General features: G+C 62.2%; 45 protein-coding genes and 2 pseudogenes (1 of these 47 running past the window's edge). 25 read left to right on the forward strand and 22 right to left on the reverse strand.

Annotation, left to right across the window (positions count from 1 at the left end):
* Positions 1-830, forward strand: the 3' portion of a protein-coding gene (locus F624_RS0123590) for a sterol desaturase family protein (protein ID WP_342663603.1). 13 nt of this gene lie to the left of the window's left edge; the window shows 830 of its 843 coding nt (coding positions 14-843); its start codon lies beyond the left edge, outside the window; the stop codon is at positions 828-830.
* A gap of 65 nt (positions 831-895) precedes the next feature.
* Here F624_RS0123590 and F624_RS0123595 read toward each other — a convergent pair whose 3' ends face one another.
* From F624_RS0123595 to aceE, 6 genes are all read right to left on the reverse strand, one after another.
* Complete coding sequence (locus F624_RS0123595) at positions 896-1,189, reverse strand: helix-turn-helix domain-containing protein (protein WP_019576841.1); 294 nt, start codon at positions 1,187-1,189, stop codon at positions 896-898.
* Positions 1,186-1,509 carry a type II toxin-antitoxin system RelE/ParE family toxin gene (locus F624_RS0123600; RefSeq protein ID WP_031256047.1) on the reverse strand — a complete coding sequence of 108 codons (324 nt, stop codon included), beginning with the start codon at positions 1,507-1,509 and terminating at the stop codon, positions 1,186-1,188. The genes F624_RS0123595 and F624_RS0123600 overlap by 4 nt, the downstream gene beginning before the upstream one ends.
* Positions 1,510-1,733: 224 nt before the next feature.
* Complete coding sequence (gene lpdA / locus F624_RS0123605; protein ID WP_019576843.1) at positions 1,734-3,551, reverse strand: dihydrolipoyl dehydrogenase; 1,818 nt, start codon at positions 3,549-3,551, stop codon at positions 1,734-1,736.
* On the reverse strand, positions 3,548-4,138 hold the full coding sequence (locus F624_RS0123610; RefSeq protein WP_019576844.1) for an Ntn hydrolase family protein: 591 nt from the start codon (positions 4,136-4,138) through the stop codon (positions 3,548-3,550). Before F624_RS0123610 ends, lpdA begins: the two co-directional genes overlap by 4 nt.
* Positions 4,139-4,223: 85 nt before the next feature.
* On the reverse strand, positions 4,224-5,888 hold the full coding sequence (gene aceF / locus F624_RS0123615) for a dihydrolipoyllysine-residue acetyltransferase (protein ID WP_019576845.1): 1,665 nt from the start codon (positions 5,886-5,888) through the stop codon (positions 4,224-4,226).
* A gap of 19 nt (positions 5,889-5,907) precedes the next feature.
* Positions 5,908-8,622: a pyruvate dehydrogenase (acetyl-transferring), homodimeric type gene (gene aceE, locus F624_RS0123620; protein ID WP_019576846.1), complete on the reverse strand. Its 2,715-nt coding sequence runs from the start codon at positions 8,620-8,622 to the stop codon at positions 5,908-5,910.
* Positions 8,623-8,789: 167 nt separating this feature from the next.
* Here aceE and F624_RS0123625 point away from each other — a divergent pair, with 167 nt between their 5' ends.
* The 6 genes from F624_RS0123625 (at position 8,790) to F624_RS0123650 (ending at position 16,760) form a co-directional block, all read left to right on the forward strand.
* Positions 8,790-11,333, forward strand: coding sequence for a PAS domain S-box protein (locus F624_RS0123625; protein ID WP_019576847.1), 2,544 nt, complete (start codon positions 8,790-8,792; stop codon positions 11,331-11,333).
* A 3-nt stretch (positions 11,334-11,336) separates the two neighbouring features.
* Positions 11,337-11,963 carry a response regulator transcription factor gene (locus F624_RS0123630; RefSeq protein WP_019576848.1) on the forward strand — a complete coding sequence of 209 codons (627 nt, stop codon included), beginning with the start codon at positions 11,337-11,339 and terminating at the stop codon, positions 11,961-11,963.
* An 87-nt stretch (positions 11,964-12,050) separates the two neighbouring features.
* Positions 12,051-12,908: a bifunctional methylenetetrahydrofolate dehydrogenase/methenyltetrahydrofolate cyclohydrolase FolD gene (gene folD / locus F624_RS0123635; protein ID WP_019576849.1), complete on the forward strand. Its 858-nt coding sequence runs from the start codon at positions 12,051-12,053 to the stop codon at positions 12,906-12,908.
* A gap of 31 nt (positions 12,909-12,939) precedes the next feature.
* Positions 12,940-14,961: a M3 family metallopeptidase gene (locus F624_RS0123640; RefSeq protein WP_031256050.1), complete on the forward strand. Its 2,022-nt coding sequence runs from the start codon at positions 12,940-12,942 to the stop codon at positions 14,959-14,961.
* A 26-nt stretch (positions 14,962-14,987) separates the two neighbouring features.
* Positions 14,988-15,689, forward strand: coding sequence for a glutaredoxin family protein (locus tag F624_RS0123645; RefSeq protein WP_019576851.1), 702 nt, complete (start codon positions 14,988-14,990; stop codon positions 15,687-15,689).
* 219 nt (positions 15,690-15,908) lie between these two features.
* Positions 15,909-16,760 (forward strand): PhnD/SsuA/transferrin family substrate-binding protein, encoded by an 852-nt coding sequence (locus F624_RS0123650; RefSeq protein WP_019576852.1) that lies wholly within the window; start codon positions 15,909-15,911, stop codon positions 16,758-16,760.
* Here the strand turns inward: F624_RS0123650 and F624_RS0123655 are convergent.
* The gene (locus tag F624_RS0123655; RefSeq protein ID WP_019576853.1) at positions 16,718-17,008 is read right to left on the reverse strand and encodes a hypothetical protein; all 291 of its coding nucleotides are present in this window, start codon (positions 17,006-17,008) and stop codon (positions 16,718-16,720) included. The genes F624_RS0123650 and F624_RS0123655 overlap by 43 nt on opposite strands.
* 85 nt (positions 17,009-17,093) lie before the next feature.
* On the opposite strand from F624_RS0123655, the gene F624_RS0123660 reads away from it, so the two are divergent.
* Complete coding sequence (locus tag F624_RS0123660) at positions 17,094-18,722, forward strand: ATP-binding protein (protein WP_019576854.1); 1,629 nt, start codon at positions 17,094-17,096, stop codon at positions 18,720-18,722.
* A 70-nt stretch (positions 18,723-18,792) separates the two neighbouring features.
* Here F624_RS0123660 and F624_RS0123665 read toward each other — a convergent pair whose 3' ends face one another.
* The 4 genes from F624_RS0123665 to rpiA form a co-directional block, all read right to left on the reverse strand.
* Positions 18,793-20,076: a TRAP transporter large permease gene (locus tag F624_RS0123665; RefSeq protein WP_019576855.1), complete on the reverse strand. Its 1,284-nt coding sequence runs from the start codon at positions 20,074-20,076 to the stop codon at positions 18,793-18,795.
* A gap of 19 nt (positions 20,077-20,095) precedes the next feature.
* On the reverse strand, positions 20,096-20,611 hold the full coding sequence (locus tag F624_RS0123670) for a TRAP transporter small permease (RefSeq protein ID WP_019576856.1): 516 nt from the start codon (positions 20,609-20,611) through the stop codon (positions 20,096-20,098).
* Between the two features lie 96 nt (positions 20,612-20,707).
* A complete protein-coding gene (locus F624_RS0123675; RefSeq protein WP_019576857.1) occupies positions 20,708-21,694 on the reverse strand; it encodes a TRAP transporter substrate-binding protein in 987 nt (328 codons plus the stop codon).
* Between the two features lie 162 nt (positions 21,695-21,856).
* Positions 21,857-22,543, reverse strand: coding sequence for a ribose-5-phosphate isomerase RpiA (gene rpiA / locus F624_RS0123680; RefSeq protein WP_019576858.1), 687 nt, complete (start codon positions 22,541-22,543; stop codon positions 21,857-21,859).
* Between the two features lie 73 nt (positions 22,544-22,616).
* Here rpiA and F624_RS0123685 point away from each other — a divergent pair, with 73 nt between their 5' ends.
* Positions 22,617-23,675: a quinone-dependent dihydroorotate dehydrogenase gene (locus F624_RS0123685; RefSeq protein WP_019576859.1), complete on the forward strand. Its 1,059-nt coding sequence runs from the start codon at positions 22,617-22,619 to the stop codon at positions 23,673-23,675.
* 46 nt (positions 23,676-23,721) lie between these two features.
* Here the strand turns inward: F624_RS0123685 and F624_RS0123690 are convergent, their stop codons facing one another.
* The 3 genes from F624_RS0123690 to F624_RS0123700 form a co-directional block, all read right to left on the reverse strand.
* Positions 23,722-24,870 carry an acetyltransferase domain-containing protein gene (locus F624_RS0123690; protein ID WP_019576860.1) on the reverse strand — a complete coding sequence of 383 codons (1,149 nt, stop codon included), beginning with the start codon at positions 24,868-24,870 and terminating at the stop codon, positions 23,722-23,724.
* Between the two features lie 152 nt (positions 24,871-25,022).
* Positions 25,023-27,098, reverse strand: a complete 2,076-nt coding sequence (locus F624_RS0123695; protein ID WP_245573722.1) for a TonB-dependent receptor — start codon at positions 27,096-27,098, stop codon at positions 25,023-25,025.
* 136 nt (positions 27,099-27,234) lie between these two features.
* Entirely contained in the window at positions 27,235-27,498 is a 264-nt protein-coding gene (locus F624_RS0123700; protein WP_157443603.1) for a hypothetical protein, read from the reverse strand.
* Positions 27,499-27,883: 385 nt separating this feature from the next.
* On the opposite strand from F624_RS0123700, the gene F624_RS0123705 reads away from it, so the two are divergent.
* From F624_RS0123705 to F624_RS0123720, 4 genes are all read left to right on the forward strand, one after another.
* Complete coding sequence (locus F624_RS0123705) at positions 27,884-28,801, forward strand: acyltransferase (protein WP_031256059.1); 918 nt, start codon at positions 27,884-27,886, stop codon at positions 28,799-28,801.
* A 104-nt stretch (positions 28,802-28,905) separates the two neighbouring features.
* Positions 28,906-29,361 (forward strand): hypothetical protein, encoded by a 456-nt coding sequence (locus tag F624_RS0123710; RefSeq protein WP_019576864.1) that lies wholly within the window; start codon positions 28,906-28,908, stop codon positions 29,359-29,361.
* Between the two features lie 132 nt (positions 29,362-29,493).
* Entirely contained in the window at positions 29,494-32,007 is a 2,514-nt protein-coding gene (locus F624_RS0123715) for a PKD domain-containing protein (protein ID WP_169426684.1), read from the forward strand.
* Between the two features lies 1 nt (position 32,008).
* A complete protein-coding gene (locus tag F624_RS0123720; RefSeq protein WP_019576866.1) occupies positions 32,009-32,428 on the forward strand; it encodes a hypothetical protein in 420 nt (139 codons plus the stop codon).
* Positions 32,429-32,582: 154 nt separating this feature from the next.
* Here the strand turns inward: F624_RS0123720 and F624_RS0123725 are convergent, their stop codons facing one another.
* Positions 32,583-33,782 carry a tetrahydrodipicolinate N-succinyltransferase N-terminal domain-containing protein gene (locus F624_RS0123725; protein ID WP_019576867.1) on the reverse strand — a complete coding sequence of 400 codons (1,200 nt, stop codon included), beginning with the start codon at positions 33,780-33,782 and terminating at the stop codon, positions 32,583-32,585.
* Between the two features lie 167 nt (positions 33,783-33,949).
* On the opposite strand from F624_RS0123725, the gene F624_RS0123730 reads away from it, so the two are divergent.
* Entirely contained in the window at positions 33,950-34,762 is an 813-nt protein-coding gene (locus F624_RS0123730; RefSeq protein ID WP_031256061.1) for a DODA-type extradiol aromatic ring-opening family dioxygenase, read from the forward strand.
* 18 nt (positions 34,763-34,780) lie between these two features.
* Here F624_RS0123730 and F624_RS0123735 read toward each other — a convergent pair whose 3' ends face one another.
* The 6 genes from F624_RS0123735 to F624_RS32790 all read right to left on the reverse strand — a co-directional run bounded on the left by F624_RS0123735 (position 34,781) and on the right by F624_RS32790 (position 42,101).
* Positions 34,781-36,304, reverse strand: coding sequence for a putative bifunctional diguanylate cyclase/phosphodiesterase (locus F624_RS0123735; protein WP_084679634.1), 1,524 nt, complete (start codon positions 36,302-36,304; stop codon positions 34,781-34,783).
* Between the two features lie 158 nt (positions 36,305-36,462).
* Positions 36,463-37,485, reverse strand: a complete 1,023-nt coding sequence (gene galE, locus F624_RS0123740; protein ID WP_019576870.1) for a UDP-glucose 4-epimerase GalE — start codon at positions 37,483-37,485, stop codon at positions 36,463-36,465.
* Positions 37,486-37,506: 21 nt separating this feature from the next.
* Positions 37,507-39,447 carry an EAL domain-containing protein gene (locus F624_RS0123745; protein WP_019576871.1) on the reverse strand — a complete coding sequence of 647 codons (1,941 nt, stop codon included), beginning with the start codon at positions 39,445-39,447 and terminating at the stop codon, positions 37,507-37,509.
* Entirely contained in the window at positions 39,444-40,931 is a 1,488-nt protein-coding gene (locus F624_RS0123750) for an O-antigen ligase family protein (RefSeq protein ID WP_019576872.1), read from the reverse strand. Before F624_RS0123750 ends, F624_RS0123745 begins: the two co-directional genes overlap by 4 nt.
* A gap of 72 nt (positions 40,932-41,003) precedes the next feature.
* A complete protein-coding gene (locus F624_RS33635) occupies positions 41,004-41,507 on the reverse strand; it encodes a hypothetical protein (RefSeq protein WP_019576873.1) in 504 nt (167 codons plus the stop codon).
* 225 nt (positions 41,508-41,732) lie between these two features.
* Positions 41,733-42,101 carry a transporter substrate-binding domain-containing protein gene (locus F624_RS32790; RefSeq protein WP_245573723.1) on the reverse strand — a complete coding sequence of 123 codons (369 nt, stop codon included), beginning with the start codon at positions 42,099-42,101 and terminating at the stop codon, positions 41,733-41,735.
* Between the two features lie 498 nt (positions 42,102-42,599).
* On the opposite strand from F624_RS32790, the gene F624_RS0123765 reads away from it, so the two are divergent.
* Positions 42,600-43,100, forward strand: a complete 501-nt coding sequence (locus F624_RS0123765) for a cache domain-containing protein (RefSeq protein ID WP_245573724.1) — start codon at positions 42,600-42,602, stop codon at positions 43,098-43,100.
* 71 nt (positions 43,101-43,171) lie between these two features.
* Positions 43,172-44,803, forward strand: a complete 1,632-nt coding sequence (locus F624_RS0123770) for a methyl-accepting chemotaxis protein (protein ID WP_019576877.1) — start codon at positions 43,172-43,174, stop codon at positions 44,801-44,803.
* 45 nt (positions 44,804-44,848) lie between these two features.
* Here the strand turns inward: F624_RS0123770 and F624_RS0123775 are convergent, their stop codons facing one another.
* A complete protein-coding gene (locus F624_RS0123775; protein WP_031256069.1) occupies positions 44,849-45,742 on the reverse strand; it encodes an amino acid ABC transporter substrate-binding protein in 894 nt (297 codons plus the stop codon).
* Between the two features lie 723 nt (positions 45,743-46,465).
* Between F624_RS0123775 and F624_RS0123780 the strand changes: the two genes are divergently transcribed.
* The 9 genes and pseudogenes from F624_RS0123780 to F624_RS35050 all read left to right on the forward strand — a co-directional run bounded on the left by F624_RS0123780 (position 46,466) and on the right by F624_RS35050 (position 57,661).
* Positions 46,466-47,182, forward strand: a complete 717-nt coding sequence (locus F624_RS0123780) for a response regulator transcription factor (RefSeq protein WP_019576879.1) — start codon at positions 46,466-46,468, stop codon at positions 47,180-47,182.
* Positions 47,183-47,198: 16 nt separating this feature from the next.
* Positions 47,199-49,106, forward strand: a complete 1,908-nt coding sequence (locus F624_RS0123785) for a sensor histidine kinase (RefSeq protein ID WP_019576880.1) — start codon at positions 47,199-47,201, stop codon at positions 49,104-49,106.
* Positions 49,107-49,680: 574 nt separating this feature from the next.
* Complete coding sequence (locus tag F624_RS0123790; RefSeq protein WP_019576881.1) at positions 49,681-51,813, forward strand: patatin-like phospholipase family protein; 2,133 nt, start codon at positions 49,681-49,683, stop codon at positions 51,811-51,813.
* A gap of 89 nt (positions 51,814-51,902) precedes the next feature.
* Positions 51,903-52,925 carry a hypothetical protein gene (locus tag F624_RS35040; RefSeq protein ID WP_157443604.1) on the forward strand — a complete coding sequence of 341 codons (1,023 nt, stop codon included), beginning with the start codon at positions 51,903-51,905 and terminating at the stop codon, positions 52,923-52,925.
* 109 nt (positions 52,926-53,034) lie between these two features.
* Positions 53,035-53,772, forward strand: a complete 738-nt coding sequence (locus F624_RS35045; RefSeq protein ID WP_157443605.1) for a hypothetical protein — start codon at positions 53,035-53,037, stop codon at positions 53,770-53,772.
* A gap of 88 nt (positions 53,773-53,860) precedes the next feature.
* Complete coding sequence (locus F624_RS0123795; RefSeq protein ID WP_084679635.1) at positions 53,861-54,847, forward strand: alpha/beta hydrolase; 987 nt, start codon at positions 53,861-53,863, stop codon at positions 54,845-54,847.
* Between the two features lie 103 nt (positions 54,848-54,950).
* Positions 54,951-55,857: pseudogene (locus tag F624_RS32795) on the forward strand (IS30 family transposase); the annotation flags it as partial.
* A 194-nt stretch (positions 55,858-56,051) separates the two neighbouring features.
* Positions 56,052-56,222: pseudogene (locus tag F624_RS0123810) on the forward strand (IS5/IS1182 family transposase); the annotation flags it as partial.
* A 206-nt stretch (positions 56,223-56,428) separates the two neighbouring features.
* Positions 56,429-57,661, forward strand: a complete 1,233-nt coding sequence (locus tag F624_RS35050) for a hypothetical protein (RefSeq protein ID WP_157443606.1) — start codon at positions 56,429-56,431, stop codon at positions 57,659-57,661.
* Positions 57,662-57,671: the final 10 nt, after the last annotated feature.

Raw genomic sequence — 57,671 nt, forward strand, 5'->3', positions numbered from 1 at the left:
CGCTGATGGAGTTCGTCACCCGACGCTACCAGCGCACCGTGACCGCCAACGCCAACGACACCAAGCTGGAACTGCTGATGTTCCTGAGCCTGGTGGCCATCACCCAGCCCCTGGCCCTGCTGGCCACGGCGAAACTCGGCACCTGGCTGGCCCCGACCTGGCAGAACCGCCTGGCCGACCTGCCGGGGTGGGCCATGGTGGGCCTGCTGCTGGTGGGCGACGACATGACGCAGTACTGGTGGCACCGGCTGTCGCACTCGCCCCTGATGTGGCCCCTGCACCGGGCCCACCACTCGGCCAGTTACATGAGCATCCGCATCACCTACCGCAACAACTTCTTCTACTACCTGATGATGCCGGGCCTGTGGATCGGGGGCGCCTTGCTGTACCTGGGCGTGGGCGGCATGGTGTATGCCGGCTACATGGTCGTGAAGCTGCTGGTCATCCTGGGCGCCCACTGCGCCTGGCGCTGGGACGAGCCGCTGTACCGCATCCGCGCCCTGCACCCGCTGGCGTGGGTGCTGGAGCGCACCCTCTCCACCCCGGCCACGCACTGGGCCCACCACGCCATCACCAACGAAGACGGCATCGGCCACTACAAGGGCAATTTCGGCAACCTGCTGTTCTTCTGGGACGTGCTGTTTGGCACCGCCCACATCACCCGCCGCTACCCGGCCCAGGTGGGCCTGATCGATGACCGACTGTTTGGCGAAGAGAAATGGCAGCACCAGATGTTCTACCCGGTGCTGCAAAGCCAGCGGGCGCACAGCGCGCTGAGGCTGGGTGGCAAGGCCTATGAGGCGCCACCAGAGACCCACGAGGTGCGCTGACCCAACGCAGATGCCCGCGGCCACGCAGCGCCAACGCATTGAATCGAGAGCAGACCTTGCCGAACTCAGGCGCCGGTTCCCAGCGATCGCTCCAACTTGATCACAGCCCGGCAGCCCAAGGCTTTCGCGTAGCGTTGCACAGTTTGCATCGAAGGCTGGCGCCCGCCACTCTCCAACCTGGCAACCGTGCTTTGGCTTGTTCCCATCCGCTTGGCCACCTCGGCCTGGGTCAGGCCTGCACGATGCCGGGCGGCGATGAGTTCCCGCGCCACTTCGAACTCATCCGCCAGCGCGTCGTACTCGGCTTGAGCGTCCGCGTCAGAGAGCAAGCTGGGTTTGAATTCTTTCAAGCTTTTCATATCGACGCCTCCAATCGGCCCAAAGCCATCTCAATCGCTTTGCGCGGTGTGGCCTGAGTCTTCTTCACAAACACATGCAGCACGATCAGTCTTTGCCCACTGATCGCGGCATAGACGGCCCGAGCAATGCCATCGCGCCCACGCAACCGCATTTCCCACAGTTTGTTTTCAAGCGGGCGCACGTGCGGCAAGCCGACTTGCTGGGGCCCCAGGTCCTCCAGCAACTCGGCAATCCGCAGGAAGCGGGCCTTCATGTCCGCGGGTAAGGCTCCCAATTCGGGCTCTGCCTGCGGATGAATAACAACGGTCCAAGCACTCAAATTATATCCTTTTGGGTATTTTTTTGAGGTTGCGGTCAACACCTGTGCCAGAAGGCTTGCGTCAGAACCCCCATGAAAAAAGCCTCATGGGACGAAACGTCGCATGAGGCTTAGGAGGCATTTTCAGACGCGGGGCTGCGCGGCGGCCGGAGCCCAGGCCGCATCCCGCCCTGACGGTCAGGGTGGAAGGGCGAAGCGGGGCGGGGCCAGAAGGCCCCTGTCCCTTACTTGCGTGCCGGCGGCAGGTCGGTGCAGCTGCCGTGGGCGGCTTCGGCGCACAGGCCGATGCTTTCGCCCAGCGTGGGGTGCGGGTGGATGGTCTTGCCGATGTCGATCTCGTCGGCACCCATCTCGATGGCCAGGGCCACCTCACCGATCATGTCGCCCGCGTGCGTGCCCACGATGCCGCCACCCAGGATGCGGTGGGTTTCAGCGTCGAACAGCAGCTTGGTGAAGCCTTCGTCGCGGCCGTTGGCAATGGCGCGGCCCGAGGCGCTCCAGGGGAACAGGCCCTTCTTGACCTTGATGCCCTGGGCCTTGGCCTGGTCTTCGGTCAGGCCCACCCAGGCCACTTCGGGGTCGGTGTAGGCGACGCTGGGGATCACGCGGGCATTGAAGGCGGCGCTGGCCAGTTCCTTGTCGCCCTTGAGTTCGCCGGCAATCACCTCGGCCGCCACGTGAGCCTCATGCACCGCCTTGTGCGCCAGCATGGGCTGACCCACGATGTCGCCGATGGCGAAGATGTGCGGCACGTTGGTGCGCATCTGGATGTCGACATTGATGAAGCCGCGGTCGGTCACGGCCACGCCGGCCTTGTCGGCACTGATCTTCTTGCCGTTGGGCGTGCGGCCCACGGCCTGCAGGACCAGGTCGTAGGTCTGCGGTGCCGGGGCGGTGCCGCCCTCTTCGGCCGCGGCAAACGTCACCTCGATGCCTTCGGGCGTGGCCTTGGCCGACACCGTCTTGGTCTTGAGCATGATGTTGTCGAAGCGGTGGGCGTTCATCTTCTGCCAGACCTTGACCAGATCGCGGTCAGCGCCCTGCATCAGGCCGTCCAGCATCTCGACCACGTCCAGGCGCGCGCCCAGGGTGCTGTACACCGTGCCCATTTCGAGGCCGATGATGCCGCCACCCAGGATCAGCATGCGCTTGGGCACTTCCTTCAAGGCCAGGGCCCCGGTGCTGTCGACCACGCGCGGATCATCGGGCATGAAAGGCAGGCGCACGGCTTGCGAGCCCGCCGCGATGATGGCGCGCTGGAAGCCGATGGTCTGGCTCTTGCCGGTGCGCACCTGGGCTTCGCCGCTGGTTTCTTCCACCTGCAGCTGGTGGCTGCTGATGAAGTTGCCGTAGCCGCGCACCACGGTCACCTTGCGCATCTTGGCCATGGCACCCAGGCCACCGGTCAGCTTGCCGATGACCTTTTCCTTGTGGCCCCGCAGCTTGTCGATGTTGACGGTGGGGGCGCCGAAATCAACGCCCAGATCGGCCATGTGGCTGACCTCGTCCATCACGGCGGCCACGTGCAGCAGCGCCTTGGAGGGGATGCAGCCCACGTTCAGGCACACACCGCCCAGGGTGGCGTAGCGCTCGACCAGCACCACCTTGAGGCCCAGGTCGGCCGCACGGAAGGCGGCCGAGTAACCACCGGGGCCGCCACCGATCACGACCACGTCGCAATCGATGTCGTTGCTGCCCGTGGGGGCTGCGGCCACCGGGGCCGGGGCGGCCGCCACCGGAGCGGCGGCTGGGGCTGCGGGGGCCGCGGCAGGAGCCGCAGGGGCGGCAGCGGCTGCGGCGGCACCGGCCACTTCGAGCGACAGGATCACCGAACCCTCGGCCACCTTGTCGCCGAGCTTGACCTTGAGTTCCTTCACCACGCCGGCATGCGACGAGGGGATCTCCATCGAGGCCTTGTCGGACTCGACCGTGATCAGCGATTGTTCGGCCTTGACCGTGTCGCCGGGCTTGACCAGCAGTTCGATGATGGCCACTTCGGAAAAGTCACCGATGTCGGGGACCTTGATGTCTATCAGGCTCATACGGAACCTTTCAATTTGATCGTGAAGATGTTGATGGGCGCGGCCGAGTTGCGGTCGAATTCGCAACTGGCGGCCAGGCCGGCCTCGGCCACCTCGCGGGCCGTCTTGGCCCGGGTGTAGGTGGCGTGCATGGCGCCGAGGGCAAAGCTGCGTCCGGAGCCAATACCCCAGAACTCCTTGAACTCGAACACCTCGCGGTAGCTGTACAAGCCATAGATGCCGGTTGCGTTGGCAATCAGCACGCTGAACTGGCTGGACTCGTAGGGGTCGTTGTCGTCTTCCTTGGTCTGCAGAAAGAAGGTTTCCTTCAGCAGCGGGTGCAGACGCGTGAAGGTGTCAAACACCTCGTCGCGGCTGCCCAGACGCAACTGGTCCTTGGGCAAGGCATTCAGCGCCTTGCGCAGCACCGGGAAATGCGCCACGGTGCCGGCCATGCCGATGTAGCTGGGGCCGCCCATCGCATCGACCTTGAAGAGCTTTTCGTTCTCTTCAAAGCGTTGCGACAGCCGGGTATCGCCAAAGGTGACCAGGGTATCGGCCGCAATGGCCACCTGCCCACCCTTGCGCACAACGACCACGGTCGTCATGCGCTGGCCCCCTGCCCCATCGGGCACACGCCGGCCTGCCGGGCGCCGCCAGCCCACACCACAGCGTGCGTGGGGTGCCGTGCCATCACAGCAGGACGCGACGGAAGTCGGCCAGGATCTGACCCAGGAAGGCGTTGAAGCGCGCGGCAGCAGCCCCGTCGATCACGCGGTGATCCCAGGTCAGCGACAGCGGCAGCATCAGGCGCGGCTGGAAGGCCTTGCCGTCCCACTTGGGTTCGATCTGGCTCTTGCACACGCCCAGGATCGCCACCTCGGGCGCGTTGATGATGGGCGTGAAGTAACGCCCGCCAATGCCGCCCAGGCTGGAGATGGTGAAGGTGGCACCGCTCATGTCGGCCGGGCCCAGCTTGCCGTCGCGCGCCTTCTTGGCCAGTTCGCCCATTTCCTGGCTGATCTGCAGCACGCCCTTCTTGTCTGCGTCCTTGATCACCGGAACGACCAGGCCGTTCGGGGTGTCGGCGGCAAAACCGATGTGGTAGTACTGCTTGTAGACCAGCGAGTCGCCGTCGAGGCTGCTGTTGAACTCGGGGAACTTCTTGAGCGCGGCCACCGAGGCCTTGATCAGGAAGGCCAGCATGGTCACCTTGACGCCGCTCTTCTCGTTTTCCTTGTTGGTGGAAACGCGGAAGGCTTCGAGGTCGGTGATGTCGGCATCGTCATGGTTGGTGACGGCCGGGATCATGATGGCGTTGCGCAGCAGGTTGGCGCCGCTGATCTTCTTGATGCGACCCAGTTCCTTGCGCTCGATCGGGCCGAACTTGGAAAAGTCGACCTTGGGCCAGGGGATCAGGCCCAGCTCGGAACCACCACCGCCGGTCGAAGCCGGGGCCTTGGCGGCTTGCGCCTTGGTCTGCGCCACACCGGCCATCACGGCCTTGGTGAAGGCCTGCACGTCGGCCGGGGTGATGCGGCCCTTGAGGCCGGTGCCCTTGACCTCGTCCAGCGGCACACCCAGTTCGCGGGCGAACTTGCGCACCGAGGGCGATGCATGCGGCAGCGCAGCCGAGGGCGTGCCCGGCTGGTGGGCCGGCACGGCCAGGGCGGCCGGAGCGGCAGCCACGGCAGCAGCCGCCACCGGGGCAGCGGCAGCAACAGCCGCAGCGGGCGCAGCCACCGGGGCCGGGGCAGCGGCAGGGGCCGCAGCGCCCGCGGCGCCTTCGAGCACGGCAATCAGGTCACCGATGTTGACCTTGTCGCCGATCTTGACCTTGAGCTCCTTGAGCACGCCGGCGTGCGACGAAGGGATCTCCATCGAGGCCTTGTCGGATTCGACGGTGATCAGCGATTGCTCGGCCTTCACGGCGTCGCCAGGCTTGACCAGCAGCTCGATCACGGCCACGTCCTTGAAATCGCCGATGTCGGGCACCAGCACATTGACCGGGCCGGCGGCCGCCGGGGCGGCCACGGGTGCGGCCACCTGGGCCGGCGCAGCCGCGGCAGGCGCCGGGGCGGCAGCCGCAGGGGCCGCTGCGGCGGGGGCTTCGGCGGCACCCGCCACCTCCAGCGCCACCACCACCGAGCCTTCGGACACCTTGTCGCCGAGCTTGACCTTGATTTCCTTCACCACGCCGGCATGCGACGAGGGGATCTCCATCGAAGCCTTGTCGGATTCGACCGTGATCAGCGACTGCTCGGCCTTGACCGTGTCACCCACCTTGACCAACAGTTCGATGACGCCCACTTCGTCGAAATCACCGATGTCGGGGACCTTGATATCTACCAATGCCATGTTGTGTCTCCTGGCCGTATCAGGCGTACAGCGGGTTGATCTTGTCGGCCTGGATGCCGTACTTGGCAATCGCCTCGGCCACCTTGGCCACCGGCACCGTGCCTTCTTCGCTCAGCGCCTTGAGCGCAGCCACCACGATGTAGTGGCGGTTGATCTCGAAGTGCTCGCGCAGCTTGCTGCGGAAGTCGCTGCGACCGAAGCCGTCGGTGCCCAGCACCTTGTAGGTGCGGCCCTTGGGGACGAAGGGGCGGATCTGCTCGGCATAGGCCTTCATGTAGTCGGTCGAAGCCACCACCGGGCCGCTGTGAGCGGCCAGTTGCTGGGCCACGAACGGCACGCGCGGGGTTTCCAGCGGGTGCAGCAGGTTGAAGCGCTCGGCTTCCTGACCGTCGCGGGTCAGTTCGTTGAAGCTCGGGCAGCTCCAGACGTTGGCGGCCACGCCCCAGTCCTTTTCAAGCAGCTCTTGCGCGGCAATGCTTTCGCGCAGGATGGTGCCCGAACCCAACAGTTGCACGCGCGGGGTCAGCTTGGCGCCTTCCTTGCACAGGTACATGCCCTTGATGATCTGCTCTTCGGTGCCGGGCGTCAGGCCGGGCATCGCGTAGTTCTCGTTCAACAGGGTCAGGTAGTAGAAAACGTTGTCCTGCTTTTCAACCATGCGCTTCAAGCCATGGTGCAGGATCACGCCCACTTCGTGCGCGAAGGTCGGGTCGTAGCTGACGCAGTTCGGGATGGTGCCGGCCAGGATGTGGCTGTGACCGTCTTCGTGCTGCAGGCCTTCGCCGTTCAGCGTGGTGCGGCCCGAGGTGCCGCCCAGCAGGAAGCCGCGGGCCTGCATGTCGCCCGCCGCCCAGGCCAGGTCGCCGATGCGCTGGAAGCCGAACATCGAGTAGTACACGTAGAACGGCACCATGATGCGGTTGCTGGTGCTGTAGCTGGTGGCCGCAGCGATCCAGCTGCTCATGCCGCCGGCTTCGTTGATGCCTTCCTGCAGGATCTGGCCGGCCTTGTCTTCGCGGTAGTACATCACCTGGTCCTTGTCGACCGGGGTGTACTGCTGGCCTGCGGGGTTGTAGATGCCCACTTGGCGGAACAGGCCTTCCATACCGAAGGTACGGGCCTCGTCCACCAGGATCGGCACCACGCGCGGGCCCAGGGCCTGGTCACGCAGCAACTGGGTCAGGAAACGCACATAGGCCTGGGTGGTGGAGATCTCGCGGCCTTCGGCCGTGGGTTCCATCACCGACTTGAACACCTCCAGCGAGGGCACGGTGAACTGCTCGTCGGCCTTGGTGCGGCGGTGCGGCAGGTAGCCGCCCAGGGCCTTGCGGCGCTCGTGCAGGTACTGCATTTCCGGGGTGTCGTCGGCCGGCTTGTAGAACGGGATGCTCGGCAGATCGCTGTCCGGGATCGGGATGTTGAAGCGGTCGCGGAAGATCTTGATGTCTTCGTCGGTCAGCTTCTTGGTCTGGTGAACGTTGTTCTTGCCTTCACCGGCCTTGCCCATGCCGAAGCCCTTGACGGTCTTGATCAGCAGCACGGTGGGCTGGCCCTTGTGCTTGGTGGCGGCGGCGTAAGCGGCGTACACCTTCTGCGGATCGTGACCACCGCGGCGCAGCGCCCAGATCTGCTCGTCGCTCATCTTGGACACCATCTCGAGGGTGCGCGGATCGCGGCCGAAGAAATGCTTGCGCACGTAGGCGCCGTCGTTGGCCTTGAACGACTGGTAGTCGCCGTCCAGGGTTTCCATCATGACCTTGCGCAGCGCGCCGTCCTTGTCGCGGGCCAGCAGCGGGTCCCAATCAGAGCCCCACAGCAGCTTGATCACGTTCCAGCCGGCACCGCGGAACTCGCCTTCGAGCTCTTGCACGATCTTGCCGTTGCCGCGCACCGGGCCGTCCAGACGCTGCAGATTGCAGTTGACCACGAAGATCAGGTTGTCGAGCTTTTCGCGCGCGGCCAGGCCGATGGCGCCCAGCGATTCGACTTCGTCCATTTCACCGTCGCCGCAGAACACCCACACCTTGCGGTTTTCGGTGTTGGCGATGCCACGGGCGTGCAGGTACTTCAGGAAACGGGCCTGGTAGATGGCCATCAGTGGGCCCAGGCCCATCGAGACGGTCGGGAACTGCCAGAACTCGGGCATCAGCTTGGGGTGCGGGTAGCTCGACAGGCCCTTGCCGTCCACTTCCTGGCGGAAATGCAGCAGCTGCTCTTCGGTCAGGCGGCCTTCCAGGTAGGCGCGGGCGTACACGCCGGGCGACACGTGGCCCTGGATGTACAGGCAGTCGCCGCCGTGGTTTTCGCTCTCGGCATGCCAGAAGTGGTTGAAGCCGGCACCAAACATGTGGGCCAACGAGGCGAACGAGCCGATGTGGCCGCCCAGGTCACCGCCGTCCACCGGGTGGTGGCGGTTGGCCTTGACCACCATGGCCATGGCGTTCCAGCGCATGTAGGCGCGCAGGCGTTCCTCGATTTCGATGTTGCCAGGGCAGCGCTCTTCCTGGTCAGGCTCGATGGTGTTGACATAACCGGTGGTGGCCGAGAACGGCATGTCGATGCTGTGCTCGCGCGCGTGTTCGAGCAGTTGCTCAAGCAGGAAGTGGGCGCGCTCTGGGCCCTCAGCTTCGATCACGGCGGACAGGGCGTCCATCCACTCACGGGTTTCTTGGTTGTCCAGGTCTTGTGCCGGGTTGGCAGCAATGCCGGGCACGTGCTCGGGTTGGGCTGACATGCTTGTCTCCTGCTAAAGGGGTTGCGTCATGGTTTTTGACCGGGCGAGTGTCGCATAAAAATGCCATATTTCAAATGATGACCTTCAATTTCGCATTATGAACTTACATGTTTTCCACCTCCGATACATGACCTGACACTTGAGCCCCCTCCCCTACACTTGAGGGCATGCAACCGTCTGATTCCGCCGTGCCGTCCAGCGCCGGCAAACTGCGCACCGTCGCCTGGATCCGCCACTGGTGGGGTCAACAGTCCCCCAACCGGCAGGACCGCTTCGCCATGCTGGCCCCTCTGGTGGCCGTGGTGTTGTTTCTGGCCGCCATCGGTTCTGCATTCTGGTACCTGCGGGCCGAGGAAATCGAGCGCGAACACGAAGCCGTGAAACGAGATGTGGAATACGCCCAGCAGCGCCTGCGCCTGCGCCTGCTGGAGCGCCAGGAGCAGTTGATGCGCCTGGCGCGGGATGTGTCCAACCGCGAGCTCAACCGCAACGACTTCAATGCCCGCGCCGACAACCTGATCAACCAGTACCCCGAACTGCAGACCCTGAGCTGGATCGACGAAAAGCGCCGCGTGCGCGCCTCGCGCGCCGCCCCCACCGTGCCAGCCTCACGCCTGCTGACCACCGGCGACACCCTGCACGCCGGTGAAACCGACGACACCTATGGCCTGACCAAGGACCTGCAGCAGCCCGTCTACTCGCAACCCCTGGGCAGTGAGGATTCGGCCCTGCTGCAACTGCACGTGCCGCTCAATGAGCAAGGCCGTTTTGCCGGCGTGGTGGCGGCGGAGTACTCGGTGGATGGCCTGCTGCGTTACGGCGCCCCCACCGAGGTGCTGGCCAAGTACGCGGTGTCGCTGATCGATGCCAAGGGCCACCTGCTGGCCGGCGCCGTGCTGCCGCCGCACAGCAAGGCCAGCCGCCTGCTGCCCTGGACGGTCAAGGCCAATGAGTTCGAGGTGCCGGTGTCCCCGATTGGCAACAGCCTGCTGCTGCGCGCCCAGGGCTACCGCACCTCGTTGGGCCTGATCGGCAGCGGCCAGTTCTGGCTGGTGGGCGTGCTCAGCGTCATGACCGCCTGGATGCTGATCGCCAACTGGCGCCACACGCGCCGGCGCGTGCGCACGCAAGAGGCCCTGGTGGCCGAGACCAATTTCCGCCGCGCCATGGAAAACTCCATCCTCACCGGCATGCGCGCCATGGACATGGACGGCAAGGTCAGCTACGTGAACGCGGCCTTCTGCCAGATGACGGGCTGGACGGCCCAGGAGCTGGTCGGCCAGACGCCCCCTTTCTCGTACTGGCCTGAAGAAGACCATGCCGCACTCGCTGCGCGCCTGCGCGATGAGCTGTCGGGCAAGACCATCCAGGGTGGCTTCCAGGTCAAGGTCAAGCGCAAGAGCGGGGCCCTGTTCGACGCCCGGCTGTATGTGTCGCCGCTGATCGACGCCCATGGCCACCAGACCGGCTGGATGACCTCGATGACCGACATCACCGAGCCCAACCGCATCCGCGAGCAACTTTCGGCCTCGTACGAGCGCTTCACCATCGTGCTGGAGGCCCTGGACGCCTCGGTGTCCGTGGCCCCGCTGGGCAGCGAAGAGCTGCTGTTTGCCAACAAGCTGTACCGGCTCTGGTTCGGCGCCCACACCGGCGGCCACCTGCAACTGGTGGCCCAGGCCGGCGTGCCCACCACCCAGTCGCAGGAGCAGTCGCTCGACGACGTGGACGGCCTGGCCGGCCTGCCCACCGAGTCCCTCACCACCGCCCAGGCCGAAAACGCCGAGATCTTCGTGCCCGAGCTCGGCAAGTGGCTGGAAGTGCGCTCGCGCTACCTGAACTGGGTGGACGGCCGCCTGGCCCAGATGGTGATCGCCACCGACATCACCCCGCGCCGCCAGGCCGAAGAACAGGCCGCAGCCCAGGCCGAACGCGCCCAGAACGCCAGCCGCCTGATCACCATGGGTGAGATGGCCTCCAGCGTGGCGCACGAACTCAACCAGCCGCTGACCGCCATCAACAACTACTGCAACGGCATGGTCTCGCGCATCAAGGACCAGCAGATCACCGAGGAGGCCTTGCTGGCCGCCCTGGAAAAGACCTCCAAGCAGGCGCAGCGCGCCGGCCAGATCATCCAGCGCATCCGCTCCTTCGTGAAGCGCAGCGAGCCCAACCGCACCCTGTCGGACATCGGCGGCATGGTCAGCGAGGCGGTCGAGCTGGCCGAAATCGAGCTGCGCCGGCGCAATGTGCGCCTGAGCTACTACGTGGCCGCGCGCCTGCCGCGCCTGCTGGTCGACCCCATCCTGATCGAACAGGTGCTGGTCAACCTCATGAAGAACGCCTCCGAATCGATCGACGCCGCCGACCGGCCCTCGCCGCGGCGCAGCGTGGAGCTGCGCGTGGTGCCGCGCCAGGTGGATGGCCAGAACGCGGTCGAATTCTCGGTGGTCGACACCGGCCAGGGCCTGGCCCCCGAGGTCCTGGAGCGGCTGTACGAGGCCTTCTTCTCGACCAAGGCCGAGGGCATGGGCATCGGCCTCAATCTGTGCCGCTCCATCATCGAGTCGCACAGCGGCCGGATGGAGGCTGAGAACCTCTACAATGGCGCCGACATCACAGGTTGCCGGTTTTCCTTCTGGTTACCTGTGTCCCAACAGCCCATTGAGGGCGCTGCACGTTCTGCTGAACAGACAAGGATCCCGGGGTAACGCATGAGTTTGATTCCTAAGAAGGGCACTGTTTACGTTGTTGATGATGACGAAGCCGTCCGTGATTCCCTGCAATGGCTGCTCGAAGGCAAGGACTACCGGGTTCGTTGCTTCGAATCCGCCGAAGCCTTTCTGAGCCGCTACGACCCGCGCGAAGTCGCCTGCCTGATCGTCGACATCCGCATGGGCGGCATGACCGGTCTGGAGCTGCAAGACCGCCTGCTGGAACGCCGCTCCCCGCTGCCCATCGTCTTCATCACCGGCCATGGTGACGTGCCCATGGCCGTCAACACCATGAAAAAGGGCGCCATGGATTTCATCCAGAAGCCCTTCAAGGAAGAAGAGCTGCTGGGCCTGGTCGAGCGCATGCTCGAACACGCCAAGGGCGCCTTCAGCGAGTACCAGCAGGCCGCCAGCCGCGATGCCCTGCTGTCCAAGCTGACCTCGCGTGAAGCCCAGGTGCTCGAACGCATCGTCGCCGGCCGCCTGAACAAGCAGATCGCCGACGACCTGGGCATCAGCATCAAGACGGTCGAGGCCCACCGCGCCAACATCATGGAAAAGCTCAATGCCAACACCGTGGCCGACCTGCTGAAGATTGCGTTGGGACAAAACGCCCCGAAAGCCTGATCACCCCCCTTTTTGCTATCAACGTCATAGCCAACTTCGCCCGCCTGAATGCTTCCAGCGGGCGTTTTTACTTGAGAATCCGAAAACATGACCGCACAACTCATCGACGGCAACGCCCTCTCCAAGCAATTGCGCGCCCAGGTGGCCGAACGCGCCACCGCACTGAAGGCCCAGGGCGTCACACCCGGCCTGGCCGTGGTGCTGGTGGGTGACAACCAGGCCAGCCAGGTCTATGTGCGCAACAAGGTCAAGGCCTGCCAGGACAGCGGCCTGCACTCGGTGCTCGAAAAATACGAAGCCGACATGAGCGAGGCCGAACTGCTGGCCCGTGTCGAAGCCCTGAACAACGACCCCAGCATCCACGGCATCCTGGTGCAACTGCCCCTGCCGGCGCACATCGACGCGCAAAAGGTGATCGAAGCCATCTCGCCCCTGAAAGACGTGGACGGCTTCCACATCGCCAGCGCCGGCGCCCTCATGACCGGCATGCCCGGCTTCTGGCCCTGCACACCCTACGGCTGCATGAAGATGCTCGAATCCATCGGCTACGACCTCAAGGGCAAGCACGCCGTGGTGATCGGGCGCAGCAACATCGTGGGCAAGCCCATGGCGTTGATGCTGCTGCAGAAGAACGCCACCGTCACCATCTGCCACAGCGCCACCCGCGACCTGAAGGCCCAGACCCTGCAGGCCGACGTGATCGTGGCCGCCGTGGGCAAGCGCAACGTGCTGACCGCCGACATGGTCAAGCCCGGCGCCGTCGTGCTCGACGTGGGCATGAACCGCAATGACGAAGGCAAGCTCTGCGGCGACGTCGACTTCGACGGCGTGCGCGAGGTTGCCAGCCACATCACCCCCGTGCCCGGCGGCGTGGGCCCCATGACCATCACCATGCTTCTCGTCAACACCCTGGAGGCCGCAGAACGTGCGGCTGCAGGGGCTTGAAGCCAGCCTTTTCGGCGCCACCATCCAAAGCATGAGCAATCCACTCCTCGACTTCTCCGACCTGCCCCTGTTCGACCGGATCCAGCCTGACGACGCGGCCCCGGCCATCGACGTGCTGCTGGCCGATGCCAACCAGGCCCTTGAAACTGTCACTGCCCCCGAGTTTCCGGCCGACTGGCTGGCCATCGCCCGGGTGCTGGATGTGGCCACCGAACGCCTGGGCCGGGCCTGGGGCGCCATCAGCCACCTGAACGCCGTGGCCGACACGCCCGAACTGCGCGCCGCGTACAACGAGGCCCTGCCCCGCGTCACCGAGTTCTGGACCCGCCTGGGTGCCGATGAACGCCTGTACGCCAAGTACAAGGCCATCGACGTGGCCAGCCTCAACCCCGAGCAGCGCCAGGCCCACCTGAACGCCGTGCGCAACTTCGTGCTCTCCGGTGCCGAGCTGCAAGGCGCCGCCCGCGAACGCTTTGCCCAGATCCAGGAGCGCCACGCCGAGGTCACCCAGAAGTTCAGCGAGAACGCGCTCGACGCCACCGATGCCTTCGCCTACTACGCCAGCGAAGACGAGCTGGCCGGTGTGCCCGCCGATGTGGTGCAGGCGGCCCGCCAGGGCGCCGAGGCCGAAGGCCAGGCCGGCTACCGCCTCACGCTCAAGATGCCGTGCTACCTGCCGGTGATGCAGTACGCCCACAGCAGCGCGCTGCGCGAAAAGCTCTACACCGCCTACGTCACCCGCGCCAGCGAACTGGGCGATGCCCGCTTTGACAACACCCCGCTGATCCGCGAGATCCTGACCCTGCGCCACGAAGAGGCGCAGTTGCTGGGTTATGCCAACTTCGGCGAGGTGTCCCTGGTGCCCAAGATGGCCCATTCGCCCACCCAGGTCAGCGAGTTCCTGCGCGACCTCAGCCGCAAGGCCCGCCCCTACGCCGAGCAGGACCTGGCCGACATGCGCCAGTTCGCCGCCACCGAGCTGGGCCTGGCCGACCCGCAACCCTGGGACTGGCCGTACATCGGCGAAAAGCTCAAGGAAGCCCGCTACGCCTTCAGCGAGCAAGAGGTCAAAGAGTACTTCACCGCCCCCAAGGTGCTGGCCGGCCTGTTCAAGATCATCGAAACCCTGTTCGAAGTCAGCATCCGGCGCGACCAGGCCCCAGTGTGGAACCCTGCGGTCGAGTTCTACCGCATCGAACGCCAGGGCCAGTTGGTGGGCCAGTTCTACCTCGACCAGCCGGCCCGCACCGGCAAGCGCGGTGGTGCCTGGATGGACGATGTGCGCGCCCGCTGGCTGCGCCCCGACAACGGCCAGCTGCAGACCCCGGTGGCCCACCTGGTGTGCAACTTTGCCTCGGGCGTGGGCGACAAGCCGGCCTTGCTCACGCACGACGACGTGATCACCCTGTTCCATGAATTCGGCCACGGCCTGCACCACCTGCTGACCCAGGTCTGCGAGCGCGACGTGTCGGGCATCAGCGGGGTCGAATGGGACGCCGTCGAGCTGCCCAGCCAGTTCATGGAGAACTTCTGCTGGGAATGGGATGTGCTGCGCCACATGACCGCCCACGTGGACACCGGCGAGCCCCTGCCGCGCGCCCTGTTCGACAAGATGATCGCCGGCAAGAACTTCCAGAGCGGCCTGGGCACCCTGCGCCAGATCGAGTTCTCGCTGTTCGACATGGAGCTGCACACCCGTGCCGACGCGCCCGACGCCTTCATGGACGTGCTGGCCGCGGTGCGCCGCGAGGTGTCCGTGCTGCAGCCGCCGGTGTTCAGCCGCACGGCCCACACCTTCAGCCACATCTTCGCGGGCGGCTATGCCGCCGGCTACTACAGCTACAAGTGGGCCGAGGTGCTGAGCGCCGACGCCTACGCTGCCTTCGAAGAAAGCGTGCTGCCCGACGGCAGCCCCAACCCCGAGACCGGCCGGCGCTATCGCCAGTCCATCCTCGAGGCCGGTGGCAGCCGCCCGGCCATGGAATCGTTCAAGGCCTTCCGAGGCCGCGAACCCAGCCTGGATGCGCTGCTGCGCCACCAGGGCATGAACTGAGACCGACCCCAGCCAGCCGACCGACCATGGCCGCCCACACCTCAGCCCTCCAATCCCCCACCCCGGCCACGCACCTGCGGGTGTCCGGGCCCCTGTTGCTCGGCGCCCTGCTGGCCCTGGGCGCGGGGCTGATGGCGGCCACGCCGGTGCACGCCCAGCAGGTCTACCGCATCGTGGGCCCTGACGGCAAGGTCACGTTCTCGGACCGACCGCCCGAAAAACCGGATGCCAAAGTGGCTACCGTACGCTCCGGCAGCGGTCAGGCTGAGGCGAACAGTGCGCTGCCGCCGGAGCTGCGTCGTGTGGCCAACCAGTACCCGGTCACGCTCTATGTGACCCGCGATTGCGATGTCTGCAGTGCGGCACGTCAACTGCTGGTCAGCCGCGGCATCCCATTTGCCGAAAAAATCATCGTTTCCAACGCCGACATCAGCTCGTTCAAGCAGTTGAGCGGCAGCGACACCCTGCCCGCGCTGAGCATCAGCAGCCAGTTCCTGCGCGGCCTGCAGGAGAACGAATGGAACAGCTACCTGGATGCGGCCGGCTACCCGGCCCAGATCCAGTTGCCCGCCACCTACCGCCGGCCAGCCCCTGAGCTGCTGGTGCCCGCGGGCGATGCCCCGGCCAAGGCCCCCGGAGACGCCAAGCCCAAAGCCAAGCCCGCCCCTGAACTGCCGGTAGCCCCCAGGCGCGCCACTGAAAACAACCCCGCGGGGCTCCAGTTCTGAGACAGCGCTTTTGAGCCAGCGCATTGGAGCCAGCGATGCCGCTTCGGCGCACGCTGATTTCAAGCGCCTCAGGACGACCTTGATCAACTGCAGGGCCCTGCAAAACGTGCCAAGGGCGCACGATGCCACTAAACTCGGAGCCCGTCCGTCGTCAGAAATGACCGGTCGGTGCCGCCTCGGCAGGTTCACCGCTGTCGGCTGTCTTCTTCAAGGTTTCTCATGCGCACTTTTCTGCGGGCGATCGCCCTGCTCATGCTCCTTCCCATGCTGGGCCTGGCCGGCGTGGCCTCGGCAGCCCAGGGCCCGGCAGCGGCAGGCCCCTTCCGCATCGGGGTGGCGCCCCACTCCAGTGCCCGGGTGATTCTGGAGATGTACCAGCCCCTGCGCCTGTACCTGGAAAAGGCCCTGGGCCATCCGGTCGAGATCGTGACCGCCCCCGACTTCACCGAATTCGCTCGTCGGGCCATGGCCCAGCAATACGACATCGCCATCACCACCGGCCACCAGGCCCGGCTGCTGCAGACCGACGCCGCCTACCGCCCCCTGGTCACCTACCAGAACGATTTCAAGGCTGTGGCCCTGGTCGGCCCTGACAGCGCTTACCGCAACCCGCAAGACCTGAACAACAAGCCCGTGATCGGCCTGTCGGCCAGCTCGCTGGTCACCCTGTGGGGCCAGCACTGGCTGATCCGCAACAGCGTCAGCAACACCACCATGCGCTATGTCAGCGCCTCGGACAGCGTGGGCCAATTGCTGCTCAAGGGCGAAGGCAGTGTGGGCTTCATGTCGCTGGCGAACTTCCAGAGCCTGCAACCCGCCGTGCGCGACCGCCTGCGCGTGGTGGCCGAAAGCCTGCCCATGGCGGGCCGCGTGTACGTGCTGAACCAGCGCCACACCAAACGCTACGACGACATCCTGGCGCAACTGCGCGCCTTTGCCGACACCCCCGAAGCCAGGCAGTACTTCAGCCACTACAACCTGGGCGGCTACCGCGCACTGGAACCCCGAGAACTGGTGGCCCTGGAGCCCTACGCCAACGAGGTCAGGCTCACCCTCAAGCAGGGCAAATGATGCGCCTGCACCTGCCGTGGCGCACTGTGCGCGGGCGCCTGCTCATGGCCGCCCTGCTGGTCGAGATGGTGATGCTGGCCCTGCTGGTGGGCAACAGCCTGCGCCTGCTGCACGACGCCATGGGCGATCAGGCCCGCGAGCAGGCCGATCAGATCGCTCCCGTGCTGTCGGCAGCCCTGGTGGCTCCGTTGGCCCAATACGACTACGCCACCGTGCAGGCGGTGCTCGATGAAAGCCATGCCATCCATGGCATCGAATACCTGGCGGTGACCGATGCCAGCGGTGAAGTGGTGGCCACCAGCGGCTGGCCCACCGGCAAGGCGCTGCCCCCCGGTGACAGGCGATTTCAACCTCGATGGCGACAACAACCCGCCCCGCTACGACATGGCGCTGCCCATCCGCCAGTCGGGCCAGACACTGGGCAATCTGCAGTTCGGTCTGGACCTGACCCGCATCCTGGTGGCGCGCAAGCAGCTGGTCACCCAAGGCGTGCTGATCGCCCTGTCCGAGCTGCTGCTGTCGGCGGGCCTGTTGACCCTGCTGGGCCTGTTGATCACGCGACAGCTGTCGGTGCTGACCACGGCCAGTCTGCGTGTGGCTCAGGGTCAACTCACGATGGCGCCCGTGCCCGAGGGCCAGGACGACGTTGGCCGCCTGGGCGCCGCCTTCAACGTGATGTCGAGCGCCATTGCCGAGCGGGTGGAGCAACTCACCCGAGCCAATCAGGAGACCGCCGACATCGCCGCCTCGCTGCAAGAGCGCAACCGGGAGCTGGCGCTCAGCCACGCCCAGCTCAGTGCCGAGAATGCCATCCGACTCCAAACCCAGCAGGAGCTGGAACAGGCCCTGCAGCGCGTTGGCGACCGCAACGAACAGCTCAATGCCATCTTCGAGCTGAGCCCCGATGGCTTCGTGGCCTTCGACAGCCAGCAACGCGTGAAGTACGCCAACCCGGCTTTCCACCGCCTGACCGGCCTCAGCGCCAGCGAGGTGGTGGGCTTGGACGAAGCCTGCTTCTCCGAGCGCCTGGCCCAGGCCTGCCAGCCCAAGGCCCGCTTCCCTGGACTGGCTGCATTGCCAGAGCCGCCCAACACCGGGCGAGGCACGGGCCATGGCTCACGCCATCAGATCGAACTGGCCGCCCCGATTCACCGGGTGTTGCAGGTGGCGCTGCGCGAGTCGGCGGCCGAATCGGTGTCGCAGATCCTGTACCTGCGCGACGTGACGCACGAGACCGAGGTCGACCGCATGAAGAGCGAATTCCTCTCACACGCGGCGCATGAGCTGCGCACCCCCATGGTCAGCATCTTCGGCTACACCGAGCTGATGCTGCACATGCCTTTCAAAGAGGACAAGCGCAAAGAGGTGCTGGGCATCATCTACCGCCAGTCCGAGCTGATGATCGCCATCATCAACGAACTGCTCGACCTGGTGCGCATCGAGGAGCGCCGCGGCCAGGACTTCGACTTCCAGCCCGTCGACGCCGATGCCCTGACACGCCAGGTGGTGGTCGATTTCGGCGTGCCCACGGGGCGCCAAAGCCCCTCGATGCCGGCCACCACCGGCCCCCTGTGGGTGCGGGCCGACCGCAAGAAGCTGATGCAGGCCGTGCGCAACATCGTCTCGAACGCCTACAAGTACTCGCCTGAAGGTGGCGACGTGATCGTGAGCCTGCTGCCAAGCCATGCCGATCAACCTGGCCGCCTCGGCATCCGCGTGCGGGACGAGGGCCTGGGCATGACGCCCGAGCAGGTCAGCCGCGTGTTCGAGCGCTTCTACCGCGCCGACACCTCAGGCCAGATCCCGGGAACCGGCCTGGGCATGAGCCTGGTCAAGGAGATCATTGAGCTGCACGGCGGCACGGTCGAGGTGCACAGCGAGGTGGGGCAAGGCACCGAAGTCACCCTGTGGGTGCCGGTCACCACAGGTCCGGCCCCCGCCCTGCCTCTCACAGCGGCCTGAAACAAATGCCCAGAAAAAAGGGCCCCGCAGCGCGAGGCCCTTTCATTGACAGAGCAAATCGCCGTGCCGCTCAAAACCCCAGCACGTGGGGCAGCCAAGTCGAGATGGCCGGCACAAAGGTCAGCAGGATCAGCACAATCAGGTGCGCCAGCAAAAACCAGGGCAGCTCGCGGGTCAGGTCCTTCAAGGGCACCTTGGTGGCCACCGAGGTCACAAACAGCAGCCCGCCCACCGGCGGCGTGATCATGCCCAGCGTCAGGTTGACGATCACCACCATGGCAAAGTGAATCGGGTCAATGCCCAGGGCCGCCGAAATCGGCGCCAGGATGGGCACCAGAATCATCACCCCGGGCAGCGGCTCCATGAATATACCGAACAGCAGCAGCAACACGTTTACCGCAATCAGAAAGGTGACGGGCGAGAGGTTCCAGCCCACGATGGTCTGCGCCAGCTGCTGCGGCACCCCCTCCACCGTCAGCACCCAGGCAAAGGCGGCCGAAGCCGCCACCACCAGCAGCACCGAGGCCGTCAACAAGGCGGAACGGGCCGCGATGTGGGGCAGCGCCTTCCACTCGAGCGTGCCGTACACCCACTTGCCGCAGACCAGGGCATAGAACACCGCCACCACCGAGGCCTCGGTCGGCGTGAAGATGCCGAAGCGGATACCCACCAGGATCAGTACCACCAGCCCCAACGCGGGGATGGCCTTGAAACTGTTGAGCAGCATCTCGCGGCCCGAGGGCTGCGGCTCACGCGAGCGGTAGTCGCGTTGGCGGCACACCCGCCAGTTCACCACGGCCATGGCCAGGGCAATCAGCAAGCCCGGGATGAAGCCTGCAATGAACAGCCCGCCCACCGACACCTGCTCGTCCTGCAGGGCGTAGATGATCATGATGATCGACGGGGGGATGATCGGCCCCACGATGGCCGTGCTGGCCGTCAGGGCTGCCGCATAGGCGCGCGAGTAGCCAGCCTTTTCCATCATCTTCACCATCATCGAGCCCGGGCCGGCCGCATCGGCCAGGGCCGAGCCCGAGATGCCCGAGAACAGCGTCAGCGACAGGATGTTGGCGTAACCCAGGCCGCCCCGCAGATGCCCCACAAATTGGGCGGCAAAGCGCAGCAGCACGGTGGTCAGCGCACCGCCCGACATGATTTCGGCAGCCAGGATGAAAAAGGGCACCGCCATCAACGGAAAGCTGTCGATGCCGGTGAACATCTCCTTGAAGACGATCAGCTGCGGGTAACGCCCGCCCACCAACACGGCCAGCGAGGCCGACATGGCCAGCGCAAAGGCCACCGGAAAGCCGAGTGTCATGAAGACCACGGCGGCAATGAAAAGGGTCAAGGTCATGGGTGTTGTCTCCGGCAGTTCACAGCGAGGCCGCCGACTCGGCGTCCATCTCGTCCGACTCTTCAAAGCGGCCTGCCGAGATGTAGCCCCGCGCCACAAACGCCAGGTGCAGCAGCATCAGCACAAAGCCGATCGGCATCGCCGTGTAGATGTAGGCAATCGGGATGTCGGTGGCCGCCGTGGTCTGGAACCGCGTGGCCCACACATACAGAATGGAGAAATACGTCATCACCGCACAGAACAAGGCCATGCCCACCACCACCACCGTGCGCAGCAGCCGCGCCAGCGGGGTGCTGACCACCTGATGCAGGTTGTCGATGGCCACATGGCCCCCAAAGCGCAGCACCAGGCCAGCGCCCAGAAAGGTGCCCCAGATCATCAGGTGGCGCGCCACCTCTTCGGCCCAGACGATGGAGTCGCCCGTGGTGTAGCGCAGCACCACGTTGGCAAACACGATGCAGGCCATGACCAGCAGCAACAGAATCAGCACCCAGCGGTTGCAAGCCACCAGGATGCGTTCAAGGCGATTGAACATATGCAATGGAACAGGTGAGCACGGCGCCACTGGGGCGCCGTGAGGGTGGAGGGAAACACAGACCCGGGGCGCCCGAGGCGGCCCGTCGAGCCCGGCTTACTTGGCGTGGCTGATCTCGTCCAGCGTCTTCTGGCCGAACTTGCTGGCGTACTGCTTGTAGGCCGGTGCCAGAGCCGCCTGGAAGGCCGCGCGATCCACCTGGGTCACCACTTGCACGCCGTGCGACTTGATCTCTTCAACGCCCTTCTTCTCAACCTCGTCCACAAACTTGCGCGAGGCCAGCGCGCCGGCCTTGGCACCCTGGGTGAAGGCTGCCTTCTGGGCATCGTTCAAGCTGCCCCAGAAGCCAGGCGACACGATCAGCGCCATCGGGGCGTACACGTGCGAGGTCAGGGTCAGGTGCTTTTGCACCTGCCACAGTTTGGCCGACACAAACACCGAGATCGGGTTCTCCTGGCCATCGATGGTGCCCTGCTGCAGGGCACCGATCACTTCGGGCCAGGCCATGGGGGTGGGCGAGGCGCCCAGGGTGCGGAAGGCCGTGATGTGCACGGGGTTCTCGGTCACACGGATCTTCAGGCCCTTGAGGTCTTCGGGCTTGCTGACCGCCACCTTGTTGTTGCTAAGGTGGCGAAAGCCCTGCTCACCCCAGGCCAGGGCGATCAGGCCGCGGGCCTTGAACTTGCCCAGCAGGTCCTGACCGAAGCTGCCGTCCAGCACGGCACGGGCGTGCGCCGTGTCGCGGAACAAGAAAGGAATGTCCACCACGCCCACATCCGGCACAAAGTTGCTCAAGGCGCCCGTGGAGACGATCACCGCCTCGACCGTGCCCAGCTGCAGACCTTCAATCAGCTCGCGCTCGCCGCCCAGGGCGCTGGAGGGGAACTGCTTGAACTTGAAAGCGTTGTTGGTGGCCTTTTCAACCGAGTCAGACCAGGCCTGGGCGGCCGCACCGTAGTGCGAGTTGATGGCCAGCGCATAACCCAGCTTCACTTCCTTGGCCTGTTGGGCCCAGGCCATGCCAGAGCAGGCCGCCAGGGCCGATGCCACGCAGGTGGACAGAATCGTGCGACGCAGAAACATGGTGTTTATCTCTATGTTGTGAATATGTTAAATAACCTGTAATTGTAGGTTTCACATCCACAAGCATCGGGTCCCACGGGGCTCACCCAGGGCTGGCCCGCCCTTGCCCAAACGACATGGCGGCCATCGTCAATGCAGATTGCAGCCGCCAGGCTGCGGGGCTCAGTAGGTCAGGGTTTCCACACCGCGCGGCGTGCCCAACAGACACACAGCCGCCTTCTGGTGGGCAAACACGCCCACGGTCACCACACCGGGCCACTGGTTCACTTCCGACTCGAAGGCCAGCGGGTCGCTGATCTTGAGGCCACGCACATCCACGATCACCTGGCCGTTGTCGGTGATCAGGGGCTGGCCGTCCTTCAGGCGCACGCTGCCTTCGCCGCCCAGGGCAGCAAACTGGCGGATGATGCGCTGCGCGGCCATCGGGATCACCTCCACCGGCAGCGGAAAGCCGCCCAGCACCGGCACCTTCTTCGACTCGTCGGCGATGCAGACAAAGCGCTTGGACAGGCTGGCCACGATTTTTTCGCGGGTCAGGGCCGCGCCACCGCCCTTGATCATGTAACCCTTGCCATCGATTTCGTCGGCACCGTCGATGTAGACCGACAGGCTGCTGACCTCGTTGGCATCCAGCACCGGGATGCCCAGGGCCTTCAGGCGGGCCGTCGAGGCCTCGGAGCTGGACACCGCACCCGGGATCTGATCGCGCATGCTGGCCAGCGCGTCGATGAACTTGTTGACCGTGGAGCCCGTGCCCACGCCCACGATTTCGCCGGGCACCACGTAGTGCAGCGCAGCCTGGCCCACCAGGGCCTTGAGTTCGTCTTGGGTGTAGGAGGTGGTGCTCATGGGAATCCGGGGAAGTGGGGTGAGGGAGTTGGGGGAAAATCGGAGAAGACTTACAAAACGCCCGAATTATCCAATGTCGCTTCTGCCCTACGCCCTCGCCCGTCCTTTTTTGTTCAGCATGGACGCCGAAAAGGCCCATGAACTGACCCTGAACGCGCTGGCGCGCACGCAAGGCACGCCCCTGCAATGGGCCTGGGCTGGCAGCCGCGTCAGCGACCCGGTGACCGTGGCCGGCCTGAACTTCCCCAACCGCATCGGCCTGGCCGCGGGCCTGGACAAGAACGCCCGCTGCATCGACGCCCTGGGCGCCCTGGGCTTCGGCTTTGTCGAAGTGGGCACCGTCACCCCCAAGGGCCAGCCCGGCAACCCCAAGCCGCGCATGTTCCGTCTGCCCGAGAGCAATGCCCTGATCAACCGCCTGGGCTTCAACAACGAAGGCCTGGACGCCTTCATCGCCAACGTGAAGCGCGCCCGCTTCCGCCAGCAAGGCGGCAGCACCCCCATGCTGCTGGGCCTGAACATCGGCAAGAACGCCGCCACCCCCATCGAGCAGGCCACCAGCGACTACCTGACCTGCCTGGACGGCGTCTACCCCCATGCCGACTACGTGACGGTCAACATCTCCAGCCCCAACACCAAGAACCTGCGCGCCCTGCAAAGCGACGAGGCGCTTGACCAGCTGCTGTCGGCCCTGTCGGCCCGCCGCGCCGAACTGCAGGCGGCCCAGAAGCGCCGCGTGCCTCTGTTCGTGAAGATCGCCCCCGACCTGGACGAGGCCCAGATCGAGGTGATTGCCGCCACCCTGCAGCGCCATGGCATGGACGGCGTGGTGGCCACCAACACCACCCTGAGCCGCGATGCCGTCCAAGGCCAGGCCCATGCCGAAGAAGCCGGCGGCCTGAGCGGCGCCCCGGTGCTGGAGGCCAGCAACCGCGTGATCCGCCGCCTGCGCGCCACCCTGGGCCCCGACTACCCCATCATCGGCGTGGGCGGTGTGCTGAGCGGCCGCGACGCCGTCAGCAAGATCGAGGCCGGCGCCAGCCTGGTGCAGCTCTACACCGGCCTGATCTACCGCGGTCCCGCCCTGGTCAGCGAGGCGGCCGCCGCCCTGAAGGCCCACCGCCAGCGCTGAGCTTGCAGAGCACTCCCCGGTGCCGACAAAGGGACCGGCACCCAGCTCAGAAATAACGCAACCAGCGCACAGAAGGTTTGTTTCTCTTGACCCGCGCAAACCAGCGGCAGGGGCCGTACAGCACGGCCACCACGCCAGCCGCCAAAGCCCAGATCTGCCAGACCTCATCGAGCCCGAAGCGGTCCCCATGGTTGGGGCCGACTTGATGGAGCAAGACCCAATGCAGCAGGTGCAGCAGGTAAAGATGAACCAGGTAGAAGAACATCGGCGCGCCCCCGATGTCGGCCAGCGCACTCCCCCAGGCGGTGCGCTCGAACAAGGCCAGGGCCAGCAAGCCAAGCCCCAAGGTCAGCAACAGAAACTGCAGCGATGGGGGGTACTTGGTGACGTTCAGAAAGGCCATCAAGGTGTGCAGCGGCGATGCACCCGGCACCCAGGCGTGGTCCCCATAGCCGTTCAGCTGCCGCAACACCCCAAAGCCGAGCAGCGCCAACAGGCCCAGGCCCGTCAGCCAGGCCCGGCGGCTGCGGCTGGCCACCTGGGTTGAATACAGCGGCCCCAGGGCATAGCCCAGCAGCATCACGCCGATCCACGGCAGCACCGGGTAGGAACTGCGGGCGCGCAAGCCCCAGCCCAGCAGCATCACGCTGCGGTCGTGCAGGATGGCCCAGGGGATGAACGCGGCCTCATCCGGCCGGAAGTGCAGCCCGTCGAGCGCGTTGTGGCCCGCGATGATCAGCAGCGCCAACGCCCACTGCAGCGGCCTGGGCAGGTAGATCAGGGCCGCCAATGCCAGCATGGACAGGCCAATGGCCCAGATCACCTGCAGGTAGATCATGGGGGGCGGCAGGCTGAAGGTCCAGGCAAAGTTCACCAGCGTCAGCTCCAGACCGATCAGGATCGCCCCGCGCTGGGCCAGAAAGACCGCCGTGTCGCGCCGGCTTCCGCCGGGTCGACTGCCCCTCAACCAGGCGCTCAGCCCGGTCAGCAGCACGAAGACCGGTGCGCAAAAATGACTGCACAGGCGGGTGAAGAACAACTCTGGCGAGGTGCTGGCCAGATTCATCGGGTCGGCCACCTGTTGATGCAGAAAAAAGAACTCGCGCACATGATCGACGGCCATCAAGGCCATGACGGCCCCACGCAGACGATCGATGCTGCTCCAACGGTGCAGCGACTGGGCCAAAGAGGTCATGGTTCTGCCATTCAGATAAGGACTGTAGAAACGCCCCGAGGCCAGGCCCGGGGCGCACGAACAAGCGCAACAACAGGCGCGATAGCAGGGGCGATAGCAGGGGCGATAGCAGGGGCCGATCCATGCCATGCGCACGATCAGCCCCCTGGCCTTCACATCTTCACGTTGAGCGAAACAAAGGCGGTTCGCCCGGCGCCGGGCGAATACATGGGCTGGGCGCTGCCCGAGGGCCAGAAGAAGTTGTCGTACCAGACATAAGCGCTGTTGCGGTTGGCCAGGTTGCGCACCTGAAGGTCCAGGCTCATCGAGGCACTCAGGGTGTAACGGACATTGGCGTCCCACTGCACAAAGCTGCCGAACTTGCCCTGCGCATTCAGGTCGTCGATGAAATACGAGCCCTGGGCCCGCCCCTGCAGACCCAGCCGCCACTTGTCATTGGCCTGGTACTCGGCCCCCACCGTGCTGATGTGGCGCGGGGTCGCAAACACCTCCTTGCCGGCCAGCGAGACGCCCGAGGCCGTGAACGCGCTCACCACCTTGGCCTCCTGCACCGAATGCGAGGCCCACAACTTGAGCTGGCTGCCCAGGCGGGTCGACCCTTGCAGGTCCAAGCCCTTGCGCCGGGTCTGCCCCAGGCCCACGGTGGTCCCGGTGCTGGGCATGTTGGCCACTTCGTCGGTGGCCTCCTGCAGCCACAGCGCCACCCGCAGATCGGTCTGGGCATCGGGCTTGTACTTCACGCCCACTTCGGTGCCGGTGTTGATGGAAGGGTTGAACCGGCCCTGTGAGGCCGAGGTCAGGTAGGCCGGCGCACGCGAGCCCGTCAACACCTGAAAGGTGCGGCCCCAGTTGGCATACAGGCTGGTCTCCTTGTCCAGGCTGTAGACCAGGCTGAACTTGGGCTGCTTGATCCAGCCGTAGTCCTGCAAGGGCCCGGTCACGCCGCTGGTTCGGATCAGCGTGTCCCCCGTGAAGCGATCCACACGCAAGCCCGGGATCAGATTGAGCCGGTCGCTGGGCTTGATGATGGCCTGCACGAAGGCCCCCACGTTGTTCAGCGTGTACTGGTCGTCGTTGGACGTGGTGGTGGGCCGCGAAAAATCCGTGGGCAAGGCATAGGCATAGCGGTAGCGCTGGTACAGGTTCTTTTGGCGCTCCACGTTGAGGCCACCATCGAGCACCCATGCCGGGCTGGCCCGCCAGGTGAGCGTGCTCATCAGGCCGCTCTGGTGTTCATCCCAGAAGCGGCGCTGCCGGGGCAGATTGTTCAGGCTGGTGGCGGCGCTGTTGGTGAAGGTCACCCGGCGGTCATCACTGTATTGGTTCATGTACAGCTTGTGGCTCACAAACAGCTCCGGTGCCAGCTGCCAGTCCAGATGAAAGCTCAGATGCTTCATGTCACGGTCGTCGCCGTCGTTGCCGTTGTGGGCGCCCGACTGGGATGGGTTCTGCGCCATCTGGGCTGCGGTCAGAAAGCCAGGCTCCTGGGCCTGGTGTGAATACAGCCGCGCCACCACGCCCGCCTTCATCAGGCCATCGGGCGAGGTGACAAACCACTTGCCCGCCAGGCTGTATTTCTCGGACTGTGAATGGCTGCGCGCACCGTTGGAGTCTTGCTTGGCCAGAAAGTAGTTCTGTGCAAAGCCCCCCTCCTCGCGGCCCAGCGCCAGCTGCACCTCACGCGTGTCATGGCTGCCGTAGGTGAAGCGACCCTCGGTGTAATTGCCCCCTTGGCGGGTGCCGAAGTTGATGTTGCCGCCGATGTTGTGCAGGCCATAGCGGGGATCGTTGGTGCCACGCACCACCTCGATGTAATCCAGCTCCAGCGGGAAGATCATGTCAACGAAACGCTGGTTGCCGCTGTTCACATTGCTGGGCACGCCATCGATCAACACCTTGATGCCATTGATGTAGCCCTCGCCATTGAAGGCCCGGAAGGTGGCCTTGCCCGACTCGGCGCCCATGCGGGTTTCGGTCAGCTGGATGCCGGGCAGTTGCCCCACCAACTCCCAGCTGTTCATGACGCTCTGGTTCTCGATCTTGTCGGCCCCCAGGATGTCGACCGAGGTCAGCACACTGCCCGGGGACAGTCCGCCATCACTCTGGGCATGCACGCTCACCTCGCCCAGCACGATCGCCGGGTCAGCCTTGGCCCTGGCAGCAGGCACCAGGCCCGACAGGGCGGATGCCACCGCCAGTGGCAAAAAATTCTTGTCAATCAAAAACACAACGCTCTCCACGGGGCACAGCCCCATTGCTCGTGAAAAATCAACGGCCTGTGCTGCCAACGTGCGCCACGCACGGGCAAGCGGCCGCAGGCCTGCAGCGCCAAGGCAGCAGGCCAGACCAGGGGTCAGAGACAGATCAGAGAAGAGCGGAGAGAGGTGGCGCTCTGGGCGCCGGCGTCAGCCAGGCCACCTCCAGCGGCACGCTGGGCAGGTCGCGGGGCAAAAGGCTGGGCTGGGCGGCGGCGAACCGCACTGGCACCGGTGGCTCGCCCGGCACGTCGATGTGCTGGCTCGCCAGGTGCGCGCAGACCACGCAGATGTCGGTCTCGGCGTCGGGGCTGGAGTCACCGTCAGCGGGCGTGGCCACTCCCTCGGTCGACAGGGCCGTGGGAGCCAACATGCGCCAGCCATTCCGGTGCGACAGATCGTGCGCCATCGGCAGGACCGCCGTGCCGGCCGCAGCCAGCAACAGCATCCAGACGAATCGAACTATCCAGGATCGGTGCATCCGGCGATTCTAGTGGGATGCCCAGCCGCCAAGACCGACACGGCGTCGCTCAAGGCAGGGCACGGGGCCGCCGCCGAGCCACAGGCTGTGACAGCAAAACCTGACCTATCTCAGTGAGACACACCGCCGAGTTGTGCACAATGCCCGCTGGGTCTGCCAAAGTACGGACCCCGTGCGGGGCCCGCAAGGTGTCGCCCTGGTCAGCATGGCGCCTGACCCCGTCCCGGCGCCCGCCCTGCCGCACGCCCTCTCCAACCTCAGCCCTGCTCACCGTTCTATGCTCAGTTTTCTCCCGCCCGTGCTCAGGGGCGTCATTGCCTTCGTGCTGCTGGTCCTCAACACCTTGTTCTGGTGCGCCCTGCTGTTCATCCTGGCGCTGTTCAAGCTGATACTGCCCTTTCAGGGCGTGCGCACCTTCATCGATCCCTGGCTGAACCGCATCGCCACCGCCTGGATCAGCTGCAACAGCGGCTGGATGGCCCTGACCCAGCGCACCCGCTGGGATGTGCAGGGCGTCGACCAGCTGCCCTACAAGGGCTGGTACCTGGTCAATGCCAACCACCAGAGCTGGGTCGACATCTTTGCGCTGCAGCACCAATTGAACCACCGCATCCCGATGCTGAAGTTCTTCATCAAGCAACAACTGATCTACGTGCCAGTGATCGGCCTGGCCTGGTGGGCGCTGGATTTTCCGTTCATGAAACGCCACTCGCGCGACGCCCTGCGCAAGAACCCGGGCCTGCGTGACCAAGACCGCGAAACCACCCGCAAGGCCTGCGAGAAGTTCGCCCTGGTGCCCACCAGCATCATGAACTTTGCCGAAGGCACGCGCTTCACGCCCGAGAAGCACCGCCGCACCTCCTCGCCCTACCGCCACCTGCTCAAGCCCAAGGCCGGCGCGCTGGCCATGTCGCTCAATGCCATGGGCGAGCGCTTCCACTCGCTGATCGACGCCACCATCGTCTACCCCGCTGGCGTGCCCAGCTTCTGGGAGTTCCTGTGCGGGCGCTGCCCGCGCGTGATCATGCGCGTGCACCAGGTGGCCATTCCGCCCGAGTTTGCCCAGGGCGACTACGACAAGGATTCTGAATTCCGCGGCACCTTCCACCGCTGGCTGGGTGATCTGTGGGAGCGCAAGGACGCCGAGATCGACACCTTGCTGCAAGCCAAGCCCACGCAAGGCAAGCGCCGCTGAGGCCGGGCGGGCCACCGGCCCGTCAAACACCTGCCACATCCGGCAGGCCACAATCCCCCCGTCGGGCTGCAACCGCAGCCCGCACCATCCACTCTGGAGCCACCATGCCCAACACCCGGGACACCGACAAGTCCATTCCCCTCGACCAACCCCTGGTCAACGGCCTCACGCCGGCTGAGATCTTCACCAGCTGCGTCGAAGGCTTCAACTTCGGCGCCGCCCACCAGGAGAGCTGGATCGAACGCTTTGGCGAACCCGAGTGGGATGCCGAGTTCGTCAACGAACGCACCGGCTTCACCTGCCGCATCGCCACCTTCTTCGAACTGCTCGAAGACGAAACCGGCGACGCCGAGGCCGAGGACTACACCGTGCTGCGCTACGTGGTCGAACTCCAGCTGGGCGATGCCCAGTACATCTCGGTGATGTGGGAAGCCCACAACGCCGGCCCGGCCGACGCCGAGTTCATGAAGCAGTGCGCCCACAAGACCTTGATCAAGATGAGCGCCGTGATCGGCGTCAAGGTCGGCTACGAGCTGATGCAGGATCCGTCGGAGTACTGATCCACGGGCCCGAACAAGCCCCCCCCCTGCCCTGTATGGACGGTTGGGTGAGCACCCCATTTTTGTCACTATGATCAAGTGCTAAAAATGACCATCAAGTAAAAGGGGTGTAATTTAATGGGGGTTTGTTACATGAGTCTCAAGGCTCCGGGTCGATCGCTCGGCCCGATGATCCTGGCAGGGGCGCTCGCGATCGGGCTGAGTGCCTGCGGCGGGGGCAGTGGCGGTAGCAGCGACATCGGCACCGGCGGTCAAAGCACCAGCAGTGCACCGTCAGCCCCCACGGTCGCCATCACGAACGGCAGTGCGGCCTACGCGCAAAATACGGTCAAGTTCACCGCCAGCAGCACCGACCCGGCCGGACGCGCACTCAGCTTCACCTGGGATTTTGGCGATGGTTCATCCGCTGTGAGCGGGGCCAGCGTGGCGCACGTTTTCGCCGCCGCAGGCACCTACAACCTGAAACTGACCGCCACCAACACGGCCAATGTCTCGGCCACCAGCACCCTTCCCATCCAGGTGCTGTCCTCGGCCCCCTCCGCGCCCCAGCTGACCCTCAACAACGGCGCGGCGATTTACGCCACCACGCCCGCCAGCCTGAGTGCCAGCAGCACCGACCCCCTGGGTCTCAACCTGGGCTACAGCTGGGATTTCGGCGATGGCCAGGGCGCAACCGGCGCCAACGTCACCCACACCTTCAGCTCCGCTGGCACCTACACCCTCAGTGTCAGGGCCACCAACACGGCCAGCCAGTCGACGACCACCAGCCAGCAGATCACGGTCCTGACCCCTGCCGTGACCACGCCCACCATCAGCAGTTCGTCCACCTTGCCCTTGGTGGGCCAGGCGGTCAGCTTCACGGGGAGCGCCACCAGTGCCAAGGGCCTGGCCCTGAGCTACCAATGGGCCTTTGGCGATGGCAGCACCGGAACGGGCAGCCGTGTCACCCATACCTACACAAACGCCGGCACCTATTCGGTGAGCCTGACGGTTCAAGACAGCAATGGCGCCAGTGCCAGCGCAACGCGGCAGCAAGCCGTTGCAGGCACGGCGGCCAGCAATGCCCTCAGTGTGGATTGCAGCGGCAGCAATTGTGGTGCACTCAGCCCCAGCAGCTACTCGGGCAACGGCGTCGGGGCCTGGCGCTTCGTCAACCCCGACAACGCACCCGCCGTGCTCAACATCAACATCGCGGGGGTGAAGTCCGGGCAACAGGCGACCCTGGTCTTTGCCAACACCGGCACCACGACCACGGCCCAAAGCCCGTCCGTGGGCACCTTGAGCAGCCCGATACTCAGCAGTCCTGTGACCCGTGCCACATCGGCGGCGCCGGTTGCAGAGCGCCTGCTCAGCACCGATACCGAGGCCCATTCCCACAACGACCTGCTCGCCAAGAACCGCGCCTTGTCGGCTTTGTTGTCGAATGGCAAATCGAATGGCAAGGCAGCGCCCATCGCCGGGCGGGCCACTCAGGCCAACCCGACCCCGGCTGTCGGGGCAACGCGCACCTGGAACGACCTCTACGACAGCGTGACCGCCCCCGTGCCCTACGCCACCACCGCGGCCGCCACCTGCACCCTGCCCTCCGGGCGGGGCGTGGTCTTCTGGCTGGACCCGAACGCCACGCTGGCGGGCTCCACCAGCGCCAGCGACATCAGCGCCATGCAAGCGGCCGTCTGTGGGGCCTCAGGTGGCTTTGATCGCATGAGCGCCCTGCTGGGCGATGTGTGGGGGGCCGCGGCCAATGCCTACGCCAGCCAACTGATCCAGGACGGCAGCAACCTGCAAGACATCAACATCGTCATCGTCAATGCCCCCGATGAAACGGGTTGGGCCGGCTACTTTTATGGTCTGAACAACTTTCTGAAGACGGCAGCCACCTCGACGGTCAACTCGAATCAGGCCCTGGTGTTTTTCATCAATGCCAATCAGATCCGGGTGTCGCGGGCTTATGCGATTTCGTCCTTGCTGCACGAAGCCACCCACATGACCAATTTCTACCAGCGCGCCGTGGCCCGCGACACGGCCCACGACACCTGGCTGGAGGAAACATCGGCCATGATGACCGAAGACATCGTGGCCCCGGTGGTCAACGCTGGCTACAACCCGATCACATCGATCCGGGTACCCAGCTACATGGCAACAGGTGGTGGCACGTCCTACATCAACTGGACATCGCTGTCGGCCAACAACTACGCCATTGGTGGCGCCTTTGGGGCCTACCTCAATCGTCGCTACGGACTGGCGGTGTACCAGCAACTGATCACCACCTGCAACGACGGCGGCACCGCCAGCAACGGCAGCCACACCTGCCTGGATGCCCTGATCAAGGCCAACGGTGGATCGGGCTTTGCAGATGACTTCGCCCATTTCGGGGCGGCGCTGTTCGCCCCGTTGCCGCTGGCCCAGGCCATCGACCGCTACGGCCTGCCCAGCAAGACCGATGGCAGCTACACCCTGGGTGCGGTGGACACCACGCTGTACGCCAGCAAGCTGCCCACCCAAGCGACGCCCATCGGCGCCACGGGCTTCACGGCCACCAGCCACTATTACAACGTTGACACCCTCGCGGCCGGCGCCGTGAGCTATGTGCGCAACAACGTGATCGTGCCCGCCGGCAGCACCCTGACGCTGGTGATCCGCTGACATGACGCACCGCACCACCGCGCTGCGCCTGGTTCTGAGCCTGGGCTGTAGCTTGGGCCTGGCGGCTTGTGCCAGCCCGGGATCCACCACCACGCCAGGCCCGTCGCCTGCACGGGAAGGCCAAGATTCGGCCATCCCCTGGTCGGGCGTGGGCCTGTTGACGCTGAAGGGCAGCGCCCCTTTCTCGTGGTGGGCCTTGCAGACCGATTCGGGCCAGGTCTGGCGGCTTGAGCTGCCCGCCACCCTGCCCATGACCGCGCTGGAGCCCAGGCAGAACTGCCAGGTGAAGGCCAGCGGCGACGCATCGGATGGCCTGCTCGGCACCCGGCTGTTGCAGCTGCGCAGCCTCGTCGGCTTGCAACGCCCCGAGCTGGGCGCCCCGGAAAACCTGCGCTGCCAGTTCTCATTCACGGCGCCCTGACACCCCGGGCTGGGCCCAAGCCGCGCTGAAGCGCCACGGTGCCGCGCCAGGATTGGCGCGCAAAAAAAGCCCGCTCTGCGCAAACGCAGGCGGGCTGGGTGGGTTGGGCTCGGATGGCAGGCTCTTAACAAGGGCCCGCCGCCTCAGCAAGCCCTCAATTCTTGTGCAGATCGCCGTTCAGGATGTCTTCGCCGTTGTCGAGCTTCTTGGCGAAATCGATGTTGCGGCGGGTGCGCACCACTTCCAGGCCACCGGTCTGGTTGTGGCGGCGGAAGGTCACGGCATTGATGCCCACCAACTCGATGGCCTTCACGGTCTTGCCGTTCAGCGGGTGGCCTTCAATGTCCACCTTCACCAGCGACGAGGCCATCAAGGCCACTTCAGCGGCCAGGATCACAGCGTCGCCCACCGGAATGCCCAGAGCCGAGTTCACCTCCAGCAGGCAGTTGCGGCCCACCGAGATTGGCGTGTTGTTGCCGCCCGAGAGGACGCCCAGGGTGGAAGCACCACCACCCAGGTCGGTGCCCGCGCCCACGAACACCGACGAGCTGATGCGGCCTTCGACCATCGACGGGCCTTCGGTGCCGGCGTTGAAGTTGATGTAGCTGGCACCCGGCATCAGGGTCGTGCCCTCGCCCAGGTAGGCGCCCAGACGCACCTTGTGCTGGTCGGTGATGCGCACGCCCATTTTCACGGCATTGATGCGGTGCACATACAGCGGGAACTTGTCGACCATGTGCGGCGCAAATTCGGTGTTGCCGAATGCAGCACCCAACAAAGCCTGATCGATTTCAGCCGCGTCCATCGGAACATCACCCACCCAGGCCACATTCGGGAACTTGGTGAAAATCTTGGTCAGGTTCAATTGATTCGGCTTGAAATGGCGATTGCTCAGGCCATAAAGCTTCAGGGTGCTGTCTTCAACGCCTTGCGGCTCGATATCGTCGAAGATGAACGTGGCCACGATTTCAGAAACCGCACCCGCCGGGGCTGCGGCCAGTTGGGCCGCCGCCTGCTGCAGCGCCACCAGGTTGGGGTGCTGCTTGCCGTCGTTCACGAATGGGGCGAAATAGCGCAGGGCCTCAGCCAGCTGTGCAGCGCTCAGCACCACGTTCTGCACACCGGTGGGCTCAATGCCCAAAACCTTCATCAAAATGGCGGCGCTGCCAGTATTCTGGCCCGGGCCATTCACCACCGGATAACGCACCGAGGCCAGCGTGCGATTGGCTGTATAAACCTGACGCCCCACCGCAAACAAAATCGGATTTTTATAGGCCGCAGTGGCTTGATAATCGCTGACAATGCGCTTGAATGCGTCGGCGTCCTGCGGATAATCTTGGGTGGTCTGGCTCATTATCTGATTCCTTCGCCCCGGCTCGGGCTGATATTGACGAAAAATGTCCAAAATTATAAGGGGGATGGCCCCCTGCCCGCCTCGGGCGGCACCGATGGCCGTGGGCTGCAGGGGGTGATGTGCAGGGGTAACATCCGGGCGCACCCCTGAACCCCATCGGAGCCCGCTTGACCTCCCCGACCTCCCCGCCCTTCCTGCGCATGCCCGCCTTGTTCCTGCCCCACGGCGGTGGCCCCTCGTTTTTCATGACCGGTGAGCGCAAAGAGCGCTACCAGGCCACAGAAGACTTTCTGCGCAGCGTCGACAGCCTGCTGCCCGCCCGCCCCCAGGCCATCCTGATCATCACCGCCCACTGGGAAGCCGAGGTGCCCAGTTTCACCGGCGGTGCCCACCCCGGCCTGATCTACGACTACTACGGCTTTCCGCCTGAGACCTACGCACTGCAGTATCCGGCACCCGGTCTGCCGGCGCTGGCGCAGCGGGCCAGTGAACTGTTGCTGGCCGCCGGCCTGCCCGCCCAGGTCGATGCCGACTACGGCTGGGATCATGGCGTGTTCATCCCGCTCAAGGTGATGTACCCACAAGCCGACGTACCTGTGGTGGCCATGTCGCTGCAAGCCAGCCTCGACCCCGCCCTGCACTGCCAACTGGGGGCCGCCCTCAGCCCCTTGCGCGACGAAGGCGTGCTGATCGTCGGCTCAGGCATGAGCTATCACAACCTGCGCCAGTTCGCCCAGGCGGCCCCCCTGTCGCACGATTTTCACGACTGGCTGGACAGCGCCCTGCAAGGCACCCGGGCCCAGCGCACCGAGCAACTGGCGCAATGGCGCCGAGCCCCGGGCGGCCTGGCATCGCACCCGCGCGAGGAACACCTGCTGCCCCTGATGGTGGCCAGCGGGGCTGGCTCTGATGGGCCGGGCCGCAGCCTGTGGCGCGGCGCGGTAGGCCCCAGTGCCCTGGGAGCCTGGGCTTTTGATTGAGCCTGGCAGGGCCTTCGCTCAGCGCATGCCGGCGCCCAGGTGGGGCAAGTCGGAAAGCTCTGCCAGATCGGCCACCACCGTGGCATTGAACAGCGAGTCGCTGAAGCCCGGCCCGCGCCGTTCGCTGGGGGCCGCCAAGGCCAGTCGCTCCATCTCGGCGGCCGGAATCGGGCGCGAGAACAGGTAGCCCTGCAATTCATCGCAGCCCATTTGCATCAGCCAGTCGCACTGCTGCTGGGTTTCCACCCCTTCGGCCACCACCTTGAGGTTCAGGGCCTTGGCCAAGCCGATGATCGAGTTCGCAATCGAGCGGGCATCTTCGCTCTCCGCCAGATCAGACACAAAGGCCCGGTCGACCTTGAGCTCCGAGGCTGGCAAGCGGCGCAGCGTGGCCAGGCTCGAGTAGCCGGTGCCAAAGTCGTCGATCGACACATGCAAGCCGATGGAGCGCATTTTTTCAAAGGTCTGCTGCGTGCCTTTGGTGTCTTCCATGGCCACCGATTCGGTGATCTCGCAGGTGAAGCGACCTGGCTGCAGGTGGTAGCGGTGCAGCGCCTCCTGAATGCGTTCCACCAGGTCGTCCTGCCGCATCTGGTAGCCCGAGATATTGACGGCCACACGCATGCGCAGCCCCAACTCGCGCCAATGCCCCGCCACGCGGCAGGCCTCTTCGATCACCCAGTTGCCAATGGTGCCGATCAGGCCGTTGCGCTCGGCCAGCGGGATGAACACTGCCGGGCTCACATGTCCCCGCGTGGGGTGATGCCAGCGCAACAGGGCCTCGGCCGCGGTGATGTGCAGGGTGCGGGCGTCCACCTTGGGTTGAAAGTAAAGCTCCAGTTGCCCTTGTTCGATGGCCTGGCGCAAATCGGCCACCAACAGGGTCTGCTCGCGCAGATCGGCACTCATCTGGGGGTCGTACAGGCAGAAATCACCGCCCCCCTGGCGGCTCATCTGCCGCGCCGCAATCGATGCGTTCACCAGCAGGCGCGAACGGCCGCCATGTTCGGGGTAGATCGACACACCGATCGAGCAGGTCAGCACGGTGGTGCCATGGTCGTGCGACAGTGGCTGGGCAAATCGGTCCAGCAGCAGGCGCGCGGTCTCCAGGCCCACGCTCCCATTGCCCGACAACAGCAGCACAAATTCACCGTCGTTGAAACAACTCAGATCGGCGCCCTCGGGAAGCAGGGCCTCCAGTCGCTGCGCGCTCAGCTTGATCAGCTGGTCACCAAACTCCTGGCCAAAGGCCTGGTTGTGCGACTTGAACTCATCGATGCTCAGAAACACAGCACAAAAGGCGCTGCCGTCTCGATCCGCCCGCACAGTCCAATGACCCAGCGCAGTCTCGATGCCATGCCGGTTGAGCAAACCCGTGTTGTTGTCGTACAGCGAAAGGGCATCCATTTCTTCAGACACCGTCGCCAACTTCGCCCGGATGCGCCTGGAACGCCAACGCTCCCGCAACAACAAGCCCAGAGCCACAAAGGTGCACAGCAGACTGAAGGCGAGGATTTCCAACGAGATTTGAAAGTCTGCCATGCAGACGATGATGCGTCAGGTTTGCGGGCGCACTACCCCAGTAACGTCAATTACTTCTCGAAAAGCCATAAATGATTCATTGAATCATCACCCGGGGCCTGTCCATCACCCGGCTGGCACGGTGCATGCGCTTGGCGCCGCGCCCGGCGCCAAGCCCATCAGGCTTGGGCGTACCCCATCGGGTTGCGATGCTGCCAGCGCCAGCTGTCTTCACACATTTCTTTCAGGCCCCGCTGCGCCTTCCAACCCAACACGCGGTTGGCCAGGCTGGGGTCGGCGTAGTAGCTGGCCAGGTCGCCAGCGCGGCGCGGTGCCACCTCGAACGGTATTTTCTGCCCCGTGTACTGCTCGAAAGCCTGCACCATCTGCAGTACCGAAATGCCCTGCCCCGTGCCCAGGTTGGCCATCAGGCAGTTGCGGCCCGTCAGATCGCCCTGCAGATAACGCAGGGCGGCCAGGTGGCCATCGGCCAGGTCCATCACATGGATGTAGTCACGCACCCCGGTGCCATCAGGGGTGGGGTAATCGTTGCCAAAAACGCTCAGTTGCGGTCGGCGCCCCACGGCCACCTGCCCAATGAACGGCATCAGGTTGCCCGGCACGCCCCGCGGGTCTTCACCCAGCAGGCCGCTGATGTGCGCCCCCACCGGGTTGAAGTAGCGCAGGCAGGCCACCCGCCAATCGGGGTTGGCGGCGGCCACGTCGCGCAAGATGTATTCGACCATCAGCTTGCTCTGGCCGTAGGGGTTGATGGGGGCCAAAGGCGCCGACTCGGGCAGTGGCGAGGCATCGCTGTTGCCATACACCGTGGCCGACGACGAAAACACCAGGGTCTTCACGCCTGCGCGTTGCATGGCCCGGATCAGGGTCACCGAACCCGACACATTGTTCTCGTAATACAAGGCCGGCTCGGCCACCGACTCACCCACCGCCTTGAGGCCCGCAAAATGGATCACACCCTGGATCGGGTAGCGGGCAAACAGCGCATCGAGTGTGGCCGCATCACGCACATCGCCCTGCACCAGGGTAGGCTTGAGCCCCCCCACCTCATGCATGCGCTCCAGCACGGCCGGCACGCTGTTGCAAAAATTGTCGAGCACCACATACGGTATGCCTGCCAGGGCCAGGGCCACACCCGTGTGGCTGGCAATGTAGCCCGCACCACCCGTCAACAAAATCATGATTCCATCCCTTTTTCTTTATCAAACCGGCTCGGGCTTGCCAAAGAAGTAGCCCTGCCCCGCATCGTAAATGCCCACCAGACGCTGGGCATCCATCTCGGATTCGATGCCTTGTGCCACGATCTGCACGTCCATCGAACGGGCCAGGGCCGCAATGGCATTCACCCAGTCACCAGACACCTCTTCGCCCTCCACCTCATGGATCAAGGCGCTGTCGAGCTTCACGTAATCGGGCGGCACCTGGCGCAGCACGCGGGTGGACAGCGCATCCAGGCCCAGGCGGTCAATACCAAAGCGAGCCCCCTGCTCACGCACCATCGACGCAAAGGCCCGCGCCGCCTCGATGTCTTGCGAGCAGCCAAAGCACGTCAGCTCAAACGACAACAGCTTGGCCTGCTGGCCTTGCTCACGCAGCACACCGCGCAGCCAATCCACAAAACTGCGCTGCCGCACGCTTTGCAGCGACACATTGATGGCCATCGGCATGGCCGGGGCACCATGGCCGCGCAAACGGGCCACCGCCAACAACACCACCGCGCGGTCCACCTCGGGCATCAGCTTGTGGCGCATGGCCATGGGCACAAAGCTGGCGGCCGGCACCAGGCCGTTGTGCTCGTCAAGCAGTCGCACCATCAGCTCCTGGTGCAACAAGCGCCGATCGTCCAGAAACACCACCGGCTGGGCCAGCAGGCGCCAACGGTTGTCGTTCAGGGCATGCTGAATCAGCGCACGCCAGCGCTCGGAGCCCAAGGCGTCCAGATCGGTGCCCAAGTGGTTGCTGGCAAACACCGAGTTGCGGCCCTGTTGGCGCGCCGCCTCGATGGCCAGATCCAGCCGGGCCATCAGATGGCTCTTCTGCTCGCCGGGGTTGAAAGGCACCGCCCCCACGCTGCACGACACGCCAGCGTCTTCTACGTCAGCCAGCACCTCGTGCAGGCCGGCCAGCAACTGGTGCGCCAGATGGCGCCCTTCCTCAAACCCCACATCCACCAACACAAAACCAAAGCTGGCACCGCTCAACCGAGCTGAAATGCGGGCATGCCCCTGCAACACCTCGGCGCTGATCCGGGCCACCGACTGCAGCAAGGCATTGCCGCGCAGGTAGCCGCCGCCGGTGTTCAGGTCTTTGAGGCCGTTCAACTCCAGGCCCACCAGCACGCCATGGATGTGCGGCTCGGGCCCCGACAGCAACTCGCCCAGGTGCAGGTCAAAACTGCGCCGGTTGTCCAGGCCCGTCAGCTCATCGTGCAAAACCTGCTTGCGAAAGCCCTCCACCTTGGCCGTTTCTGCGTCCAGGATCTCGGCAATGCGCCTGGCCATGTCGTTCATGGCACGCACCACCCGGGCCAGCTCACGCGCTGCGGGCTGGGTCACGATCTGCTCGAAACGCCGCTCCTGGATGGCCCGGGCCGAGCGCTCGATGGCGTACAGCGGGTTCAGGATGATCTGCAGCAACAGGTGCGACAAAAACAAGGCCACCAAGTAGGCCAAAAACACCCACAGCGCCACTTCTCGGGCCGACTTCCAGAGGTATTGGTAAGCGTATTCGGGCTGGCTTTGCACGATCACCTTGCCCAACTGGCGCCAGCCCGACGACACAAACGCCTCGCCCCCCGGCGACGCCAGAGGAAACGCCCGGGTGAACCACTGCGGCACCTCGGCCACCTTCTCGGGCAGCTCCCGCTCCACCAGCACCTTGCCCTTGGCATCGGTGACCACAATGCGCTTGAAAAACCCGCGGTCGAACACACTGGCCACATTCAACTCGACCAGCACCATGTCGTCGCGCCCCATCGACTGCGCCAGGGGCAGCGACAAAGCCGTCGCCGCATCCTGCGCATGCGAGGCCAGTTGCTGCTCCAGGTAATCGCGCGTGCCGCGCACACTGAACACCAGCAAGCCCGCCAAAATGCCCAGAAACACCAACGAAATCACAGCCAGAATCTGACGACGCAAAGTCATGCCTGCTCCCCTTCGTCACCTGATTGATGTCGCCCCGAGGGCAGCGCGTGCGCCACCCACCCCATGGCCATGATCACCATCAAGGTGAGCACGTTGGCCGGCAATTGCAAATTGAAATCGACCCAGCTGTGAATGGCCAGCGCGGTGATGGCCATCATCACCCCAAAGGCAATACCGCGCGGCAACGAGGTGCGCCGGCGCGCCATGGTGCGTGCAGCCACCCCAAAAGTCATCAGCACAAAGCTGCCCAAAATACCCAAGCCCACCAAACCATAATCGCAGGCCAGCTCGATGTAGTCATTATGAGCATGGTCAAAATAGTAGGGACGGGGCGTGCGATAACGGATATAGCTGCCGTAAAAACTGCCGCCCCCGGTGCCAAACACCGGAAACGCCCGCGCCAAATCCAGCGCATGCATGGCCGCATCCTGGCGCGCTTCTATCGACTCTTCGGTTCCACCGGCCTGATCGGTCACCGCGGTTTCCTGCACCCGGTGCACCACTTTGTCCAGCCCCACCCACGACCCCACCACCACCACGTCCACAATGATCAGGCTGATGATCAGCGTGACCATGGCCGGAGCCGAACGCCGCGTGAGCGCCAGCGTGATCACCCCCACCACCAACAAGGCGGCAAAAAAGCCGGCATTGCCCATGCGCGAACGGGTCAGCACCAGCGCGATCACCATCACCACCAGCAGCAGGCGCAGGCGCATCTTGGGGCTGAGCACAAACTGCATCATGCGCGCCAGCCGGTGCTTCCAGCCCGAACCCTGCTGCCGCTCATTGCCCAGGCGGGCCAGCATCAGGCCCACCCCCACGGACAGGCAAAGCTCCATGTAACCCGCAAAATGGTTGTGGTAGCCAAAAGTGCCCTTCACGCGGTCGTGAATCACCTCAAAGAAATAGATCTGGTAATGCGCCCCGGCCGAGAACAGCATCACGCCAATCACCGCCTGCACCACGCCCGCCACCACCAAGGCCATGGCCAGGGTGTCCAGCCGGGCGCGGTCGCGCACCGTCAGCAACACCAGCAGAAAAGCAAAAAAGTACCCGGTTGAAAGCGACGCGTAAATGCGGGTCTGAAACACGTCCAGCGAAATACGAAACGGCGCCACCCCATCCTGCACCCGCCAGGTCTCGGGTGATATGAGCTGCAGCCAGGCCGACGGCAGCTCCCAGGTCTGAAACCAGACCAGCAAGACAAACAGGGCCAACACCCCCAGAGGCCACCGGAAGGCGTACAGGCGCTGCCAAGCCTGGTCGGCCTGGTGCCGCCATGCCCACACCGCCCCCAGCAACAGCAAGGCCACCCACAGCACCAGAATGCCCACGGCAAACGTGCGGTTGCTGCCCAAAGGCAAAGGCGCCCAGAATAACAAGGCGATCAGGCCGCCAAAAATCCATCCATCCCTGACAACGGTGGTGCCGCCTTGATGGCTGCTGCGCACCCCGCGATTTGTGCTCTTTTTGATTCGCGCCATCCCTGATCCGAACCGGCTGACTAAAAAAAATGGCAGCGCGCAGCTGCCATTTCGGGGATTTTATGCAGTCAATCAGCTGCGGCTTGCGCCACCGCCGCCGCCACCACCAAAGGTGGAACCGGCCGAGGAACCGAAGCTGCTGCCACCGCCGCCAGCACCGGTGCCGCCACCGGTGTTGCCACCACCTGCACCCGTTGCGGTGTCCAGCGAAGCGACGTCCACACCACGCACGCTCTTGGCGGCGGTGATGATGGAAGCTTTGTCGGTGTCAGATGCGCCGAGGGTCAGTGCGGCCACCACAGCGTTGGCAGACGACGGAGACACTGTCAGCACGGCGGTAGTAACAGCCGTTGCCGATTGGCCTTGAGCGACCAGTTCGACAGCCAGAGCGGCGGGCGAAACGCCTGCGGCAAGGGCGGCTTGGACAACGTCTGCCAGGCTGCTGGTCGCCAGCGCCGAGCGAACCTGATCGGCCAGCGCAGTGCCGGTTTGGCCCGGAGCGAATTGAGCGTTTGCTGCGAAGCCGAGGGCTGCGATGCCCAGTGCGACCACAGCCTTCTTGGTGAAACTGTTCATAGTGACCTCTCTGCTTTGGTTGAAAGTGCTGCCAGTCTAGCAAAAGCCGTTCATTGGAACAACTTTTTTGTGCGGAGCAACAAAGTGGTGAAACTGAATGATCTGATGAAGTTGCTGCACGGATTCACCAAGTTGGGGAGAATTCTCTGAAATTGTCGTCTCAATGCCCGAACCAGCGACAGAAATCTGCTGCCAATTCTGTTTTTGGTGCATTGAACAAGGCTATTAATTAGAAAAAAATTTTTGCTCCCGCCTCCGGCGGACAACAAAAAACCGCTCATCCCCCGCTCGGAATGCGCCCCCGGCAGGACCCCCCGTCTTGTTCGACAGGTCTTCCAGCCGCGTGACCGTGCTGTTGGCCCGCACCAAAATCCGCGCCCCCACGATGAAATGCGGCACCGTGAACGCCACCTTCTCGCGACGCTCTGCATGGTGGGTGGTCGAGTCGCACACCAAGTTGGCCTTGTCTTGCGCAATCACATCCATGCGGTCGGCCGCCGTCACCTTCACATCGTCGATCGGCAGGTCGCGCACACCGGCCTTTTTGTGGATCACTTCCGCCAGCCGCAAGCACCCGTCAATGACATAGCCCACCGGCTTGGCGTCGGCATCGATGGGTAAGAAACGACATGGACGGACGCCTCACGGTGCGCCACGCCACGCCACGATGCTGCTCAGTGCTCGGCCCTGCGGGCCCACCTGGATCGAACTCTTCGCCGTCAAATGATGCCCCAAGGCCGGCCGCTCATCTTGACTGACGCGCTCCAAGTGCACCCAGATCGTGCCCATGCTGACCGACAGGGCGCGAGACCTTACAAGTGTCGGTGCGTGCCAGCGGCATTTTGAATGCCCTCATGCTGGGGCTAACCAGCATTTACAAGATCACTGCGCACTCAATTTTTAAAAAATAGGTAGGTTGCCTGCAACCTGACTCAGCTGAAAAATGAAAATCAATAAATACCAAGTCTCATTGACGCATTTTGGAAAAATCAAACTTCTGTCCTCACCCCACACCCCGCATTTAATCTGACGCCATCACTGGGTTGCATCCAATGTCATCGCTTGCGCGATATATCATCTCGTTGCAAGAAATTGCTTTTTTTACTTCCAAAAGAGGCTTCCATGACATTTTTCGCAACAACAAAGCGCCAGTTTTTGGTCTTGATGCTGGGCGTTGCATCGTTTGGTTTGGCCCAAGCGGCCGACCAGGGCACAGCGGCCGAGGCTGAGGCCATGGTCAAAAAAGCCGTGACCTATATCAAGGCCAATGGCCCCGAGAAATCGTATGAAGAATTCACCAACGGCAAGTCTTTCAAAGACCGTGACCTGTACATCGTGGTGTATGACCTCAATGGCAAGAATCTCGCACAAGGGGCCAACCCCAAACTGGTCGGCAAAGACCTGATCGGTTTGAAAGACCCGGACGGCAAACCCCTGATCCAGATGTTTGTTGATCTGGCCAAAACAAAAGGCAAGGGCTGGGTCGAGGGCTATAAGTTTCTGAACCCAGTCACCCAGAAAATCGAAAACAAAGCCATGTACCTGGAGCGCCTGGGCGACACCTTGGTGGGTTGCGGCATTTACAAAAACTGATTTTCAACCACCGAGCGCGGCCTGCTCCGCACTCTGCAGCAACAGGCCTTGTATTTCATGGGGAACGCACGATGAATTTGCGCGACATCAAAACGGGCACACGCCTGGGCTTGGGCTTTGCGCTCATTCTGGGCGCTTTGGCGGTTCTGCTGGCAGGTGCCTTGATCAGCAACAGCGTCAGCCGCGACGCCTTGCTGCAAACCCTGTCCAGTGCCTCCATGCGTGAGGACTTGGCGCAAGACATGCGCCGGGCCCTGCTGAGCAGCGCGGTATCGGTGCGCAACATGGGCCTGCAGACCAAAGTGGAAGCCGTCCAAAGCGACGAAGCCGAGGCCAAGAACCAACGCGCAGCCTACCTGGCCGCCAAGGCCAAACTGGAAGCCAACAGCCTCAGCCCCCGTGAGCGCGAGATCTTCGGCCGCCTGATGGAGATCGACCGTCAGATGGACACGCATTTCAAAGAAGCTGTCGACCTGGCCGCCCAGTTCAACACCGAGCAGGCGGGCAACATCATCACCGGCAAGATCGACCCGCTGTTGCTCAAAGCCACGGCAGAGCTGGGCGACTTCATTGCCCTGCAAAAACTGCACACCACGGAGGTGACCGAACAGACCAATGCGAGCAACCAGGCCACCGTGACCGTGATCGTGGTCGCCGGCGTGATCGTGCTCGGCATAGCCGCCCTGCTCGCCTGGCGCCTCACCATCAGCATCACGCAACCGCTGCAAGTCGCCATGCAAGCCATTGGCCAGGTTGCTGCCGGCGACCTGACCAGCCCCATTGAAGTGAGCGGCCGCGACGAAGGCGCCCGCATGCTCGCCAGCCTGCAAGACATGCGCGACGGGCTCGCCCGCATGGTCCGCGAAGTGCGCGCAGGCGCCGAATCGATCTCTGACGGCACCCACGAAATCGCTTCAGGCAACGCCGACCTGTCCCACCGAACCGAAGCCCAGGCCAGCAACCTCGAAGAGACCGCAAGCTCCATGCAAGACCTGGGCAACGCGGTCAAATCCAACGCCCACACCGCCCGCCAGGCCAATGAAATGGCCGGCACAGCCAGCCAGTCGGCCGAACAAGGAGGCGAGGTCGTGGGCCGCGTGGTGGCCACCATGGACGAAATCAGCCACGCCTCACGCAAAATCGCCGACATCATTGGCGTCATCGACGGCATTGCGTTTCAGACCAACATCCTGGCGCTCAATGCCGCGGTTGAAGCAGCCCGCGCCGGAGAACAAGGCCGAGGCTTTGCCGTCGTGGCCAGCGAAGTGCGCAGCTTGGCCGGGCGATCGGCTGAGGCGGCCCGTGAGATCAAAAGCCTGATCACGGCCAGCGCAGAACGCGTTGAACTGGGCAGCCGCCTGGTGACCGAAGCGGGCACGTCCATCCAGAGCATCGTGGCCCAAGTGCGCGGTGTGGCAGAAATGATTCACCAGATCAGCGTCTCGGCCGACAGCCAGACCGGCGGCATCGACCAAGTCAACCACGCCCTGGGCGAGCTTGATTCGGTCACCCAGCAAAACGCTGCCCTGGTCGAAGAGGCTGCCGCCGCTGCCGACAGCCTGAACCGCCAGGCCGCCCGCATGGTGCAGGCCGTGAGTGCCTTCAAACTGGCAGACCAAGGACACCCACCCTTGGACAGCAACTTGCGGCTGAACCACGCCAACGGCGCGCCCAGCCCACGCCAGGTACCGCGGCTGACGTGATTGACGTGATTGACGGATCTCAGCCCTTCAGGCGGTGCAAGCGGCTCAGAACGGAACCTGATCCGTCGGGTACTTCCAAAAATCCTTCAGCAAATAGCTCACCGGCAGGTTCAGCGCCACATTGCCGGGCGGGATCGGGCGCATGAACCAGCGCTCATACACCGGGTAGATGTCGCGGCTGACGATCAGGCGCTTCATCTCCTCATCCACCAACTGCTTCAGCGCCACATCGCCCTTGGGCAGCATGATGGCCAGCGGCTCGGTGGTCAGGTAACGGCCCACCACCTTGAAGTCGGCCGGCGTGGGGCTGCTGGCCACCAGGCCAAACAGCAGCACATCGTCCATCACAAAGGCATCGGCCTTGCCCTGCGCCACCATCTGCAGCGCCTGCTGGTGGTCGGAGGCCTCGGTGATCTTCAGGTTCAGCAGATGCTGCCGGTTCAGCTGGTCCATCACCTTGAGCGGTGTGGTACCACGGGTAGAAACCACCGTCTTGCCCGACAGGTCTTCCAACCGCGTGACCGTGCTGTTGGCCCGCACCAAAATCCGCGCCCCCACGATGAAATGCGGCACCGTGAACGCCACCTTCTCGCGACGTTCTGCATTGTTGGTCGTCGAGCCGCACTCCAGGTCGGCCTTGCCTTGCGCAATCACATCCATGCGGTCGGCCGCGGTCACCTTCACATAGTCGATCGGCAGGTCGCGCACACCGGCCTTTTTGCGAATCACCTCCGCCAGCCGCAAGCACAAGTCGATGGCATAACCCACCGGCTTGCCATCGGCATCGAGGTAAGAAAACGGAATGGACGCATCGCGGTGCGCCAGCACCAGGTGCCCGCCCGCCTTGATGCGATCCAGCACACCGGCGGCCTGGGCATTGAAAGTGGCCAGGGCCAGCAGCACGGCGGCGACACTTGAGCGGCCAGGGGTAAAAGACATCATGAAGCGCACAGCAACCTCGGCTACAAACGACCTCGCCGCAGCAAGCAGGCTTCATGCCCACCTGCCGGGGAACACCCGGCTCGGCGGCCTGCAAACTGGCGGGTTGGCAAAGAGAAACCCCGTGTCCCTGATCAAGCAGCGCCCTGAGAGGCCCCCGGTGGCTGCGCAAGCGCTTCTGTGTGAGCACCTTTACCACCTGAATCATAAGACACCGCTTGTCGCAAAATCCAAATGACGGTGGGGGCTTGTGCCGAACCTGAATCTCGCGCCCACCCAGCCCACCGGGGCCTGCCCCGGGCCTACCCTGCTTGCGCAGCGCCTGATCGAATGCTCACCGTCAACGCCAACCCGATCTGCGCGCCCCTTCTCCAAACCAGCCACCCGCAGGAACGGCACACCCAGTGGGGTCGACAAGGGCGCAGAGCGCTGTATGCACAGCAAGACAACCAGGCGCCACACCCAGTTCATGCATCCGCCCAAGCCCATCATTGGTGATGGCCCAAGCAAACTTCACCATTCTGCGGAAATCAGTTAATCTCACTGTTACAAATTTCACATTCTGTATTGCCGGAATTCTCATTGCAGTGGGTTGTTGTTGCTGTCACGGCGACACCTCTGCGGAATTCTGATCCAAGCAGCCCATCACTGGAGATTTGTAGGGGGGTCTTCCTGGGTGCCTGTTGGAAGATCAGTAAATGCCAAGAACACGAAGTTTTTGCAATGTCCACGCCAAAAGCCATTCAGCCGCCGCTGAGGATCATGGTCGTAGAAGATGATCCCGGCATCAGACGCTATGTTGAAGCCGCCATCAACTGCCAGCCGGACCTTCGATGCATTGGCAGCTTTGACCGGATCCAGCCCAGTCGGCTCGCTCTTGCAACCAACGCCCCAGACATATTGCTTCTCGATCTTGGCCTACCCGATGGGCATGGCATTGAGCTGATTACCTACTGCAAACAACGCCACCCTCAGTGTGAAATTCTGGTCATCACCCGTTTCGGCGATGACGCCAATATCATCCGTTGCCTTGAGGCCGGTGCTCAGGGCTACATACCGAAAGACGCTTTCGATCCGGACATCTCGCGCTTCATTTCAGAACTGCGACAAGGCGGTTCACCCATCAGCCCCCGCATTGGCCGAAAGCTGTTTTCGCTGCTTCGTCAGCAAAGCGCCCCCTCCCAGTCATCTGGAACAACAGCACGCTCCACGCCTGACGAAACAGGCCTCAGCAGCCGTGAGGCCGAGGTCTTGAACCTGATCGCCCGTGGCTATTCGTACCAGGAGATATCGGGGCACTTGACCATATCTCTCAACACTGTGCGCACCTACATCAAGCAGATCTACCAAAAGCTTGCCGTGCGCAGCCGCAGCGAAGCCGTGTTTGAAGCCGCCAAAATGGGTTGGCTCCCTGCGCAATTGATGCGCCCTGACCGCTGACGACACTAAGCCCGACATGGCACGCCAGAAAGCAAACGATGGGCGCAATGGGATTGAAATCAAACACAGCGCCGCCATACCCATCTATGCCTCGCAATGGCTGCTGGTTGGCATGTTGTTGTTCGGGCCCCTTCTAGCCCATGCGCAACAAGCCATCATCCTGGACACCGCCAGCGTCAACATTCAGTACAAAACTCAGGGTCATGTGCAAAAAACTGTCGCCCTGCCCTACTACTGGGATTTCAAGGAACCCGGCAAAAGCGGCATTGCCGTATTTGACCTGGGCACCGTAGACAACCGTGATGGCCAGATCGACAGCATTTACATACCACGCATCGGCAACCACCATGCCATCACCCTCAACGGGCATGACCTGGACAGCGATCTGATCGAAGAACCTGTCAGCGGGACTCATGTCAGCGGCCCGAGGCTTCTCAGAATCCCGCCCATGTTGCAGGCTGACAGCTTGAACGTGCGGATCACCCTGTCTGCTGAACAGATGACCAACGCGGGTCTGTCTCGCGTCACCCTGGGTCAGGCCAAAGAACTGCGATCCACCTACCTGTTGCGAAAATTCTGGGACATCGATTCGCGCTGGATCGCCACGGCCATCAGTGCCCTGCTGACCCTGTTCTCTTTCGGTCTCTGGGCTCAACAGCGAGAGGCTGGCATTCTTTACTACTGCCTTTCAGAACTATGCTGGACCATCCTGTCGGCCCGGATGATTGTTCCCGACCCGCCACTGAATCAGGCGCTGTGGCAGGTATTGACGTTCATCAGCCCCATATTCATCGGCGGCGCCGGTTTATGCCTCTACCTGTACAGCCTGCAGCCCTCCAGCCAAAGAAGCAATTTCGCCAACGGAGCTTACCTGATGCCTATGGCTGCAGCCTCTATCGTGCTTTGCAGCCTGACTGCCAACAGGTACCTGATGGGCATCCTGCTTCTGCCCATCGCGGCAGCACTTGTCCACCTGGCTTATCTGAATGCCCGTGCCCTGGCGGCATCGCAAGACAAGAACTCAATCCACGTTCTGGTCACTTTCACTGTCGTCGTGGTGCTGGTCACGATCGAGCTGTTCATCTTCACCCTGTCCAAAAGCGCTTACGAACACATCAACCTGCTGCGCCTGGTCTGGGTGTTTGTGGGCATCAGCTTTGCAAAATCAATGCTCGACCGCGTTGTGCACGCCAACCTCATGCTCAGCACCGCTGCCAGGGTATTGCGGCAACCACTTCCCCATCGCCCAACCGAGTTGGCGGAAGCCTTTGAAGCCTCCCATCGGCAGCACCTGATCGACGGCGCCGCCCAGGAGCGCCTGCGCCTGATTCACGATCTGCACGACGGCGTTGGCAGCCAACTCAGCAGCACGCTGGACATGGCGCAACAGCAAGGCGCAAACAGTTCAGACATGGTGCCCCACCTGCGCAAAACCCTTGAACAACTCAAACTGACAGTCGACGCCCTGGAGGAAAGCGACGGCAACCTGGAATCCATCATTGCCTCGGTGCGCTACCGACTCGCCCCCCGCATCGACGCCATGGGTGTACGACTGCAGTGGCATGTGGATCCCCTACCCATCTTCGAGCATTGGAGCAGCCAGCATGCGCTGCACTTGCAAATGCTTCTGTTGGAGGCCTTCGATAACTCTATCAAATACGCCAAGACCCACTGCATCGAGTTCACAGCCACCCCCCTCACCGAACCCGACGCAACCGGCGTCACCCTGACCTTGAAAGACGCTGGGCCGGGATTTGTCTGGCCACCGCCTGAAAGCAAGCAGCTCAGCAACAGGGGAAAAGGAATGGGCATCATGTTTTACCGGGCCGAGAAAATCGGTGCGCATCTCGGCATCAAGTCAGGCCCCGGCGGCACCACGTTGACTCTTCAATTAATCAAAAAGAGTACCCAGGCGTTCAAATAAACAGGCGGCCTCCTTCTATCCCGTCCCTCTGAAGAGAGAGCCTTCATCGGGCTTGATCATCCATGGCGGAGCAGCGCAGTACCATCACATGTTCATGTGAAGCAGAAGGCAAACACGCAGTGTTCAATCAAGCTCAGACCGTGACAGCACGGTTGCCTTTGAATGGGAGCTTGTATGACCATCGCACAGCGCGATTGCCGATATTCGCGGATGCCCATCGCCACCGGGCACATCAGCACAGCACCACCGACCGCGCTGTTGAATAGCAAAGTGGCAAAGCAGGCCCACTCGCGGCTCAATGCGGATGCGACCCAGGTTGGCGGGCGCTCAAGACCGCGCTGGGCATTTGAGGTCTTGACGCCTGCACCGCATAAGGGCCATGCGGTACCGCCCGCGTTGACCCGGCTACCGGGTGCCCCCTCCACCTCCAGCTTCTGAGCAGGCCTTGAGCCATGGATTCATCCCCAACGCAATGCCGGCATTGGGACATCCGGTCGGTGCGGCGCGTTGACGACCGCCATACCGAGTTACTGCCATCCCACGCCCATCCAGCGCACTGAACGGAGCGATTCACATGTCAAACCAAAACGGGGTGAATGAATCTCAGAAGGCCCCTTGGCAAGAGAAGAATGACACCTGGGCGCTGGCCCTGTCCGGAGGGGGCATACGCAGCGCCACATTTGCGCTGGGATTGATCAGAGGCTTGGCCAAGAACGGCCTGTTTCACCAATTTGATTACCTTTCCACCGTTTCAGGCGGTGGCTACATCGGTTCGGCCATCGGCCGTCTGTATCAACAAGGTCAAACCGCCAGCCAGGTAGAACAAGGCTTGGCGGCAGACGACACCCTCCTACTCTGGTGGTTGCGCCGCAACGGTCGTTACTTGGAACCAGCAGGCGCACGCGACATTCTGCAAGCCGCAGCCAGCCAACTGCGAGGCTTTGTCACCGCCCAGATTGAGGCGGGCATATTGCTGGTCGGCGTCGCACTGCTTGCCGTTGCACCTAACGTGAGCTGGGGTAGCGCATCGCAAACCTTTCCGTTGCTCTGGTGGCTGATGGGTATAGCCGCCTTGATCGTCAATTTTTTCGCAATTCTGGGTTATTGGCTTCGTGGCGGCACCGCGGTCCAACGGATACGGTGGACCAATCTGCTGGCCAATTCATTGCTGCTCACGCTGGCTGTCTTAACCCTGGCGGCACTGCAAGAAGCCTCTTATCGCATCGCCCATTTTTGGATCGCCAACGGTCACTTCAGATCTCCAGCCAACCTACTGCCGCCAGGAATGCTTGCGGCACTGATGTTTGCTCGCAAGCACATACGGCTACAGGGCAACTCGGTCATCAAAGTAGCCAAGGTCAGCATTCAACAATGGTTGCAGATCCTGGGCCTGGTCATGCTGGCCTTCATCGTGCTGGCCTGGGCCACATTATTTCAGGTGGTGTTTCAGTCCTTGCCCACCTGGGGCATTGTCGCCGTCAAAGACGCGGCACTCTGGTGGTGCGCGTTCGCCGGGCTCACCCTGCTGGCTGTCGCCTGCAGCCAGTATGCGGGGCTGGAGAGCCTCAACCTCTCCAGCCTGCATAACTTTTACAGGGCACGCCTTGAGCGAGCCTACATATCGGTCGGCAACTACACGCCTCAAGCCAACAACGCTTCAGGCCAGAGATTCCAACAATCGCCACTGCAGCCATCGACCTCCCCCAAGCCTCTGATGCGCCTGAACGAGGCCTCGGATGCCGACGATATTCAGATCCAAAGCTACCGTCCCGAGCAACACGGCGGCCCCATCCACCTGATCAACTGCACCATCAACCAGACAGTGGATGACCGAACTGGAAGTTACAACGCTGATCGCAAAGGCGTCGCTCTGACGATCAGCGCTACCGGCTTTGAAATCGGCACAGGCTGCCCCCAAGAACTGCCCCCGGCGTGGAAATCCATTGGCCTCTCGCGTTGGATTGCCATCTCAGGCGCTGCCGTCTCGACCGGCTTGGGCTCCCTCACATCGACCGGCCTCGCCATACTGCTTTTTCTCGGGAATATCCGACTGGGCTACTGGATCAGCTCACCACCACCGCGCACTGGCGATACAACTCATAGCCCCTGGCGTTCAAAGATGAAGGGCGTATGTGCAGAGTTATTTGGTCATTTTCCAGGTCTGAAGTCATCAGCTTGGTACCTGAGTGACGGTGGTCATTTTGAAAATACGGCTGTTTATGCACTGATCAAACGACAATGCAAATTGATAATAGCTACCGATGCAGGCGCTGATCATCAATATGAATATGAAGATCTGGCCAACATGGTCAGAAAAGCCCGCATCGACTACAACGCGCAGATAGATTTTATTGAACAGCCCTGCACGCCCCATTCCGGCTCGCTGGCAACACTCAAAACAAACCCACAACAACCTCAATTACTCTTGGCGCGCATTACATACGCCGATTGCAGCCTAGGCACACTGATTGTAGCCAAGCCCCATCGCTTCAAAAACTGGCCATTGGATCTGAACGAGTATGCAAAGAAAGATCTCGAATTTCCACAAAATACCACTCTAGATCAGTTTTTCAGTGAATCCCAATGGGAAGCCTACCATCAATTGGGGCTGAGTTTTGGGCACCGTATTGATGCCAGTTTTATTGAGAAGGCCATTGAATGTACAAAAAATCGCAACAACATCGTACCCAACCAATTCGCCAAATAACGCAAGCCACAAAGCTACGATCGAAATCAAATATCTACAGATGGTCTAAAAACTCGACGACAAGCCATCAAAGAAACCCTATTGCAGCCATGAATAAAAATAAATCCCATGAGAAAGAAAAGGCTCAACCAGAGGAGGAAGTATGTGAATGCTGCATCAACATCAGAGCCCTCATCAGTCTGGGGATATTATTAATCGTTGGCTACATCCTAATCTGGTCAATCATGCCGGTAGATGAGGGAGAAATACCTAAGCAGCTGCACACGCCAGTAGAAACACTAAAATCCATTTTCCGATGGCCTCTTTTGATATCAATGGCCTTAGGCGCTTTCATTGGCATTGGCCAATCAATCAAATGCGCGGCCCCCCTGATCGAAGAAATGATCAAAAAAATCTTTGGCACAGAGGATGAACGCCATCCAGCAGAGGTCAAAAAACTGAACCAGATCAGCGACCTGATCAAATCAAATACGTTTACCACAGTGGGGGCTACGGGTGTCGTGCTTGGCCTGGTTTTAACACCCGGCCTACATGCACCCAAAAAACTTGAAACAGATTTACCACTCACCATCGATCTAAAACCCACCGTAAATGAAGGGCCTGCCCCCACGGTCTCACTATCCCCTCAGATTTTAGTCGCAGAGGCTCAAAAATCAGAAATACCGGTCACACTCAACATAAAAACAAAGTTTGAGGGAACTGGTGAAAATAATCAAACAGTACCCAGCACAATAAAAATCACGGTGGATGACGATGCCAAAAAATGGTTATCCGAGCTGAAAATTGCGATTGCCACATCCAAGCCTGACGATCAACTGGTCCAACTTAGTGCCGCCACCACCGATCTATACCTATGGAGTGCACTCAAAGAACAGTCAATGACTAAATACCAGGCGCAGATTCAACAAATGAGTGCCGAATTGATTCGCTTGGCTGTCGAAACCAACTTTGCCCAGCGCACCGCCTTCTCTGCGGTTCAAACCAGCCAATCCAGTACTGAAATTTGCCAGACAGCTGAATGGCGACCCCCTGAAGAAATAGATGCCTGCTCAAAAGCCTTGGAATCTTACAAGAAATTCAAGGCACACATCTCAAATACCAAGAAAAACTAAAAGCATACATAACCACCCCGCAAGGCATATTTTTAAAAAATCAGTCAATTCATCATCTTTGCGCACCCTTAAAAAACCAAAATTTCAAGCAAACTTCAAAGGAGAGAAAATGCAATTCAAGCAAAAAAAAGCCAAAATCAGCGCATCGTGTCTATTGCTAATATTTTCTCATGCAGCAATAGCCCAAGACACCACCGCTCAAGCCTCTCTCGGGATAGCCCAGTATGGAATTCACATACAACATGAAAAAGCAATCAGCACAGAAAATACATCCATCTTCAATACACCGCACAAAAACATCAACATCAGGTTGAGTTCATATAATAAAAATGCCTTACAACCCATTGAACAGGTCTGCGATCTTGTTCCATTCGAGACCGATGGTTCAGAGGACAGTAAAACCGAAAACAACATACCAAGTTGGCGTACTTGCGCGAACTTGATGAAATCAGCCGTTTCTGAGTTTTGCACGATTGCGGGTGAACGCTGGACAGACAAAGCCGATCGCAACAACACATACATCAAAACCCTGATGGGGTTGACCGCCTTATTCAGTGTTGCGGCGGCTTCAAACCTGGCAGCCAAAACACTTTACTCAACCGCAGCGGGTGCGGCGGGCGTGGGGGGTATTTCTGCAGCCTCAGAACATGATGTATCAGTCGAGCAAGCCATCTCACAACAAATTTTGGCCAGACTGACAGACTGGGAAAGTTACAGAGTCGTCGGGACTGACGGTAAGGCAACAGTCATTCCGACGGCATTTCAAATCTATGATCATGCGAAAACCGTTGCTGCCAGCTGCGCCACAGGATTCACGTATCAGCTACCTGCTGTACAAAAAAATTAGAAGGCACGTACATCAATTCGTCAAGAGCCCTCATGAGCTACTCATGATGGAAAAATATCAATTTTCAAAAAATTTCTAACGCATAGAGATGAAAAACTATATTCTAACCACCCGAAACATCGACAAGGCCACGGCTTCATTTGGGGACATACAAGCTGGCCCCAGCTATTTGGAAGTGGAGGACACAAAACCCATCCCTACCGCGAGTGACATAATTTCAGATTTCTCAACATGGGCAGGAAAAATAATTTCGGAACTGAAAACAAAAGCAGGGCAAAATCCCGCTTCACTCGACGTTGTCTTCTTTATCCATGGCTACAACACCAACAGTGAAGAGTCGTTGAAGCGGCAACGATTGCTTGAGAAACGTCTCCATCAATCGGGCTTCACAAGCACCGTGGTCGGCTTTGACTGGCCTTCAGCACATGTCGCGGTCCTGTATGAAACGGATCGACTGGAAGCCATGCGTGCGGCGGCTGAACTGGTGACGGCAGGTATCGCTGAGTTCATCAGTTATTCACGGCCAAGCTGCACCGTGAATTTGCACATCGTGGCCCATTCGATGGGAGCGTATGTGGTGCGCGAGGCTTTCCGGCAAACGGCAAAGGCGCGTCTCAGCGACCTGGCCACGCAATGGAAAGTCAGCCAAATCGCCCTGTTGGCAGCCGACATCTCATCTGATTGTTTTGCAACCGGTCACGCAGACATGGACCCGGTTTTCAACCACTGCGGGCGCTTGACCAACTACTACAGCGGACATGACATGGTGCTTGAGGTCTCCAACGTCAAAAACCTGGACATCAGTTCACGGGTTGGGCGGGTCGGCATGCCATCAGACGTCGACACAAACCCCAAGGCTGTGGATGTCAACTGCACCGCCCGCTACACGGCCGTCGGCGAAGACGCCCGAAAGGCCAGCATGGCCAGATGCATGGACGGAAGCGTGACCCACTCATGGTATTTCGACGACGACAACTGGTACCAAGACTTGGCATTGACCCTGGCAGGGAAGATCGATCGCAATTACTTCCCCACCCGGGATCGGCTGGCCACCAATGATTTCGTCTTGAAATAAAAAGCGGCCTGAGGTCATTGACGAACAGCCCAGTATGGACACCTTGGCAGGTGGTCGCGTGACCTGGGCTTACCCTTCCCTCCACCGCCTCAACCCCAGGCGCCGTGAGCTGTGCCGCAATGGGTCTGCTTCCGATGGCTATGCTTTCAAGCCCGCCCAGGCGGCCTGTGAGGCCCGTCGTGTTGCGGCCCGGCCCTTGCCCAAGCTGCACCCACACAGCGCCCTGTGGCGTGTGGCGTGTGGTCTGCGATCTTTTGCTGTGGCGTTGGTCTCCCCAGCAGATTGCCCGCTCACTGCGGGGCATGCACCCCGAGGACTCCAGCCAGCATGTGTCTCACGAGACGATCTACAACGCCATTTATGCCTACCCGCGCGGGGAGCTCAAGAAGCAACTGATCGCGCTGCTGCGCCAGGGACACGGTGGCCGCCGGCCTCGTTCTGCGGGGCAGGATCGGCGAGGCCAGATTCCTGAGATGGTCAGCATCCACGTACGTCCTCCCGAGGTCAATGACCGGCTGATGCCTGGGCACCGGGAGGGGGACTTGATCAAGGGGGCCAAAAACCAGTCTGCAGTCGGTGTGCTGGTCGAGCGCAGCACGCGCCTGGTGCTGCTGTGCAAGATGCCTGATGCAACGGCCCAGAGCGCCCTGGCGGCCTTCACGGCCAAGCTCAACCAGGTGATTGAGCCCATGCGTCAGACGCTCACCTACGACCAGGGCAGGGAGATGGCGCGCCATCGGGAGTTGGCCAAGGCCACGGGAGCTCGGGTCCACTTCTGTGATCCGCACAGTCTCTGGCAGCGGGGCAGTTGCGAGAACACCAATGGCTTGCTGCGCCAGTTCCTGCCCAAGGGGACGGACCTGAGCGTGCACGATCAGGATGCGCTGGACTCCATTGCGGACATGATGAACAACCGGCCGCGCCAGACACTGGGATGGAAGTCACCGTACCAGGCGTTCCAGCAATTCATGCAGGCCATCGCGCAGCGCCAGGACACGACCATTCACTGAATCTCAATCGAACCGTTTCAACAACTGGTGTTGCGCTTCGGATTTGAGATCGCCCCTATCAAGATGGCCGGATGCCTGATATTTATGCACAAGGAACCGATGTATTGAGCATCATCTATGCGTTAGGGATGGTCTGCACAAATGTCCCGTTGCTGTGCTTGCAAGCTCAGTGAACGACTGAGACGATCACACTCATGAAGCAACAAAGCCTGGGCCTGGGCCACTCGAACAAGCGCACGCGGCGGCGAGAGTTTCTTGGCGAGATGGAGCGCGTGGTGCCGTGGACCGAACTCGTGGCGCTGGTGGCGCCCTACATGCCTGAAGGCCGCCGGGGCCGCCCGCCCTTTGCGGTGGAACCGATGCTGCTTACCTGTGTCTCGCCTGAACCATCTGCAGGCGCGTCTGCTCATGCCGAGCGGTAGCGCTATGACCCCGTCCGAGCAACACGAAACACGGGGAGCATGAAAAACCATACAATGATTTCACGATTTAAAACCAGTTCAATGAATATTGTCAGTTACACATCGAAGAAAAATAGGGGGCCAATATTTAAATATTGGGAGGAAAACAAATGCATCCAATCTCAAAAATTAATATCGTCGCAACCCTTTTAACCTCATTATTACTGACTGCGTGCGGTGATGGGTTTAGTGCCATAACTGGTGCTCCGGCAACTGGCACCCTGAGCGGTGTTGCCGCAGTCGGCAAGCCGATTATTGGCGGGAACATCAGCGTTATTTGCGCATCAGGCAGTGTGCTTATACCCACCACCACGGACCAAAACGGCTATTACTTTATCTCTCTGCATGATCAAAATCTACCCTGCGCGGTACAGGTATCTGGCGGCACCATTAATGGCGTAGCCAATACCACGGATTACCATTCCATTGCTACAAGAGTAGGTACAGTCAACGTTACTCCGCTCACGGATCTGCTCATTGCCATCCTAACAGGCTCTGCCACGCCCAGCACATGGTTCAGTAAGTTGAACAGCACACCGTTCACAGGGGTATGGGAAGGCGGTTATGGTGGGAGTTCTATTGTTTTTTATATAAATCAAAAAGAGAGCGGTCTTACCATCTTTGGAAAAAACGAAAATACAGGAATCAAGTATGCCGGAACAGTAAGTAAGGATACCATCTCAGTTAATGAATATCTTGACGGGAATAAATTTGCGACTCTGAAATTCAAGTTAATTAACAGCACGACTATCAATGTCATTAAAATAGACGGAAATCCATTTCAAGATTATACTGATACAAGCCAGGGATCAAATTTCATTCTTGCTAGTGACGGAAATGCACAGCTCATAGATGTTAGCCAAACGCAAATAAACACGGCTCTCGGCCACTTGAGCACTGCCCTCCCCGCACTGACCTCACTCAGCGCCATCAACCCAATTACCACCGCATTTACGCCCGTATCGGGCAACGTGATTGATGATATGCTGACTGCTTTGGCTAGCACGGGTATCACACACGCATCGTTGCTGAGGAATGTAACTGACTCATTGCTAAGCGATGTCTCTGAAAGTCAGCAATTAAAGATACAAAATATAATCGACAGTATCGAAGCTGCAAGTGGAAAAATTCTCACCCAAGAGCAGCGAATTGTTTATTTTGAAGGAATAAAGTCCCTGGTTCGAATAAATACCGATCTATTAAACCAAAACAACCTACCTAGGATAGAGTCTAACAATCAAGTTTTCCTAGAAAATGTGGAGAGCACGTTGCATATTATTTTCAATGAAGGTGATATGCGCATGCTGAATCGCGCACTGATACGTATCATTGTTTTGGGATGACGTCGTCTAA

The organism is Curvibacter lanceolatus ATCC 14669, assembly GCF_000381265.1.
GTDB lineage: Bacteria > Pseudomonadota > Gammaproteobacteria > Burkholderiales > Burkholderiaceae_C > Curvibacter > Curvibacter lanceolatus.

Coding starts and splice junctions, on each gene's coding strand:
- F624_RS0123625 (WP_019576847.1), top strand. CDS start 8,790: ATGCAACCGTCTGATTCCGCCGTGCCGTCCAGCGCCGGCAAACTGCGC.
- lpdA (WP_019576843.1), bottom strand. CDS start 3,551: ATGAGCCTGATAGACATCAAGGTCCCCGACATCGGTGACTTTTCCGAA.
- F624_RS0123675 (WP_019576857.1), bottom strand. CDS start 21,694: ATGTTTCTGCGTCGCACGATTCTGTCCACCTGCGTGGCATCGGCCCTG.
- F624_RS0123705 (WP_031256059.1), top strand. CDS start 27,884: ATGCTCAGTTTTCTCCCGCCCGTGCTCAGGGGCGTCATTGCCTTCGTG.
- F624_RS0123720 (WP_019576866.1), top strand. CDS start 32,009: ATGACGCACCGCACCACCGCGCTGCGCCTGGTTCTGAGCCTGGGCTGT.
- F624_RS33635 (WP_019576873.1), bottom strand. CDS start 41,507: ATGAACAGTTTCACCAAGAAGGCTGTGGTCGCACTGGGCATCGCAGCC.
- F624_RS0123735 (WP_084679634.1), bottom strand. CDS start 36,304: ATGGCAGACTTTCAAATCTCGTTGGAAATCCTCGCCTTCAGTCTGCTG.
- F624_RS35040 (WP_157443604.1), top strand. CDS start 51,903: ATGAATAAAAATAAATCCCATGAGAAAGAAAAGGCTCAACCAGAGGAG.
- F624_RS0123640 (WP_031256050.1), top strand. CDS start 12,940: ATGAGCAATCCACTCCTCGACTTCTCCGACCTGCCCCTGTTCGACCGG.
- F624_RS0123780 (WP_019576879.1), top strand. CDS start 46,466: ATGTCCACGCCAAAAGCCATTCAGCCGCCGCTGAGGATCATGGTCGTA.
- F624_RS0123785 (WP_019576880.1), top strand. CDS start 47,199: ATGGCACGCCAGAAAGCAAACGATGGGCGCAATGGGATTGAAATCAAA.
- F624_RS0123700 (WP_157443603.1), bottom strand. CDS start 27,498: ATGTTGGCTCCCACGGCCCTGTCGACCGAGGGAGTGGCCACGCCCGCT.
- rpiA (WP_019576858.1), bottom strand. CDS start 22,543: ATGAGCACCACCTCCTACACCCAAGACGAACTCAAGGCCCTGGTGGGC.
- F624_RS0123770 (WP_019576877.1), top strand. CDS start 43,172: ATGAATTTGCGCGACATCAAAACGGGCACACGCCTGGGCTTGGGCTTT.
- F624_RS0123670 (WP_019576856.1), bottom strand. CDS start 20,611: ATGTTCAATCGCCTTGAACGCATCCTGGTGGCTTGCAACCGCTGGGTG.
- F624_RS0123650 (WP_019576852.1), top strand. CDS start 15,909: ATGCGCACTTTTCTGCGGGCGATCGCCCTGCTCATGCTCCTTCCCATG.
- F624_RS35050 (WP_157443606.1), top strand. CDS start 56,429: ATGCATCCAATCTCAAAAATTAATATCGTCGCAACCCTTTTAACCTCA.
- F624_RS0123795 (WP_084679635.1), top strand. CDS start 53,861: ATGAAAAACTATATTCTAACCACCCGAAACATCGACAAGGCCACGGCT.
- F624_RS0123775 (WP_031256069.1), bottom strand. CDS start 45,742: ATGTCTTTTACCCCTGGCCGCTCAAGTGTCGCCGCCGTGCTGCTGGCC.
- F624_RS0123610 (WP_019576844.1), bottom strand. CDS start 4,138: ATGACGACCGTGGTCGTTGTGCGCAAGGGTGGGCAGGTGGCCATTGCG.
- F624_RS0123690 (WP_019576860.1), bottom strand. CDS start 24,870: ATGACCTCTTTGGCCCAGTCGCTGCACCGTTGGAGCAGCATCGATCGT.
- aceF (WP_019576845.1), bottom strand. CDS start 5,888: ATGGCATTGGTAGATATCAAGGTCCCCGACATCGGTGATTTCGACGAA.
- F624_RS35045 (WP_157443605.1), top strand. CDS start 53,035: ATGCAATTCAAGCAAAAAAAAGCCAAAATCAGCGCATCGTGTCTATTG.
- F624_RS0123745 (WP_019576871.1), bottom strand. CDS start 39,447: ATGACTTTGCGTCGTCAGATTCTGGCTGTGATTTCGTTGGTGTTTCTG.
- F624_RS0123655 (WP_019576853.1), bottom strand. CDS start 17,008: ATGGATGGCATGGCTTTCATCGAGCACCGCCTGCACGGTGGCGTAGTC.
- F624_RS0123630 (WP_019576848.1), top strand. CDS start 11,337: ATGAGTTTGATTCCTAAGAAGGGCACTGTTTACGTTGTTGATGATGAC.
- F624_RS0123750 (WP_019576872.1), bottom strand. CDS start 40,931: ATGGCGCGAATCAAAAAGAGCACAAATCGCGGGGTGCGCAGCAGCCAT.
- F624_RS0123725 (WP_019576867.1), bottom strand. CDS start 33,782: ATGAGCCAGACCACCCAAGATTATCCGCAGGACGCCGACGCATTCAAG.
- aceE (WP_019576846.1), bottom strand. CDS start 8,622: ATGTCAGCCCAACCCGAGCACGTGCCCGGCATTGCTGCCAACCCGGCA.
- F624_RS0123665 (WP_019576855.1), bottom strand. CDS start 20,076: ATGACCTTGACCCTTTTCATTGCCGCCGTGGTCTTCATGACACTCGGC.
- folD (WP_019576849.1), top strand. CDS start 12,051: ATGACCGCACAACTCATCGACGGCAACGCCCTCTCCAAGCAATTGCGC.
- F624_RS0123790 (WP_019576881.1), top strand. CDS start 49,681: ATGTCAAACCAAAACGGGGTGAATGAATCTCAGAAGGCCCCTTGGCAA.
- F624_RS0123645 (WP_019576851.1), top strand. CDS start 14,988: ATGGCCGCCCACACCTCAGCCCTCCAATCCCCCACCCCGGCCACGCAC.
- galE (WP_019576870.1), bottom strand. CDS start 37,485: ATGATTTTGTTGACGGGTGGTGCGGGCTACATTGCCAGCCACACGGGT.
- F624_RS0123710 (WP_019576864.1), top strand. CDS start 28,906: ATGCCCAACACCCGGGACACCGACAAGTCCATTCCCCTCGACCAACCC.
- F624_RS0123595 (WP_019576841.1), bottom strand. CDS start 1,189: ATGAAAAGCTTGAAAGAATTCAAACCCAGCTTGCTCTCTGACGCGGAC.
- F624_RS0123715 (WP_169426684.1), top strand. CDS start 29,494: ATGAGTCTCAAGGCTCCGGGTCGATCGCTCGGCCCGATGATCCTGGCA.
- F624_RS0123685 (WP_019576859.1), top strand. CDS start 22,617: ATGTCGCTTCTGCCCTACGCCCTCGCCCGTCCTTTTTTGTTCAGCATG.